Here is a 57,671-nt window from a genome sequence, read left to right as displayed (position 1 = left end):
AAGACGGGACTTGCCGGCGAGGTGGAGTACCAATATACGCCTGGCCGTACAAGCGATCCGCCATTCGTTCCGGCGGGCAATCCGGCCCAAGCGGGGCCAACGTTCCAGGGCTATTTGCGCAGGAATGGCGAAGCCGGCATCCGCAACGAAATTTGGATCATTAATACCGTCGGCTGCATCAATAAAACCTGCGAGCAGCTCGCCCGGATGGCAGACCAGCAGTTTCGCGGTAGAGGAATTGACGGGGTTTACCATTTCCCGCATCCGTACGGTTGTTCCCAGCTCGGGGACGATCTGGCCCATACCCAGCGCCTCCTTGCTTCCTTGGCGCGGCACGGCAATGCCGCAGGCGTGCTGATCGTCGGATTGGGCTGCGAAAACAATCAAATTGACCAGATGCAGGCGTTAATCGGTGAAGACGAGCCGGACAGAGTCCGATACATGCGTGCACAGGACGTAGAAGACGAGCTTGCATCCGGGCTGGCGATGATCGAGGAGCTTGTGAATTATGCCGAGGGCTATCAGCGTTCCGAGCTTCCGTTGTCGCTGCTGAAGATCGGGCTTAAATGCGGCGGTTCCGACGGGCTTTCCGGCATTACCGCCAACCCTCTAGCCGGCCGGATCGCGGATTGGGTAACGGCGGCAGGCGGCACTGCGCTGCTGACGGAGGTGCCCGAAATGTTCGGCGCGGAGACGATCCTGATGGAACGGGCGGAAAATGAGCAGGTATTCCAAGAGATAACGTCGCTCATTAATGATTTCAAGCAGTACTTCATTTCCCATGGCCAGCAAATCTATGAAAATCCTTCCCCTGGTAACAAAGACGGCGGCATAACCACGTTGGAGGAAAAATCACTGGGATGCACGCAGAAGGGGGGAACGGCCATCGTTTCCGCTGTCCTGCCATATGGCGAAAGGTCTAGCCGCCCGGGATTGAACCTGATTCAGGCTCCCGGCAATGATTTGGTGTCCGTTACGGCGCTTGCAGCGGCCGGAGCGCATCTCGTGCTCTTCACGACGGGAAGAGGAACGCCGTTCGGCGGGCCAGTGCCAACGGTAAAGATTTCTACGAATTCGGAGCTCGCCGCCCGTAAGCCCCATTGGATCGATTTCAATGCGGGAACATTGGTGGAAGGAGCCCGTATGGAAGAGCTCGAGGAGGCATTGACCGATCAGATCCTTCAGCTGGCCTCGGGGGTGCGGCGGACACATAACGAAATGGGCGGCTTCCGGGAAATCTCCATCTTCAAGGATGGCGTTATTCTGTAAACCGGTATTCTGATGTTCAGCTCAAGCAGATCATTTAAAGAGCGAGTTCAAAAGTCCGGTTTTTCAACACTGAAGCTTATGCTTCGGCCCGGCTGAATTCAAGATTCGATGCCGGGTTACTTTGATTCGCTTCGTGATCAAAGATGACTTTTTGAACAACCTCTAAAGGGAGGAAGTAGAGATGTCCAATCAAACGCAGCACAAAGCGCCCGCAGACATTACACCACTCCGGCTTGGCATCGAGGCCTGCCGTTCCATCATGGAGACATTTTCCCCTGAGGAGCTCCCGCCTGCCGGGAGATGGCATTACCATCAGGGCGTGTTTCTGACGGGAATGTTCCAGCTCTGGAGGAGATGCGGAGAAGCGCGATATTTGGAATATATAAAAGGTTATGTCGATCATCTCGTCGATACAAACGGGAATGTACTGCTGGACCGCGGCGAGCTGGATTCCGTTCAGGCCGGCCTGCTGCTGCTGGAGCTGGACGCGATCAAGCCAGAGCGCAAATACAAGGCAGCGGCGGATAAGCTGCTTCGCCTGCAGTCTGCCTTGAACCGGACGACCGAGGGAGGATATTGGCATAAGGACCGGTATCCTTACCAGATGTGGCTTGACGGGCTGTACATGGGCGGCGTGTTTACGATGAAATACGGACAGCAATACGGGCAGCCGCATTTGTATGATGAAGTGCTGTATCAGGAGCAGCTGATGCGAAAAAATACGCGGAATGAAGCGAGCGGCTTGTATTACCATGCATGGGATGAGAGCAGGCATATGCCGTGGGCCGATCCGGCCACAGGCCAATCGCCCGAATATTGGGGGCGGTCCGTGGGATGGTATGCGCTATCGCTTGTCGAATTTCTTGATATGCTCCCTGAGGATCATGCGGGAAGGGCAACGCTTATACCGGTGCTGCGCGACTTATGCAAGGCTCTCGTTGGCTGCCAGGACCCGGCGAGCGGACTATGGTATCAGGTGCTGGATAAAGGAGGGGAGCCGGATAATTGGCTGGAAACGTCATGCTCAAGCCTCTTTGTGTATACACTGGCAAAGGGCGTGCGGCTGGGCCATCTGGATTCTTCGTGCCTGGAGCATGCTCGGCGCGGGTACCAGGGACTGGTCGATGCGGTATACTACAATGAACGGGGTCAGCTGATCATGCCCGATATTTGTATCGGGACAGGCGTCGGCGATTACAGGCATTACGTGCAGAGGGACCGCTGCGAAAATGACCTTCACGGGGTAGGCGCTCTTGTCATGGCATGCGTCGAGCTGGATCAAAGCGAATCGCTTCATGGATGAAGCAATGGTCATGATTTGCGTATATGGTGTTAATTTGCGTTAAAAATGGGTGCTCGTAATGATCATTTGATCACGCGGGCACCCTTTTTGTCGTGAAAAAGCATCCTGCTGCACGAAATGTTCCTCCCATCGATACAGCTCCGTGCCCAAGGTTCATCAGGTGCATAGGAACATGGCAGGCTTGTCATAATATACGTTAGCGAGGCTTGTTAAACCATAAGAGAAAGGTAGAGCGCAGCATGAAAAACTCGAGAATCTTGATTATGATAAGCACGGCGATTCTGTTATCAGGCACGGTATTCGCGCAAGGCACCCTTCATGCAGACGACAATCCGGCAGTACAGGATGCGATACCCACTTTCAGCCAGCAAACGATCAAATTCGGCTCCTATGGCGAGGATGTATATGAGCTGCAGGGCCGTCTAAAGCATTTGGGCTTTTATTATGGAAAAATCGACAGCGTATTCGGCTCCAAAACGTTGGGAGCGGTGAAATGGTTCCAATCCGAATTCGGAATGAAGGTAGACGGCATCGTCGGACCGAAGGTCAAGCTGAAGCTGTACAATGCAACGAAGGATTTTAAGCCGACGGAGCCGAAGCTTCATGAAGGGGGCGGCGGCAATGCCGGAGCCGGAGCCGGAGGGAATGCTGGGAATGCAGGGAATGCAGGCGGCGGGGGAGACAACAACCTGGCCTCTTCGAATACGATGGGTTTATCTGAAAATGACATTAAGATCATGGCCAACGCGGTATATGGGGAGGCCCGGGGCGAACCATTCGAGGGCCAGGTTGCCGTTGCAGCCGTTATTTTAAACCGGGTCAAGTCGCCAAGCTTCCCGAATACGCCGCACGGGGTTATTTTTCAGCCGCGGGCATTCACGGCCGTCGCGGACGGGCAAATTTGGCTCGAGCCGAACGAAAATGCCAGAAAAGCGGTGATCCAGGCCATCAACGGTTGGGATCCGACCGGCGGCTGTCTCTATTACTTTAACCCGAAAACGGCGACATCGCCTTGGATCTGGACACGGCCTCAGGTCAAGACCATCGGACAGCATATCTTCTGTATGTAAGCCGTTTTACAAGCAACCGGGGACCTGTCTTCGGTTGCTTCTTCACTTTGCAATGGGTTAGAATGAACGATAAATGATGAGTAAATTATGGCAATGACAATCCACGAAGTAAGGGGATAAGGACCTTGACGAAAACCGAATTTGAACACGGCACAGCCGGTGGAATGCGGATCCACGTGCTGCCTACGCGCCGATTCAAGACATTTGCGATATCGCTTTACGCCGGAAGCCCTTTAGCTGAAGATACCGTCACAACGACCGCGCTGACGCCATTCGTGCTGCGCCGGGGAACCGTATCCTATCCCGAGACCAGAGCGTTCCGGGAACGCCTTGAGCAGCTGTATGGAGCCGGCTTTGGCTTCGATATTTATAAACGGGGCGATTATCAGATCGTTCACTTCCGGATGGACACGATTAACGATTCGTTCGTAAACAGCCCGGAGAGCCTGCTTTCTTCTTCGTTTGCATTTTTAGGCGAGGCGTTTACGGAGCCGGTGCTCGAGAACGGCGCATTCCGCAAAGCATACGTGCAGACCGAGCGCGATACCGTAAGGAAGAAGCTCGAATCCATCGTGAATGATAAAATCCGCTACGCCGCCGAGCGCTGCATCGAGGTAATGTGCAAGGATGAGCCTTACCGTTTGCATCCTTTGGGAGAACGCAAGGATCTCGAAGGAATCACGCCGGATGGGCTTTATCAGGCTTACCGGAAATGGCTGGATGAGTCGGTGCTTGATTTGTACGTGGTTGGCGATACCACCCTTGATGAAGTAAAGAAGCTTGTGGAGGAGCACTTCAAGCTGGACCGGACGCAGACCAAGGATTACAAGCCTTCGGTTACGCGCGCGGCGGCTAGAGATACCCAAACGGTCATCGAGCAGCTGGACATTAACCAGGGCAAGCTGAACATGGGGCTCCGCAGCACCATCACGTACGGGGACGACGAGTATGCCGCAGCCCTTCTTTACAACGGCATTCTTGGCGGATATCCGCATTCGAAGCTGTTCGTCAACGTGCGCGAGAAGGCAAGCCTCGCTTATTACGCCTCTTCCCGCTATGACGGGCATAAAGGCATCGCCACGATCCAGTCCGGCATTGAGGTTCAAAATTTTGACAAAGCGGTGGATATCATCCGCAAGCAGCTGGATGATATGGCGCAAGGCGCCATTACGGATATCGAGATGTCCCAGACGAAGGCCATGATCCGGAACGTGATCAAGGAAATGCAGGATTCGGCCTTCGAGATGATCGCCTATGATTTCAACCGCCAGCTGTCCGGCAAGGAGCGCACGCCGGATGAGCTTCTCGATCAGGTGGATCGCATGTCCGCGGATGATGTGAAGCAGGCGGCCTCCGCATTTTCACTGGACACGATTTACTTCCTGAAAGGTCAAAAGGAGGAATAGCCCGTGGAACGCATTCATTATGACAACCTGCAGGAGACGCTGTATTACGAGGTGATGGATAACGGGCTGCGCGTCTATGTGCTGCCAAAGCCCGGATTCCAGAAAACCTATGCGACCTTCGCTACCAAATACGGTTCGGTGGACAATCACTTCAAGGTGGAGGGAGCAGCTGAGGTTCGGGTGCCCGACGGGATCGCGCATTTTCTCGAGCACAAAATGTTCGAGGAGCCAGAGGGCGATATCTTTGCGAAATTTGCTTCCAACGGAGCTTCCGCCAACGCCTTCACCAGTTTTGACCAGACCGTGTACCTATTCTCCGCTACGGATCATATCCATGAAAACCTGGAAACCTTGATCGATTTCGTTCAGAACCCTTATTTTACGGACCAGAACGTCGAGAAGGAGAAGGGGATTATCGGCCAAGAAATCAATATGTACCAGGATAACCCGGATTGGCGCGTATATTTCGGGCTGATCGAGGCAATGTATAAGGTGCATCCCGTTCATATTGATATTGCCGGCACGGTGGAGTCCATCGGAACGATCACGAAGGAAGACCTGTACACCTGTTACAATGCATTCTATCATCCAAGCAATATGCTGCTGTTCGTGGTCGGCGGGGTGGACCCGGAAGAGACGATGAATTTGATCCGTTCCAACCAAGCGCGGAAATCTTATGATCAACAGGGCAAGATTGAGCGTATTTTCGATCCTGAGCCGACGGAGGTCGCCGAGAAGCGGCGCGAGAGCCGGCTTGCGGTATCGCTGCCGAAGTGCCTGTTCGGCTTCAAGGAGAAGGAGACGGGCTTGTCTGGTGAGGAGCAGCTGCGCCGGGATTTGACCACCAAGCTGATGATGGATCTTCTGTTCGGGGCGAGCACCGAGCTGTATCAGAAGCTGTATGAAGACGACCTGATCTCGGACAGCTTCGGGCACGAATACAACAGCTCGCCGGAGTATGCGTTCTCCGCGGTCGGCGGGGATACGAAGGATCCGGACGCCCTGCTTGCCCGCATCCGCGAAGAAGTCGATAAGCTGAAGGCCAGCGGATTCCGGGAGGATGATTTTGAGCGGGCCCGCAAGAAAAAAATGGGCGGTTACCTGCGCATGCTCAATTCCCCTGAGAACATTGCGCATGAATTTACACGTTATCAGTTCCGCGGTGCCGACCTGTTTAAAGTGCTGCCAGTCTATGAATCGATCACGCTTGAAGAAGTAAACCGCCGTCTTCAGGAGCATGTCGATTGGAATCAGCTGGCTGTTTCGATCGTGGTGAGTCCGTAGGTGATGACAGGCATGGGAAAGGAAATGAAGCCGATCGGGGAGATGACGGTGCTTATTACAGGCGCCAGCAGGGGAATCGGAGCGGCGATTGCCGAGCGCTTCGCGTCGGTTCGGATGAATGTGATCATCCACTATATGAATTCGCATGAAGCGGCCAATGAAGTGGCGAGGCGATGCCTTGAGCATGGCGCGCGGGTGCTGACGGTATCGGCCGACCTGCGCGACAAGGAGCAGATTTTGCGGATGAAAGAAAAGCTCCAGAGCCACGGCATGGAGCCTGATATTCTGGTCAACAATGCTGGGGTGTCCCACTATGGGCTGTTGTCCGACGTTACCGAAGCGGAGTGGGATTCCCTCATGTCGATTAATTTAAAAGGCATGTTCCTATGCACCCAGGCTTTCATGGATCGGATGATCTCCCAGCGGTTCGGGAGAATCATCAATGTGTCCTCCGTCTGGGGACTGTCCGGCGCCTCGTGCGAGGTGCTGTACTCCACAAGCAAAGGCGGCGTCAATGCGTTTACGAAGGCGCTGGCGAAGGAGCTAGCCCCTTCGGGCGTCACCGTTAATGCCGTTGCACCCGGCGCGGTGGATACGTCGATGCTGGAGCATTTGGCTTCCGATGAGATTCGGATGCTCGAAGATGAAATTCCGGCGGGCCGGTTGGCGCATCCGGATGAAATATCGTCGCTTGTATATTTTCTGGCGCTGCCCGAATCCGGATACATTACCGGTCAAGTGATCAGTCCGAACGGCGGATGGGTGACGTAGGCGGCAATCGTGGTGTAATTCACCACTCATAAGGGATTGATTACGGGGACATATTACTATTGGTTACTTCAATCTCAATTGCCACAAGCAAAAGGAGGATTTCATCATGTCATCCGTAATCAAGAACTTTGATTCCTGGAAGAAGTTCCTGGGCGAGCGTGTCGTGCAAGCCGAAAAAGCCGGTATGAACGAAGACACCATTTCACAGCTTGCGTACGAAATCGGCGACTTTCTCGACGAGAAGATCGACCCTCAGAATGCTTCCAACCGTGCAATTAAGGAATTGTGGGACGTAGGAAGTGAAGAAGAGCGCCGCGTGATCGCCCGTCTGATGGTGAAATTGGCCAAACACAACGCCTAATACGCTTGCAAAAAGCCCCCTTTACAAGGGGCTTTTTGTCAAGATAAAAGAATGTAATTTTCATGTCACCGTTAATACTTGCCTTTCATTTTTATTTTATATATCATTAACGTGACCCATTAATCATTTGACTCGTTTTTTGTGGAAAATACAGGGGAATTGTCGAATATAGATGGAAAAGAAGTGCAAAGAGGTGTCTTTGTGGAATCGAATCAGTGGTACATGGAGTATAAAATACATAAAAACCGGCCGGGCCTCCTTGGCGACATCGCCTCCGTGCTCGGTATGCTGGAAGTGAACATCCTGACGATCAACGGCGTGGAAGGCCGTACTCGCGGTATGCTCCTAGAGACCGATGATGAAGAAAAAATCATCCTCATGGGTAAAATGTTAAATAAGGTTGCGAATATTACGGTAACAGCCTTAAGACCTCCCAAGCTGGTGGATATTTTGGCTGTCCGGCATGGACGATACATTGACCGGGACTCGGACGATCGTAAAACATTTCGTTTTACGCGCGATGAGCTCGGTTTACTTGTTGACTTTTTGGGTGAAATGTTCAAAAGGGAAGGAAATCAGGTGGTGGGACTTCGGGGCATGCCGCGCGTCGGCAAAACGGAGTCTATTATTGCGGGCAGCGTCTGCGCCATGAAGCGCTGGACCTTCGTTTCGTCCACCCTGCTGCGGCAGACGATCCGCAGTCAGCTCTCCGAGGATGAAATGAACCCGAACAACGTGTTTATCATCGACGGAATCGTCAGCACGATCCGTTCGAATGAGCGTCATTACCAGCTGCTCCAGGACATTATGAGCATGGAGAGCACGAAGGTGATCGAGCATCCGGATATTTTCGTGCGCGAATCCGAATATTCCTATGATGATTTTGACATTATTATTGAATTGCGAAACAATCCGGACGAGGAAATCGTTTATGATACGTTCACAGGTTCTTATAGTGACGATTTATAATATGTTCTTCGGACTACATAGTATTCTAAGTAGGAGGTGATGGCATGTCCGAACTGGGACAGCAATTGAGGGAGGCGCGTCTGCAAAAAGGAATGAGCCTTGATGACGTGCAGGAAATGACAAAAATACGCAAACGATACTTGGAAGCCATCGAGGCAGGGGATTACAAAGTACTTCCCGGCAGTTTTTACGTGCGGGCATTCATCAAAACCTATGCGGAAGCCGTGGGCATCAACCCGGAGGAGCTGCTGGAAGGTCATAAACAGGATGTTCCGAAAACGGAAGCGGAGCCGACGATGGAGCCGGTGATCCAAAAACGCGCCAGCCGGCCTGCAGGCGAACGGAATATGAAATGGCTGCCGACCCTGTTGATGTGGACGTTTCCCATCCTGATCGTCGTGGTGATCTACCTGGTTGCGACCCATTCCAATAAATCGGATGCGCCTCCGGTCAGCCAGAATGACCAGACGCAGACGGATCAGGGCCAGCAACAGACGACCCAAACGCCGGGTGATGGCGATGGCGCCAAGGGCAGCGGGACGGCGACAGGCGAAACCGGCGGTGACACGAACGGCGAAGGGACGGATGGCACGGACGGTACGGATGCCGCTGACGGCACGGATACCGCTGACGGCACCGAAGGCACCGATAATACGGACAGCACCGATGGTACGGATGGAACGGGTACGGATAGTCCGGATGACGCGGTTCCAGGTCAAACGACGGTGACGCAGGATCGGACCGAAGGCAAAAACACCATCTTTAAGGTAACGGGATCTAATGTAAAGGTAGAGCTTGTGGCAGGCAGCAATGCCCAGAGCTGGGTTGAAGTATACCGTGGGAAAAATTCGTCCGGGGAGAAGCTGTTTTTCGGGATGCTGGAGAACGGCGCAGCGATCAGCTACGATCTCGACAGTCAGGGCATGTACGTAAAATCCGGCAACTCGACCGCAACAACGATTAAGGTAGGCGGGCAGACGGTGACCGACGGCAAGACGACGTCCCGCATCATTCTCGAGCCGGCCGAAGCCGCTACTGAATAATTGCCTTGCTTCGAGGAAATGATACTAACGGCATGTTTGGATAAAACATGCTGTTATTCACTTCCTGTTTATGAGGTGATGCGGTATGACGGTCAACTGGATCGTGTTCGGATTGGGTGTTATTGTCAGCCTCTTGGGATATTATTTAATTCCAGGCGACTGGGGATACGGCATATTAGGCTTTGGGCTGGCATTTGTCCTGCTCGGAATTCTGAGCATGTTCCGCCGTCCGATGCGTGAGCCGAAATCAAGACATTGACGATGGATGGGCTTCGTGTTCGCCGGGCCGGCGGACAACGGGGTCTTTTTCGTTCCCGAAAATGAAGGGCGCGCCGCCTGTATATGTCATTTACGGATTAGACTTGCGCCTTCGTTTTACCTATAATAGAAGCAGCATAATGCAAGGAGGAAGGATTCACCATGGCTTCGGAAAATTCATTTGATATCGTATCCAAGATGGATATGCAGGAACTGAACAACGCGGTTAATCAGGCTGAACGGGAAATCGAGAACCGTTTTGATTTCAAGGGAAGCAAGAGCAGCCTGAAGCTGGAGAAGGACGCCCTGATCATTACGTCCGACGATGAGTACAAGCTGAATGCGGTCATCGATATTCTGCAAACGAAGATGATCAAGCGCGGCTTGTCGATCAAGAACGTCGAGTACGGCAAAATCGAACCGGCTTCCATGGGAACGGTGAGACAGCGGCTGGCGCTGAAGCAGGGGATCGATCAGGAGAACGCCAAGAAGATCAATATCCTTATCCGGGATTCCAAGCTGAAGGTCAAGAGCCAGATTCAAGGAGACCAAATCCGGGTAACCGGAAAGAGCAAGGACGATCTTCAAGCGATCATGCAGCTGCTGCGCAAAGCGGATCTGCCGCTCGATTTGCAATTCACCAACTTCAAATAATCTATGGACGTTTCATCTGCATTCCTGCCGGCTTGCAGTTTGTCCTTTTGACAGGCTGCAATCGGAAAGATTATACTAAAAAACGATATATAAGAATTAACGTATACATAGATTACTGGGGGATGAATATGACGGAAAGCGTTCAGCGCTTCAGACCTTTTTGGCCCTTGGGAGGGGCGGCCTTGCCGCGAGTGATCCGCTCAGCCGTTTGTGGGGCTGCTGAAATTTCAAGACAACCCGATGCAAGGGAGGTTGCCCTATGAATTTACCCAACCGAATCACGCTTGCCCGTATATGCTTGATCCCTATCATGATGGTATTTTTGCTGGTGGATTTTGATTTTTACCCGGATCCGATTGTGTGGCACGGTTTCGAGCTCCCGTACAATCAGCTGATCGCGGCGCTGATCTTCATCCTTGCTGCAAGCACGGACGGGATTGACGGGTATTTGGCCAGGAAGAACAACATGGTAACGAACCTCGGAAAGCTGCTGGATCCGCTGGCAGACAAGCTGCTCGTGGCGGCTATTCTCATTTCCCTTGTGGAGATGGGCAAATGCGATTCTTGGATTGCGGTTGTCATTATCAGCAGGGAGTTTGCGGTTACCGGATTGCGCCAGATTGCGCTTCTTGACGGCGCGGTCGTCGCGGCCGGGCAGTCCGGCAAGATCAAAACCGTCATTCAGATTGTGGCGATTGTCGCGCTGCTGATTAACAACTTTCCGTTTGTGTTCCTCGGCATCCCATTCGATATCATTGCGATCTGGGCTGCTGCGGCCATTACGATTTATTCGGGAATCGAATACTTTGTCAAGAACAGGCATCTGCTTGACGGTGCAGGAGCATAACAGCAATAGGAGCAATCCTATTGCTTTTTTCTTCCGCGCTCCATTGTTATCACCGTTTGAGCCATATCGAGACCAAACATAAAAGAGTACAGGAGGGGCTATTATCGTATGAAAGCAGAGATCATTGCAGTCGGAACGGAATTGCTGCTGGGGCAGATTGTAAACACCAATGCCCAGTACTTATCCAGAGAGCTTGCAGCCATGGGCATCGACGTATATTACCAAACCGTAGTCGGGGACAACATGGAGCGATTGAAGGAAGCGCTCCGCCTGTCGAGCAGCAGAGCGGACATCGTCATCCTATCGGGCGGGCTCGGTCCTACCCAGGACGACCTGACGAAGGATGCGCTGGCTTCGCTGCTGAACCGGTCGCTGCATATCGACAGGATGGCCATGGACCGCATTGAGCGTTTCTTCCAGGACCGGGGCGTCGTTATGACCGAGAACAACCGCCGCCAGGCGATTGCCATCGAAGGGGGAACGCCGCTGCCGAACGAAACCGGGCTGGCCGTTGGCAATGCGATCACGCAGGACGGGACGCATTACATCGTATTGCCGGGACCGCCGAAGGAATTGATCCCGATGTTCGAGCAGCAAGCCAAGCCTTGGCTGCTCCAGCATGTGCTGACGGATGAGCTTCCGATCTACTCCAAGATGCTGAAGTTTGCCGGAATCGGGGAATCTGCCTTGGATGAGAGGCTTTCGGACCTGATCACCGAGCAGACCGACCCGACGATCGCGCTGTATGCGAAGGACGGTGAGGTGACCGTCCGCATATCCACCAAGGCTGCAAGCGAGTCCGAAGCGATGGTCCGCCTTGATGAGCTGCAAGAGCGGATTCGCGAGCGCGGCCCCGAATTCATGTACGCCAGCGAGGATGTGCCGATCGAGAAGGTGATTGTCGACACGATGGCAGACCGGGGATTGACGCTGAGCGCGGCGGAGAGCTGCACGGGCGGTCTGGTGGCGGAAAGCTTGACCTCCGTACCTGGCAGCGCGACGATGTTCCTTGGAGGGATCGTTTCCTACACGAATGAAATGAAGCGAAAGCTTGTGCATATCCCGCAAGCGTTGCTGGAAGGCGATGATGCGCCCGGCGCAGTGAGCAGGGAGGTCGCTCAGGCCCTCGCGGAGAATGTCCGGCTGATCACCGACAGCGATTTCGGACTGTCCGTTACCGGCGTAGCCGGCCCCGGTTATGCCGAACGCAAGCCGGTGGGGCTTGTATACATCGGATTGTCCCAGCGCGGAAGAGAGACCGAGGTGCACGAGCTTAATCTTCAAGGCAACCGGGAGACGATCCGTTTGCGCGCGACGAAGGCGCTGCTGTACCGCTTATGGCGGCGGCTTGTCTCGGAGGGATCGGAGCAGGCGTAGCAGGAGCCCCATCTTCGTGAATGAATGCGGAGCTGCATGACATAATAATAGTAAATCTTTTACATTGTTCTTGAACTGGAGAATCGATCCAGGTATAATCGGAAGTACGGAAGAACCGTGGCATATCGAAGGATGATGCCGCGGTTTTGCTTGTTTATGGAGACTGCCCGGAATTGAGCAGGGAAGGGGGAGGGTCAAAAAAAACGAATGTATGTTCGAAAAAAAGCTTGGCAAACGTGTCAAAACAAGGTATGATTAGACTATCAACAGTGAAGGGTTGTGGAACAATTGTCAGATCGTCGTGCTGCGCTTGAAATGGCGCTTCGTCAGATAGAGAAACAGTTCGGAAAAGGTTCCATCATGAAATTGGGTGAGTCCACCCATATGCAGGTAGAGATTGTGCCTAGCGGATCGCTGGCATTGGATATAGCACTTGGAACCGGCGGATTGCCTAGAGGCCGGATTATTGAAGTATATGGACCGGAATCCTCCGGTAAAACAACTGTAGCGCTCCATGCGATTGCTGAGGTTCAGAAGACTGGCGGACAAGCTGCGTTTATCGATGCCGAGCACGCACTGGATCCGTCCTATGCGAGCAAATTGGGCGTTAACATCGATGAACTCCTGCTTTCCCAGCCGGATACGGGTGAGCAAGCGCTTGAAATTGCTGAAGCTTTGGTGCGCAGCGGTGCAGTCGATATCATTGTTATCGACTCGGTCGCAGCGCTTGTGCCGAAGGCCGAGATTGAAGGCGACATGGGTGACTCCCATGTGGGTCTGCAGGCTCGTCTGATGTCCCAGGCTCTGCGTAAACTGTCCGGCGCGATCAACAAGTCCAAAACGATTGCCATCTTTATTAACCAGCTTCGTGAGAAGGTCGGCGTTATGTTCGGTAACCCTGAGACGACACCGGGTGGCCGTGCCCTGAAGTTCTACTCCACCGTCCGTTTGGATGTACGCCGTGTAGAGAGCATTAAGATGGGGAATGACGTCGTAGGTAACCGCACACGGATTAAAGTGGTTAAGAACAAAGTTGCGCCTCCGTTTAAACAAGCCGAGCTTGACATTATGTACGGTGAAGGCATCTCCAGAGAGGGAAGCCTGATCGATATCGGTACTGAGCTTGATATTGTGGATAAGAGCGGTGCTTGGTATTCCTTTGGCGGGGATCGTCTTGGCCAGGGACGTGAGAATGCGAAGCAGTTCCTGAAGGAGCATCCGGAAGTGGCGAATGTGATCGAGAACAAAATCCGGGAAGCAAGCAACTTGACCACGGTTGTTCCTGAGCCGAGCGCAAGCGAGAAGGAGCAAGAGGAGCTGGAAGAGCAAGATCTATTTAAAGTGGAATAATGCCCAGCTATTTCTGATAGTGCTAGGACCGTCCGGTGTTGAGAAGAACGCCTGGACGGTCCTCTTTGCATTATCATGATGCGGGATCCTAATAGTCATCCATGGTACGGAGTAGGTAAACGCTATAGAGCGATAAGGAGAAGCTATGAGTGATAATCGTGAAATAACCGAAGAAGCTCCTTCGGGAATCGAGCATTTTCCGGATCAGGAGGAGCTGGTGATCACGTCTGTGGAGAAGCTGCGAAAGCCTAAAGGACGTTATAAGATATCGTTCGGTCCTTATGGGATGACGGTTCATGAAGACGTGATGCTGAAATACCGTATGCTGAAGGGGAGCATCTTCCGTAAGGAGGAGCTTCAGGATATCGTAGTCGCGGATGAAAGGCAGCGGGCCTATGTGGAGGCACTGAATTATCTGTCAAGGAAGCCCCGAGCATCGCAGGAAATCGTGCAGCGCCTGCAGCAGAAGGGAGTGGATCCGGATAGCATAGAGGTGACGCTCCGGCGGCTTGAGGCGGAGAAGCTGATCGACGACGCATTATATGCGAGAATGTGGGCGGAGCAGCGGATGACAGGGCATAAGAAGGGCCGTCTGTGGGTAAAGCAGGAGCTGAGGCAGAAAGGGATCCGGACCGATCTGATTACGGAGGCGCTGAGCGAGGTAAGTGCCGAGGAGGAGCTGGAAAGCGCACTTGTGGTTGCAAGAAAGAAATGGCAGCAGACGAAGGGCGAGCTGCTGGATCGCAAGCGGAAGACTGGAGCCTATTTGATGCGGCGCGGCTTTAGCGGGGAACAGGCGAGGCAGGCGCTAAGGCGTCTGATGGAAGAGGATCAGGAATATAGAGCTGACGACCAGGAACTGGAAGAATTTGAATGAAATGAACGAAAAGCGCTAATGTCTGCATAGATATTGGCACTTGTGACTGAAACTGACGTTTACCCATTGCTTTCCCTTGACAATATCTTTTTATAAATAATAAAATAAACATGAATCTTTTTTTAAATTAGCATCCTTTTTCCTTCCAAAAAAGTGACTACTTTGTGAAAGATTCATTTTATCACCAATTCATAGTGAAATGAATTCCGCTGGATTCAAGCGGAATATGCGGGCAAAGAGATGCACGCAGCATGGACGGCAGGCAACTGCCGGAATTTTATGTATGAATGAGTAACTGACAATTGCACATTTCCCAAGGAATGCCTTGGAGGAACCAACGAGGAGGTGATCAGATGCTTGAGACATGGATCTGGATCATAATCGTTCTCGTTGTAGCCGCTATATTCTTTGGGTTCGGTTATTTTATTCGCAAATCCCTTGCAGAAGCTAAAATTTCGAGTGCCGAGCACGCCGCTTTGCAGATTGTTGAAAGTGCAAAGAAGGAAGCCGAGGCATTGAAGAAAGAAACGGTTCTTGAGGCTAAGGACGAAGTCCATAGAATCAGAGCCGAAGCTGAAAAAGACACTCGTGAGCGCCGTAACGAAATACAACGGCAGGAGCGCAGATTGTTGCAAAAGGAAGAGTCGCTGGATAAAAAAATAGAATCTTTGGAACGTAAAGAAGAACAGGTGGCGAACAAAGAGAAACGAATTGAAGAGACCCAGCAGCAAATCGATGCGATTTACAAGAAGCAAACAACGGAACTGGAGCGCATCTCCAATCTGACGATGGAGGATGCTCGCAGCATTATTCTCAGCAATGTCGAGCAGGAGGTTCGTCACGAAACCGCTCAGATGATCAAAGAGATCGAGCAGCAGGCGAAGGAAGAGGCCGACAAGAAGTCACGCGAGATCATTACGCTGGCGATTCAGCGCTGTGCGGCTGATCATGTGGCTGAAACGACGGTATCTGTAGTTACGCTGCCGAACGAAGAGATGAAGGGCCGGATCATCGGACGTGAAGGCCGGAATATCCGTGCGCTTGAGACCCTCACAGGGATTGACCTTATTATCGATGATACGCCGGAAGCTGTTATATTGTCCGGATTTGATCCAATTCGCCGCGAGATTGCGCGAACAGCGCTCGAGAAGCTGGTGGCGGACGGACGGATTCATCCGGCTCGTATCGAGGAAATGGTGGAGAAATCCCGTAAGGAAGTTGACGAACGCATCCGCGAATACGGAGAACAAGCAACCTTTGAGGTTGGCGTACACGGTCTGCACCCGGATTTGATCAAAATTTTGGGACGACTGAAATTCCGTACAAGCTATGGGCAAAACGTGCTGAAGCATTCCATGGAAGTCGCCTATTTGGCTGGTCTGATGGCTGGCGAATTGGGCGAAGACATCGTTCTTGCGAAGCGAGCAGGACTGTTGCATGACATCGGTAAAGCGCTGGATCATGAAGTGGAAGGTTCACACGTTGAAATTGGCGTGGAGCTGGCGAAGAAGTACAAGGAACATCCGGTGGTTATCAACAGTATTGCCTCTCACCACGGGGATTGCGAAGCAACTTCCGTGATTGCGATGCTGGTAGGTGCTGCTGACGCATTGTCCGCGGCCAGACCGGGAGCACGCAGAGAGACGCTGGAGACGTATATTAGACGCCTTGAGAAGCTCGAAGAAATTTCCGAATCGTTTGAAGGCGTGGAGAAATCCTACGCGATTCAAGCGGGCCGTGAAGTTCGCGTCATGGTTCAACCTGACAAGATCGACGATGCCGAAGCATTCCGCTTGGCACGCGACATCACTAAGACGATTGAGAATGAACTGGATTACCCAGGTCATATCAAGGTCACCGTGATCCGGGAAACCCGAGCGGTGGATTACGCGAAATAATGCATCGAATTTAGAAAGTGGCCGCTATAACGGCCACTTTTTATCTTTACAGAAGAAATGAACGTAATGAGATCGGAAGCCTATATTCAAGTATTGCAGAAGCTTCCTGTTAGAGGAGTGATTGACATCAACGTCTTATTTATCGGAGATATCGTTGGCAGCACGGGGCGAAAAGCGTTGAAAGCATCCCTGCCGGAACTAAAGTCGAAATACAGTCCGCATATCATCATTGCCAATGGCGAGAATGCGGCGTCAGGGCGGGGGATCACCTCGGCCATCGCAAACGAGTTTTTCAATTGGGGCATTCACGGCATTACGATGGGCAACCATACGTGGGACAACAAGGACATTTTTGAATTCATTGACGATGAGCCGCGAATGGTTCGGCCGGCGAATTTTCCGCCGGGAACCCCGGGGCAAGGGTATACGGTAATCAAAGCCAACGGCAAGCAGCTGGCGATCGTGAACCTTCAAGGCCGAACGTTTCTGCCGGCGATCGACTGCCCCTTCCGGGCGGCCGATGACATCGTGGACGAGCTCCGTCAGAAGGTGAAGTGCATTCTTGTCGATTTTCACGCCGAAGCTACTTCGGAGAAAATAGCCATGGGCTGGCATATGGACGGACGTGCTTCCATGGTCGTCGGTACCCACACGCATGTACAGAGCAATGATGACACCATTTTGCCTGGTGGAACGGCTTATATCACCGATACCGGTATGGTCGGCTCCAAAGAAGGAATCCTCGGCATGCAGCGCGAGGCGGTGCTGTATAAATTCAAAACCCAGCTTCCTGCCCGCTTCCAGGTCGATGAAGGGAAATGGCAGTTCCATGCCGTCTTCGCCGAGCTGGACGAAACGAGCGGCAAAGCGCGCCGGATTGAAAAAATCCGCATGTATGAAGATGAATGGCGAATGGATTAAAAGCGGTGAAATCCGTTTAATGAAAAATAGGAACGAATGGCAAAAAGCAGGAATTTTTTCCCCTCTCACGAATAACATCTAGTAAGCGGAAGCAAACCATCACTCAACATTCCCAGGGGAGGTACTTACCATGGAAGTATTAAAAGTTTCAGCAAAATCCAATCCCAATTCGGTTGCAGGGGCGCTAGCTGGAGTTCTTCGGGAACGTGGGGGAGCAGAGCTGCAGGCTATAGGGGCGGGAGCACTGAACCAGGCCATTAAAGCTGTTGCGATAGCCCGGGGATTTGTAGCACCGAGCGGGGTGGATCTGATCTGTATCCCTGCTTTTACGGATATTGTGATTGATGGCGAAGACCGAACGGCAATTAAATTAATTGTGGAGCCTAGATAGAGTTTAAAGTGAGGTATAGCCTGTTTACCCTTTTTTCGAGTAAGCAGGCTTTTTGCTATGACCAAGCCCTGAAGGGAGAGGCCTGAGCTGTTATGCAGACGGTTGATTTTCACTGTGACGCCTTAAGCAAATTATGGGAGGATTCGAGCGCCTCCTTTAAGAACGATCCGAAGCTGGATGTCAGCCTGGAGCGAATGATTCAGGGTCACGTTGATCTGCAGGTGTTTGCTGTATTCTTATCGGAACAGTACGGCCGGCCGTCGTTTGAACGGGTGCTTGCGCAGATTGAAGTGTTTCGAAGACGCCTTGCGGATCCAGGATTCGTGAAGCCGCTGCTCTGGAAGGAGCAGGTTCAGGCGATTAGGGAAGGGAGCGGGAAGGACCGCTATGGCCTGCTGTCGCTCGAGGGCGTTGACGGGCTGGAAGGGAATCTCCACTATGTGAGGCTGTGTTATGAACTGGGCGTGCGCTGCATGGGGATAACCTGGAATTATGCCAATTGGGCGGCGGATGGAGCGATGGAGTCCCGAAACGGCGGTTTTACGGAGCGGGGCCGTGAGCTGATAAGGCTGTGCAATGAGATCGGAATGGTGCTGGACGTGTCTCATTTGTCCGAGGCCGGCTTCTGGGAGCTGATGGAGCTGACGAGCCGACCCGTCATCGCTTCCCATTCGAACGTCTATACCATCTGTCCGCATCCGCGTAATTTACGGGACGATCAGATACGAGCGCTTGTTGCCTTGGACGGGCGAATTGGAATAACGTTCGTGCCATGGTTCATACGGAGCGATGGGCAGGGAGTGAAGCCGGAGGATCTGCTTCCGCATATTGAGAAGATTTGCGAGCTTGGCGGAGCAAAGCATTTGATGTTCGGCTCGGATTTCGACGGGATTGACCGGTGGGTTGAAAGACTGGCGCATCCTGGGCACTATCCAGACCTGCAGGAGCTTTTGCTGAAATATTACCCGGAAGATGAGGTGCGGGGATGGATGTCGGGCCATGCGCTTCGTTTCCTGGAGGGCAACCTGCCATCGAAAGCGGAAGATAAGTCGTGATTTAAAAAGCAGCATCAATGCCGGTCCATTTGATAAAACTTTGACAATCTTGTAGCAACCATGCAAATCCATGCGAAGCGGGGGCCGTAAACGAGCGGCTCCCTTTTTATTTTTGGGTAATAGAGAGTATAATAGACAATGGCATGTACAGCATATAGAGAAAACAAGGAGTGAGTCAGATGAGTAAAACTGTACCTGTGGGTGTATCCGCCCGCCATATTCATTTAACCCAGGAGCATATCGAGGCATTGTTCGGCCCTGGATATCAATTGACCGAAATGAAGCCATTGTCCCAGCCAGGACAATTCGCAGCGAATGAAACGGTTGCTGTAATTGGTACGAAGGGACAATTCGATAAAGTGAGAATTTTGGGACCTGCCCGTCCTGCGACCCAGCTTGAAATTTCGCGCACCGATTCCTTTGCGATCGGCGTGAAGGCTCCAGTCCGCGAATCCGGCAACATCGCCGGCACGCCGGGCATTACGATTAAGGGCCCTGCCGGAGAAGTCACTGTCGACGAAGGGGTTATCGTTGCAGCCCGTCATATTCACTTCCATACCTCCGATGCGGAAAAATGGGGGATCAAGGATAAAGATATGCTGAAGGTTCGCCTTGGCGGAGAGCGCGGATTGGTTCTGGAAAATGTCATCGCCCGCGTATCCGACAACTATGCGCTGGATATGCACATCGACACGGATGAAGCGAACGCAGCCGGTGCTAAAACAGGCGATACGGCCGAGATTATAGACTAAATCATACTGTGATAAAGAATAAGCCTGAATCGATGGGAGTCGATTCGGGCTTTTTTAACGTTCGCCGTCCACATTTACGGATATTCCGGTGGTAGCTTCGCTATAAAGATCATGATATAATTTAAAACAGTGCCTATTGAAGTCGTGTTCCGCATTAGCGGCTGCTCGCTCCGCCATTTTCGAAAGAGCGGGCAGCCAAGGCTGCTTGCGCGAACAGGCTATGATACTGCAGGATGAAATTTGAAACCAGAGATATAGCGGATCTAAGGAGTGACCTAGCATGTCCAAGGAAAGTAAGGACTACTCCAAGTACTTTGATTTTTCAGGCGCGAAGATTCTCTCGGAAGACGAGCATGGCAAGAGAATCCGGATTAACGGCCGGGAAATCAATATTCTATCGGAGCCTAATCATAGACAGGAAAAACAGCGCGGCAAAGAGAGCGTGCAGGTATTGTACGATACGGCGCTGCCGGAAGAGTTCAAGCAGCTTGGCGCGGGCAAGCATTACATCGTCTATACTTACGGCTGCCAAATGAACGAGCACGATTCGGAGACGATCAAGGGACTGCTCGAGCAAATGGGGTATCAGTCGACGGAAGACCGTAAAGAGGCGGACATCATTCTGCTCAACACCTGCGCAATCCGGGAGAATGCGGAGGATAAAGTGTTCGGCGAGCTCGGCCATTTGAAGCATCTGAAGACCGAGAAGCCGGATATGCTGCTTGGCGTGTGCGGCTGCATGTCGCAGGAAGAAGCAGTCGTGAACCGAATTCTTCAGAAGCATGGCTTCGTGGATCTCATCTTTGGCACGCACAATATTCACCGTCTGCCGCATTTGATTCAAGAAGCGTTGTTCAGCAAGGAAATGGTCGTTGAGGTATGGTCGAAGGAAGGCGATATCGTCGAGAACCTTCCGAAGAAGCGGGAAGGACTGCGCGGCTGGGTTAACATTATGTACGGCTGTGACAAATTCTGTACATACTGCATTGTTCCATATACGCGCGGGAAGGAGCGCAGCCGCCGACCGGAGGACGTGATCGCCGAGGTGCGTGAGCTCGCCCGCCAAGGCTATAAGGAGATTACGCTGCTTGGTCAGAACGTGAATGCCTACGGCAAGGATTTCACCGATATCGAATACCGCTTCGGCGATTTGATGGACGATATCCGGAAAATCAATATCCCCCGCGTCCGGTTTACGACGTCCCACCCGAGAGACTTCGACGATCATCTGATCGAGGTGCTTGCCAAGGGCGGCAACCTGGTGGAGCATATCCATCTGCCTGTGCAGTCGGGCAGCTCGCAGGTGCTGAAGCGGATGAGCCGTAAATATACGCGCGAGAGCTACTTGGAGCTCGTTCGGAAGATTAAACAGGCTATCCCTGATGTCGTTCTAACGACGGATATCATCGTAGGCTTCCCTGGGGAGACGGATGAGCAGTTCGAGGAAACCTTATCGCTCGTACGCGAGGTGGGGTATGACTCGGCATTTACCTTCATTTACTCTCCGCGTGAAGGCACGCCGGCAGCCGTCATGGAAGATAACGTTCCAATGGAGGTTAAGAGCCAAAGGCTGCAGCGCTTAAATGAGGTTATTAATGAGTTCAGCCGCAAGAGTAATGACCAGCTGCTTGGAGCCACCGTGGAGGTGCTCGTGGAAGGAATCAGCAAAAATAACGATTCCGTGCTGTCCGGACGGACGCGGAGCAACAAGCTGGTCCATTTCGAAGGCTCCCCTGACCTGATTGGGAGCTTCGTTCAAGTGAAAGTGACCGATACGAAGACCTGGTATATTAAAGGCGATCTAATCGCTGATCCGGTTCCGGCCTCTGATGCTGTATAAGTAATCATGTTACTGTCGATCGCCCGGTTTTCTTACAGGAAAGACAAAATTGGGTTTATATAGATGACTAAGAATTGGAGCGATGAACCTTGGCACACGAACATGGTCGTACGAACACTTATGGTATGAAGACCTATAATACAAGAGAGCTAATTATTCGAGACGATATTTTGGCTAAAGCCGGAGAATTGGCCGAGCTGATCTCCACCAGCGAGGAAGTGCAGGTGTTCAAGAAAGCGGAGGAGAAAATCCGCAATCACGAGCGCGTTCAAAGCTTGATCAAGACAATCAAGAAGAAGCAGAAGGAAATTGTAGCATTTGAAACCTTCCAGAACAAGGAAATGGTTGCTAAAATCGAACGCGAGATCGAGGAGCTGCAGGAGGAGATAGACAGCATTCCGCTGGTCGCGGAATTCCAGCAAAGCCAAAGCGATATCAACTACCTGCTTCAGCTGGTCGTGTCGGTCATTCATGACACCGTATCGGAAAAGGTAAATGTGGAAACCGGGAAAGACACGCCGCCAAGCAGCTGCGGATAAACCATTGAGGGTGCGGATATGAACTCCGCACCTTTTATACGTTAAAGAATCGAAAATGCAGCAATTGGGGCATAGTAATCCATATCTGCAATTCCTGGCAAGGAAATCCTTGACATCATTTTTATATATGTCATAATGAAATTATCAAATTAATATTATGGTGATGGATATGACGGATCATGAACAGGCGCCAAGCAGCAGTGCCAAGAAGTACAGAACGCCGGACGGTGTGCCTGCCGACATCGTGATGTTTACGTTGACGAAGCGGGAGCGCAAGACCTTCACCAAGACCCTCCCGATTCGGGAGCTGAAGGTCATGCTCATTCGCCGCAGATCCTGGCCGTGCGCCGGGATGTGGGCACTGCCCGGAGGTTTTTGCCGGGAGAGCGAGTCCATTTACGATGCTGCCAAGAGAGAACTGAAAGAGGAAACAGGCGTGGACGGCGGCCATCTGGAGTATTTGGGCGTCTACAGCGCACCGGGGCGCGATCCCCGCGGCTGGATTATCAGCCATGCGTTCTATGCGCTGGTGGAGGAATGGATGCTGGAGCACCGGCAAGCAGCCGATGATGCGGAAGAAGTCGGACTGTTTACGATCAACGAGGCGTTGGAGGAGCTCGAGCTTGCCTTTGATCACCGGGATATCATCATGGATGCTTACCGGAAGATTCAGCAGCAGATGCTGCAGACGACGATCGCCCGGCAGTTTCTGCCCGAATTTTTTACGCTGAGCGAGCTGTACCAGGTGATACAGACGGTTGTGCCTGAGTTTAAGGAGCCGAATTTCATCCGCAAAATTACGTCGACCCGCAGCCGGCAGGGGATTTTGGAAGAGGTACGGGACGATAGCGGCAAGCCGCTAAGCTCCAACCAGTATTCCCAGCGGCCGGCGCAGTTGTATCGCTTCACGGATCATGTACCGTTGTTGTCGATTTATACGTAGGATTAAAGAAGCAGGTGCAGGTGTATTTATTCAATGTCATCATTCTGTAGAGGAGTGTGTCATGATGAAGGCTTTGATCGTGATAGATTTCACGAATGATTTCGTGGACGGCAGCTTGCCGGTAGGAGCTCCCGCCATAGACATTCAAGGAACGATTGCCAAGCTGACGAAGCAGTACTGCGAACGGGGAGACTTTGTAGTGATGGCTGTTGATCTTCATGAAGAGAAGGATCCACACCATCCGGAGACAAAGCTGTTCCCGCCCCATAACATCCGCGGCACCCGCGGGCGTGACCTGTATGGGGAGCTGCAGGAGGTTTATGAGGGTTATAAGGATCGCATTTATTGGATGGATAAAACGCGGTACAGCGCCTTTTGCGGTACGAATCTGAATCAGAAACTGCGGGAGCGTGGTATTACCGAGGTGCATTTGATCGGGGTTTGCACTGATATTTGCGTACTGCATACGGCAGTGGATGCTTATAATTTCGGATACGCGATTACCGTTTATGAGGATGCGGTGGCAAGCTTTAATCCGCAGGGGCATGAGTGGGCGTTAGGTCATTTTAAAGGCAGTCTCGGAGCGGCAGTCGTACGAAGCGACGCTAAATAATGGACGGCGACATTTTCCCGTCACGGGATAGCCGGGTATTACTTGGAGGATGATGGTTATGCAGACAGCAGGATTGGCACTTCACACGGACAAATATCAGATTAACATGATGTATGCCCATTGGATCAACGGTTCCCACCGAACCCGTGCGGTCTTTGAAGCGTATTTCCGCAAGCTGCCGTTCGGGAACGGCTATGCGGTATTTGCCGGATTGGAACGTATCGTGAACTACATCGAGTCCTTGCGTTTTTCGGAAGAAGATATCGCTTATCTGGCTAAACAAGAGGAGAACTATAAGCCGGAATTTCTGGATGAGCTGCGCAGCTTCCGGTTTCGCGGAAGCATTCATTCCATGCCCGAAGGTGCGCTTGTGTTCCCGAATGAGCCGCTGATCCGGGTGGAGGGCACCATCTTCGAAACGCAGCTTGTGGAAACGGCAATCTTGAACTTCATGAACTTCCAGACCTTGATCGCAACAAAGGCTTCACGGATTCGTCAGGTTGCCGGCAACGACATCCTGCTGGAGTTCGGCACACGTCGTGCCCAAGAGCTGGACGCGGCCGTTTGGGGCGCACGCGCAGCGTATTTGGCAGGATTCCATGCAACGTCCAACATGCTTGCCGGGGAGAAATTCGGCATTCCGACGAAAGGCACCCATGCCCATTCCTGGGTACAGACCTTCCGGAGCGAGCAGGAGGCCTTCGACATCTTCGCCCAAGTGATGCCCGATCAAGTCACGCTGCTGGTCGATACGTTCGATACGCTCAAGAGCGGAATCCCGCATGCGATCGCCACGGCCAAGAAACTGGAAGCCCAAGGGAAACGGATGAATGCGATCCGCCTAGATAGCGGCGACCTGGCATATCTGTCGATTCAGGCCCGTAAAATGCTGGATGAAGCCGGGCTGTCGTATGTAGGGATCGTCGCATCCAACGATTTGGATGAAGGGACGATTATGGATTTGAAAGCGCAGGGAGCCAAGGTGGATACTTGGGGGGTAGGAACCCAGCTTATCACTGCAGCGGACCAGCCCGCGCTCGGGGGCGTATATAAGCTTGTCGAGCGGGAGGTTGACGGCAAGATGGTGCCGACCATCAAAATCTCCGGCAATCCCGAGAAGGTTTCGACCCCTGGCAAGAAGGACGTGTACCGGATTATTTCCCGGGGAAGCGGGAAAGCAATCGCCGATTATATTTGCTTTCCGGATGAGCCGATGCCGCCGGAGAGCGGCAAGCTGAAGCTGTTCAATCCGCTTCATCCTTACATGCGCAAAAATGTGCGGAATTTTGATGCGATCCCGATGCTTACGGAGATCTTTAAGGACGGCGAGCTCGTCTACGAGCTGCCGAAGCTGGAGGAGATCCGCAGCTTTCATAATGCACAGCTGGATCAGTTCTGGCCTGAGTATTTGCGGAAGCTGAACCCGGAGATTTATCGGGTGAATCTGAGTGAAGAGGTCTGGGATGTCAAGCAGCGGATGATGGCTGAGTTTATGGAGCATGATGAATAACATTTGCGGATATGATAATGACGCTCCCTTCGAAGCACTGCTTCTGAGGGAGCGTCTTTTTCATGCCCCCCGCGCACATTCGCTCTAAAAACTTCAAAGGTAATCCACTAAAAGTTATTTGTTAACCGGCTTTTTTCATCCAGGATAAAGCGGTTATCAGGCTATTTCTCGGGAAAGCGCAGGAATCGCCATCGTCCGTGAGTTTATACATGTCTTCGACAATTTGGATTCACTTGCGGCAGGCAAGAAACCGGGAAACGTTAATGATATGAATGAAATAAATCATGGTGCGATGACAGGTTTTTCGATTACGATGCAGAAGGGAAAAAAGGTATACGCGTTTAAGTCTTTAGGAAGCAAGGGGGAGCGAGCCCGGGTCCACCCTCGAAAGCGGATGTACCATGTTCTCGGGCAAGAATCAGGAGAAGGAGCGATATACAGATGAACACGAATCTGCAGTTTCAGGCCTTTGTCCTCCGTCAGGACGATCAAGGCGGGGTACAAAGTGCTGTAGAAAGCTTAAGGCTGGATCAACTGCCGGAGGGAGATGTGCTCGTGCAGGTGAGCCACAGCGGCGTGAATTATAAGGATGGGCTGGCCAGCATCCCGAACAGCTCGATCGTCCGCAGGTATCCCTTTATTCCGGGAATCGACCTGGCCGGAACGGTCGTTGAATCTACGCATCCCGGCTTCAAGCCGGGGGATGGGGTGCTGTGCACGGGGTATGAGCTCGGCGTTTCGCATGAGGGCGGCTTCAGCCAGTATGCCAGGGTCAAAGGGGACTGGCTGCTTCATCTACCGGACGGACTGTCTCCGAGGGATGCCATGGCGATCGGAACGGCCGGCTTTACAGCGGCGTTGTCGATTGCTGCCTTGATCCGGAACGGCTTGTCGAATGATCAAGGTCCTGTGCTGGTGACCGGTGCCACTGGCGGGGTAGGAAGCTTCGCCGTATCCATCCTTAGCCGGCTTGGCTACAGCGTGACAGCATCAACGGGTAAGACCAGCCATGCCGAGTGGTTAAAGCGGCTTGGCGCAGAGGATGTCCTGTCGCGGGAAGAGACGGCAGCCGATTCCGGAAAAGCGTTGTCGAGCCAAAAATGGGCGGCTGTCGTGGATCCGGTCGGAGGAAGCCAGCTCGGCTCGCTGCTCAAGAGCGTCCGGTACGGCGGCAGCATTGCCGTGTCCGGCATGACGGGCGGCGGGGCATTTGAAACGACCGTCTTTCCGTTCATCCTGCGCGGGATCAACCTGCTTGGGATCGATTCGGTATTTTGTCCGCTGGATGTACGAACCTCGATTTGGGAAAAGCTTGCGGACGAGTGGAAGCCTGAAACCGTCCTTGCCGAAGGCATTACGGAATACGGCTTGACCGATTTGCCGGGGCTGCTGCAGACCATACTGGCAGGAGAAGCGGTCGGAAGGAGCGTCGTTCGATTATAATGGCGGCCGGCCGCATAATGTTGCTCATCCGCAGGCATCCTATGGGAAGGAAGCCTTTGACCTAATGAAAGGGTGAGTGAACATGATGGTCCAACGATATGTTGCCGCGCTTATCATCTGTATGATTTTATCGATGACACTTGGCTGCTCCAAGCAGGTCGCGAAGGAAGAAGCACGCTTGTACAGCATGCAGGCCTATGAAGAAGGGTCGAGGGAAGCAAGGAATGCGGGGCGCGGCCGAAACGGCAGATTGCTTGAAGATCTTCAAGCCGCTTTCAGCCAAGAGCATATCCGGCTGACCAACGAAACGTTTACTGAAGATGACATCGGCAACCTGACGTATCAATATCGAATCAACAATGATGCCAGTCAGTTTATTACGGTATATATTTATCAGAGCCCGGAAGCCAGACGAAAAGGGATGGACGAAATCTACGGTGCACAAGAGGGGGATGTCAACGTAGGAGGGGGCCATAACCTGATCTACAGCGACAAGGAGACATCGATCGTTTATACGTCCACAGGAGATAAGACCGATAACTACTACAGCCTGTTCAAAAAAATAGCGCCTCAATTGCTTAATGAGCATGACGGTCGTGCAGGCAGTTAATAAATGTCCTGAACCGCGAGGGGCATCCTTAAGGTCCGAAATTGGACGCTGGGATGCCCCTTGCTATGTCCTTAACGCGTGCTTCGCTTGTTCTTTAGCCCAGAATCTTAGAGGAAAGCATGACGGAAGCTTTCATTGCGTTAAGGGCTATAAACCGCTCGTATCAGCGTTTGGGCTCGTGCTTGATTAATTCCTGCTTAATATGCGTCAGCTCCGGCAGCAGCAAGCGATTCATCGCCAGCTTTACGGCGCCGGTGGAACCAGGCATCGAGAATACGGCCGTATTTTGGATCGTCCCGCCAATCGCACGGCTCAAGATGGCAGCGGTTCCGATGTCCTCGGCAAAGCTGAGGTAACGGAAAATTTCCCCGAAGCCGGGAAGCTCCTTCTCCAGCATAGAGGAGACGGCTTCATAGGTCGTATCCCGGCTGGAAATGCCCGTCCCTCCCGTTAGGAGTACGATATCGATATCCGGCCGGCTAACGCCCGTACGTACGGTCTCCCGGATCTGCTCATAATCGTCCTTGACGATCGTGTATGCAGCGATCCGATGTCCCGCCTCTTCCAGGAGGCGGATCATCAGCTGTCCGCTCTTGTCATTGTCTGTGGTCCGGGTATCCGAGACGGTGACAACCATGCACTGCACGATGGCAGGAGCTTGCTCTTTATGCTCTTGAATTGAGTTCATGTTATCACTACTCCTCTTATTGATGTAAGCGGCGGCGAAGCTTGCGATCGATCACCGAAATGTAGTACACTCGCTAGCATAATGATAAGTTGATCAAGAAGGAGTACATATTCGTGGAACATGTGACACCCATATATATTTTATCAGGTTTTCTTGGCAGCGGGAAAACAACCTTGCTATCACGTATGATCGCCTACTGGAAGGCTCAGGGCTTGCGGCCTGCGATCGTTATGAATGAGATCGGGGAAGTGAATATCGATGGTCTGATCGCCGGGGAAAATGTGCCGACAGCCGAGATGCTGAGCGGCTGCATTTGCTGCTCCATCCGCGCTGATCTGACATCGGAGATCGCCATGCTTGTCCAGAACGAGAAGCCGGATGTCATCGTGATCGAGGCGACGGGCATCGCCAATCCGATGGAAATTTTGGATGCGGTAGCCGAGGCTTCCCTCTACATGCGAATGGACGTAAAAAAGCTGATAACCGTTGTGGATACCGCTCATCTGCTCCACCTCAGCGTCGAGCAAAAAGGGAAGACGTACCGCTTGATGCAGGAGCAGATTCGCTCGGCCTCCGTGCTCTTGTTAAATAAAACGGATCGGGTGAGCGCGGCGGAGAAGGATGCGATGGAGCGATTCGTGCACCGCTGGAACCCGTACGCGCCGATTTTGCCGACCGAACGCTGCGACGTGAATCTGGATGAGCTCCTAGGCAGCCTTCCGGACCACGAGAATCATCCGGTGATGCCGCGGCATTCAGCCGAGCAAGAAGCGGATGAACCGCAGGGCAGGGCCGTACCTGAAGGGGTCGAGGATCAAATTCAGCCGGAATCGAGTCACGCCGAGCATTCCCACCATTCCCATGATCATGTGATGTCTTATACATATTACTTCAGCCGCCCTGTCAACAGTGAGGAATTCGAGAACTTCATAGCGGGGCTTCCACGGGATGTGTACCGTGCCAAGGGGGTACTGACCTTCAGCGATACGAACAGCCGATTCCTGTTCCAGTATGCATTTCGCGAATCGGATTTCATGAAGATCACGCCTCAAGGTCGTGTTCCAGATGTCGTGGTGTTTATCGGGGAGCATTTCAACAAGTCCGTGCTGCAAGCGCAGCTTGAAGCGCTCGAAGGAAAGCGTACATCCGTCTAGGAACGGCAGGCGCAGATCAATCGTGCCCCTGCCTCGCGTGACGCAGCGCGTGATTCAACCGGTGTTCGGCAGTTTAATACAAGGGCATAGCGTTATAATTACAAGGAGGATATATCCATGATCAATGAACTCAAGTATAAAGAATGCATCGAAGCATGTCTCCAATGTATGAACGCTTGCAACGTCTGTTATGTATCCTGCCTGAAAGAATACGAGCTCGCGATGCTGCGGGATTGTATCGCGCTGGATCGCGAATGTGCCGATATTTGCGCCTTTGCCGCACAGGCAATGTCACGCAACAGCCCCTTCGTTAAGGAAATATGCGAGCTGTGCATCCAAGCATGTCTGGCATGCGCCGAAGAATGCGAGAAGCATGATCATGACCACTGCCGGCAATGTGCCGAGGCATGCCGCCGCTGTGCGGACGTATGCCGCGAGATGGTCGGCCAACTTTAAGTCAAAGACCATGTTAATTTCCCGAAAGCCCAATCTTCTGATATCGAAGATCGGGCTTTTTGATTTCATGGAATGATAAGACAGCAACATTTTCTCATCCCGCTGATTTTTTTGTTTCATCGGATCGAAATATAGTGTATAAAAGATGAAGGTCTGCCAATTTTCAAATATTTAGGAGGTACAGGCAGACGTTAACAATTTAGGTCGAAGGGAAGAGGTTAGGAAGATGAATCGCAAGGGATGGCTGGCTTTGCTGCTGTCTGTCCTGCTCGTGCTGGCAGGCTGCAGCGGAGGTGGCAAAACGCCGACAGGGGAGCAAACCGATGCTCCCAAGGAAGAAACCAAGCAGGAGGACCCGGTATCGCCTGGAACGGGCGAACAGGCAGAGACGGCTTCCGGCGAAGAAAATGAAGGGGGAGAGCCGTCTGATGCCGAGGTAGCAGGCGGTTCAGAGACAGCGGATGCGGAGGTTGTCGCTGACGCAGAAATTGTAGAGGGCGTAAGCGCAGATGGCGATGTTACACTGCATCCGAATATATGGATCAAAGGGGATGTTCAGGTAGAGGACAGTCAGGTGATTGTTGAAGGAACCAGCAATCTTCCGGCGGGCATTGAAATTAATGGGGAAATTACGGCTAGAGGGTATACGATGTTCGGTTATAAGGATGATGCCCTTACTGAGAATGACGGCAGCTACCGGCTTGAAATCAAGCGGCCGGATATTACGAAGGACCCGCTGGATCTCACGGTGAATATTCAGCCGGAGGATCTGTCCGAGCCGATTCAGAAGATTCTCGGCACGAAGGGCGAGCTTCTGACCGGTCCGTATGTGCACCAATATGTTTCCGGCGACGATGAAATCTATTATGAAATCCGTGCGGCGGCGCGTATCAAGCCCGGAGCTGAACAGGCACAGCTGGAGGAGCCAGCCGGAGAAAAGCCGGACGATCAAGGCAATCCCGAGGTATGGATCAAGCCTTTGATTACCCTGGATGACAGAAATTATTATGTCAGCGGGGAGAGCAATCTACTGGAAGGCACGGAGGTACAGCTCGATATCGATATTCCGGGCAAAATACATACCGGTTATTTCGATCGCAGCCAGGTCGGCCCCGATGGCCGTTTCTTGCTGCAGATCGCAAAGCCGAAAAATGTCGGCGAGTTCTATATGATGATCCGGGTCAAGCCGGATGAGGATATGTGGCCGACGGTCAAAGAGGCTTACGGCGAGCATGGCGAGAAATTGAAAGGCAAGCATGTGAAGTCGGAGGTTGGCGACTCCGGCAATGTAAAGTATGTTGAAGTCAAAGTCAAGGTCAACGGAAAGCAAGACACTTCCGGGAAATAAAGCAGCAGTTATCATATTGGTCATTCAGGAAGCCCGGAGTATCAAACTTGTTTTGATGCTCCGGGCTTTTTTGTTCTTTCCGAAGAAACATGCCCACACGTTTAGGATTGGCAGAAGAGGGCAATATAAGGGATGCTTTACGACTCGACCCCATACCTTCATACAGCTTAGAAAGGAGACATGCGCATGCAAGATGGAAAACAAGCGCAAGCGAGCAAGGGGACCGGATTCGTTCCTTACATACCCGCTTCCAAGTCGATGGCTGAGCTGACGGTATTTGCCATCATCCTGGGCATCGTGCTGGCCGTTGTATTTGCTGCCGCCAATGCATATTTGGGGCTGAAAATCGGCTTGACGGTCAGCGCCTCCATTCCCGCTGCGGTTATATCGTTAGGGGTATTAAGGGGAATATTCCGAAGGCAATCCATACTGGAGAACAACATTGTACAGACGATGACCACAGCCGGCGAAGCTGTTGCCGCCGGCACCATCTTTACACTGCCTGCGCTGTATATGTGGAATCATATTCCTTCCATGGCGACCGTAAGCTTCATTGTGCTTGTCGGCGGCTTTCTTGGCGTGGCGATGATGGTACCGCTGCGGCGGCTTCTGATCGTCAATGAACATGCCACGCTCCCTTATCCGGAGGGAATGGCTTGTGCGGAAGTGCTTAAATCCGGCGACCGGGGCGGCCGCAGCGCCCTTTTCGTCGTGTACGGCTTTTTGATTGGCGGTGTCGTCAAGGCGATGGGTGACGGCTTTAAATGGTTTAGAACCGAGATTGAGACCTATATCTACCGGTTTAAAAATGCCCTGATCGGCATGGATATTTATCCGGCTTTGCTCGGCGTCGGATACATTATCGGACCGAGGATATCCGGCCAGATGCTAGCAGGAGGGGCACTCGCCTGGTTGGTCCTCATTCCGACCATCGGTTATATCGGTGCGGGTGGACAAAGTGTCATTGCCCCGTCCGCAGCCCCGATCGGGGAGCTGACGGCCTGGGGATTGTGGGAGGATTATATCCGTTACATCGGTGCAGGCGCGGTGGCGGCAGGCGGATTAATTACGCTGGTTAAAACCTTGCCGATGCTGTTCGGATCACTCTTTGCCACCCTTGGCGGCCTTCGGAGCCGGGAACATGGGAAGGTAACGCTGGATCGTACCAACAAGGACATTCCTGCGTTCTGGGTCTTTGTGATGATCGCAATCTTGATCGTCATCATCGCATTCGCCCCGTTAACCGATGTGGGCATCATCGGGGCCATAGCGATCGCCGTGTTCGGTTTCTTGTTCGTGACCGTCGCCTCCCGAATCGTCGGGCTCGTCGGGAGCTCCTCATCGCCGGTATCGGGCATGACCATTGCGACGTTATTGATCGTCACGTTTATATTCAAAATGACGGGTTTAACGGGGATGACCGGCATGATCGCCTCGCTGACCGTCGGAGCAATCGTATGCGTAGCGCTTGCCGTATCCAGCGATATTTCCCAGGATCTGAAAACCGGATATCTGGTAGGGGGAACCCCTTGGAAGCAGCAGGTAGCGATGATGATCGGCGTCCTTGTTTCGGGACTTGTGATCGGATTCATTCTCTCCGTGTTGAATGAGAGCTACGGACTTGGTTCCGAACAGCTTCCTGCCCCGAAAGCCGTTCTGATGCGGATCATTGTTGAAGGGATTATGGCCGGCAGTTTGCCGTGGGATCTCGTGTTTATTGGCGTGGCTGCTGCTGTCGTCATCGAGCTTCTCGGCTTGAACTCGCTCACGGTTGCCGTCGGGATCTATCTTCCCATTCATGTCAGCGTGCCGATTATGATCGGAGGCGTGGTTCGCTGGATTATCGAGTTTGCTTCGCGCAAAAATGAGCAATTAAAGGCCGCCAGGGTCGAGAAAGGAACGCTGCTCGCCTCCGGCTTGATCGCTGGTGAATCTCTGATCGGCGTCATTATCGCCGTATTGATCTGGATGAATGTCGACATACCGGGCGATGTGCTGATTGCGAATAATGTGGTGCCGCTCCTTGTATTTTTGGTCGTAACCCTTATTTTGATAGGCGGCTCGTTGAGTGGGAAGCAGGAACGGTTAACCGAGGATCAGGAGGGGTGATACCGGTATGAAGCTTCGTCATAAGAAGCGGCACACTCGGCTCAATCTGTTAGAGATGAAGCCGCTGCTTAAGCCGGGGCTCCGATTCGAGCCGGGAGACGAAGGGGCGCGGGTGCATGTGCCAAGGACCTCTTGGCTGGAGCGGCAGGCTGTCCGTTTCCTAAACCAGCCCGAAGTCATCCGGGTCCGTCTGGATCGTCTTGGCGCAGCCGTCATCCGAAAATGTGACGGTGAGCATACCTTATCCGAAATCGCGCAAATGATCCATGCCGAATTTGGAGAGCAGGCCGAACCGCTGATTCCCCGGCTGGCCGCTTTCATTAAGATGGTGGAGGCGAATGGCTGGCTGGACTGGGAGCTCGCCGCAGATGAATGATCCGTCTGCAGAATGTATAATGGCCTTTACACGAGGTAAGGCTCGACGCTCGGACGGGGGCCTTTCCCATGCCGCATGCTGCATGCCGTGCCTGAAGGCAATACAGTCCCAATTTCAGAAAAATGGCAAAAAAGCGAATAGGGCAACGTTCGCACCCACCTCCGCCTAAACCGTACAGGCGGAGGTTGTTTTTGGCATGTAAAAGGTACTACAATACATACTAGAAGCCATTTTATGGAACGGGAGCTGAGAGATTTGCAGAAGCTGCTTTCTTTGCAGGAGGTCGGCAAACGGTTTGGAAAGGCAATCGTGCTGTCCGACGTATCCTGGAGCATCGCACGCGGGGAATGCGTCGCAATTACGGGAGGAAATGGTGCCGGAAAGAGCACCTTGCTCTGTCTTGTCGCCGGACTGGCCAATCCTTCAAGCGGTGCCAGAAGGGAACATATTAAGCCGTTAATCATTGGTTACGTACACGATCGTTTCCCGCCGCTTCGGTTCCGACCTTCGGAATACTTGCGATATATCGCCCGCATACAGGGTATAGACAAGGAGAGCGCGATCAAACGAATTGATGCCATGATGAATATATTTCAGCTGCCTGATACCATGATGAACTTATGCTCTAAGGGAATGCTCCAGAAGGTGAATGTGATGCAGGCTCTGCTTCGGCAGCCCGATTTGCTCGTCCTGGACGAGCCTCTCTCCGGATTGGATGAGCCCTCGCAGCTGGAGATGATCGGAATGCTAAGCGAGATTAAGAGGCAGGGGACATCGATCGCCATGTCCGTCCATGAGCCGCTTCTGATCGCCTCTCTGGCCGATCGGGTGACGTCTGTTGAAGGTGGAACCATTACGCGAGACGGCATCCTTGCGCAGTGGGAAGAAGCGGCGAGAATGCGGCTGGAATTTTCCCGCGTACGGCCGGACGTCATGCAGCAATTGGAGAGCAGACAGGGCTTTTTATATTGGATATCAAGAGGCAGCCCTGCTGTCATGGTCGTAGCCCAGCCGTTTACGGACGAGATGCTGGTCGAGATTCTGCGCAGCGGAGGGACGATCAGCAGATTGGAGCCCCATGGGAAAGATACGTCCGAATCGGATTTATCCGAATATAATGACGTTTCGGAGAGGGGAGCATAGCATGAGATCTGCTGCTTTAATGACATACATGCTGGCCAGCTATACGAGATCCTACCGGTATTTTGCTCCGCTGGCTTTCACAATCATCTCGGTGATGCTAATCTATTCCTATCGGCCGAATCCCATCATGGACAGCTATGCTGTGACGGCGGCGCTGCTGTTTATCGGCTCCACCTGGCTCGGGATGAATTTTTTGAACCATGACCAGGGGCGTCAATCCATGCTGCTGATCATTCATGCCGGCAGCGCGAGACGGTATTATGCCGCCCAATACGGAGCAGCCGCGATCATCGGATTCATGCTGTGCATTTTCGCCGTGGTCTATCCGGTTGCCTTCGGGATGTTCGGAGAACCGATGTCAGCGCCTATCCTCGCGCTCGGCTTTGCCGGACATTTCGGTTTGTCGCTGATCGGAATATCGCTGTCGTTATTCTTTCAGCCCGGCTGGATCGAGAACCAGGGGAGGGCGGCCGGCTGTTTGATCATTCTGATCATCCTGTCTTTGGCGGGTAAATCGCTCGTTCATTCGCTTCCTGCCTTTTACAGCTTCATCCCCTATGTCCTGCCGCCGGTTTCCGTGATGGTCGATGTACTGATGAATGCCAGGGAGCTGTCAACGCTGCGGATTTCCGGAACCGTGCTCTACCTGCTTGTTTATACGCTTGTCATGTTTGCTATCTATTTGCGGATTGCATGTAACAAGGATGCCGCAAGCTTGTCGCGAAAATCAGGTTGAAGTGGGTGAGGTCTTCCATTACCATAGGGATATCGTTTTTAACGAAACGGTAAAGACAGCCTATATCAGAGGAGGTAACGATGAAACAAACTCGACTGCTGGACAGTGACCACTCCAAAGAGCTGTTTGCCTATTTCGGATTAGCCGTATATTATTCACAGGCGCTTGAGCAGCAGCTGGCGAATTTGTTGATGCTGATTAAGCTGTCCCAAGGAAATGTGCCGTCGGAGGAGGATTTTGCTGAGCTGTACCAACGGAAATTAAGCAGCTCGCTCGGTCAGCTGGTGCATGAAATCCAGCATTACTTTCCTTTCTCCGAAGAAGAGACGGTTCAATTGAAGAAAGTGTGGAAGCAGCGCAATTATATTGTTCATGACTATTTTAAAGAACGGATTCATGAAACCTTTAGCCCGGCCGGACGTTCCCGCATGATCCGCGAGCTGACCGCCTTTAAAGACCAGGCGCAGGCCCTCGAACAGAAGCTGCAAGGCTACTCGAAGGAAATGTATGTGAAGCTCGGCCTGGACGGCAAAAAAAGCGTATAGAAAAATACGCAGATATGAAACATATTCCAACGCCCCTGCGTCAGAAATGATAGGAGGTGTTATGATGAAGAAAACAACAAAATGGTTATCTGCGATTCTGGTGGCATCCTCACTCCTAGGCGCTGGCGCTGCTTCGGCTTTTACCGATATCCAGGGAGAGAAGCAGCTGCAAATGGTGAAGGAGCTGCAAGCGAAAGGAGTTATTCAAGGCGTGAGTGCTGACCGGTTCGCTCCTGGCAAGCCTCTAACGTATGCACAGGCTGTGCAGTTGATCGTCAATGCGGTCGATTTGAAGGTGATGCCGAACTTTACGGGCCGTTCCTTCGAGAGCGTTCCGAAAGATGCCTGGTTCGCGGATGCGGTCAATATTGCGGCCCAGAACGGACTGTCCGTAACGGCGGATATGGAGTGGAATAAGCCGATCACCCGCGAGGACTTTGCGACATTGCTGGTTGAAGCGATCGGGAAAACCGGCAATTACCCGGTCGTGATGATGTACGTGAATGTGGCGGATGAGGACCAAATCAAGCAGGAAAGCAAAAGCGCGGTTCAATTTCTGCTGCTGACGAAAATCGCGAAGCTGGACGCTAACGACAAATTCCATCCGGATCAAAAGCTGAAACGGATCGAAGCGGCCGAGCTGGTGTACAACGCGGTTCAATTTATTGAAGAGCATCAGAAGAATGCCCTTCCTGCCGAGCCAGGCGAATCCGACCCAAGCGTAACGACCCGTATCGAAAAAGCGGACGAGAAGCAGAACAAAGTCACGGTAACGAAGGATGATCTGCCGCATCCGGGGTATTCCATCAAGATTACCTCGGTGGATTATGCAAGCAGCACGGAAGCGGTGATCAACTACCGAATCGTACAACCTGACCCGGACAAATTTTATCCGCAAGTGATTTCTTCATCTTCGGATGATGTGCTCATTCCGGCCAAGTATTCGAAAATTACAGTCAAAATCGATGATAAGCTTGAATTGTCGAAGTAATGCTTCAGCTGGGCCGGCATATTCGGCTGTACAAACAAGCATAAACAAGAAGGCTGCCTCACGCGTTTGAATACGCGAAAGGGCAGCCTTCTTGCATGGTTGTCTTTAATCAATGGATGTACCCGGGCGGCAAATGGGATAATGCGTTAAGCGGCGCCACTGCCGCTAGGGTCCAGGGACACAGTTTTTGGCCCTATAATTTATAGATGACTGCCTGCAGGTTTGGCAGCTAGCTGAGCTCCTACCGGCTCTTTATGCTCGGTTTGGCCGGAATTGCCTCCTTGCTGCAGCTGATACATCTTATAGTACCTTCCTTCAAGGGCCATCAATTCATCATGCGAGCCTCGCTCAACGATTTCGCCCCGGTGCAGAACAAGAATCTGGTCTGCGCTGCGAATGGTCGACAGCCGGTGCGCGATGATGAAGGTCGTGCGGCCGCGCTTCAGAACCTCAAGCGCATCCTGGATCAGCGCTTCGGTCTCCGTATCGATGTTGGCTGTAGCCTCATCGAGAATGAGGATAGCCGGATTGAATGCGAGTGCGCGCGCGAACGAGATCAATTGACGCTGACCCGCGGAGAGCGTGCTGCCTTTCTCGATCACGGGCTCATCGAATCCTTGAGGGAGATGGGCCAGCAGCCGGTCTGCGCCTACATCGCGAAGCGCCTGCTCGACCTGCTCCCGCGTAATTTCGGGATCGCCAAGGCTTACGTTCGAGGCAATCGTTCCGGTGAATAAATACGGATCCTGAAGCACGATGCCCATATGCTTCCGCAGCCACTGCTTCGGAATGTCGGTCACCGGCTTCCCGTCGATCGTAATGGTGCCTTGCTGCGGATCGTAGAAGCGGAACAACAGGTTGATGATGGAGCTTTTGCCTGAGCCGGTGTGGCCGACAAGGGCTACCGTCTGGCCCTGCTTAGCTTCGAAGGAGATATTTTTGAGCACCCAGTCCTTCTTGTACGCAAAGGAAACGTCCTTAAATTCCACATTCCCCAAATATCGAGGCATTGAGCCGTCCGTTACGTTCTCGCCGGTTTCGTCCATCAGCTCGAACACGCGCTTCGCGGATACGATGGAGGTATCCAGCGCTGCGAGCTGATTCACCATGCCGGTAATCGGCTGGAACATCCGGCCGAGCAGGTCAACGAAGGCGTAGAGAACCCCGATCGATACGATGCCGGCCCCATTCAGCGAAGCAGAGCCGAAGTACCACAGCACGACAACGAAGCTTACGTTACGCAGTACGTTAACAAGGTTATGCGTGGTGAAGGAGTTTAGATTCAGCATCTTGTTCTGATGCGCCATGTAATCGGCGTTCAGTGCTTCAAATTCCTCCTGGGTCGCTTTCTGGCGGCGGAATACGCGAATAATGGCCATCCCCTGAATGGATTCGTTGATAATGGCGTTAATTTCACTGAGGCGTGACCGGATGACCGTATTGTATTTCGTCGCGAATTTGCGGTATAGAATCGTCCATACGATCAGCATCGGAATAACAAACAGGCTGATTAATCCGAGACGAACATCCAGAAGGAACAAGGCGACATAGATCCCGGTAATGTAGACTGCGCCAGAGCTAAAGTTGGATAACACGGCTACGAACAGGTCTTTGACCGCCTCGGTATCGTTGGTAACCCGGGATACGACCTTGCCCGCCGGAAGATTATCGAAGAAGTGCACCGGCAGCCGCTGAATGTGCGCGTACACATCGGTTCTCAGCTTCTGGATGACCCGGTTGGCTGCCGATTGCAGCCAGTAGGTTCTGCCGAACACCGTAACCATGGACACCAGCAAGCAGATCAGGAACAGGCCGACCAGCTTGTAGATGCTGGGGAGCTCCGGCTTGTAAAACTCGAATAATTCACTTGTGGACAAGGGGACTGCCGGATACCGGAGCTGCTCCTGCCCTGCGGTGACCGTCAGCATTCCGTTCTCATAAGAGCGCGTACCGTCAACCCGCGTCACCGGTTCATGGATAAAATAGAAGCTGCGTCCAACCTGGAGGATCCGTACCTCCTGTCCGCGTGCTTCACCCGAGGCAAATCGGTCCTCACGCTTGTAATAGGTCCCTTTATATTGTGCGGCGCCATCCGCTTCCTTGCTCTCATAATACGGCTTCTCAATGGCAAGGATATGGTCGTCAATCATCGTTTTGGCGATGAACGGGCCGGCGAGCTCGGCAGCCACCCCGAGCGCAAGCAGGAGCAGCGCCGCAATGAAGGTGCCTTTGGCCGTTAATGCATATCGGAACAGCCTCTTGGCGATTCCGGAATCATTGGATATCGTTGTTTCATTTGGAGTCAATTACGACACCTCCTCGGAGGTCAGATTGTTTTCGACCTGCTGGCGTTCATATTGCTCGCGGTACCAACCGCCAAGCGCCAGCAGTTCGTCATGGGTCCCCTGCTCGATGATCCGGCCGTCCTCAAGCACAACGATGAAATCCGCGTGCTGTACCGCCGACAAGCGATGGGTCGAGATCAGTGTTGTTTTGCCCGCCCGCTTGCTTCGGATATTCTCGATAATTCTCGCCTCGGTTCTGGCATCGACTGCCGAGAGGGAGTCATCCAGAATCAGAATTTCAGGGTCGCCGATAAAGGCACGGGCAAGGGAGACGCGCTGTTTCTGGCCGCCGGATAGGGCAACGCCCTTCTCGCCGACGAGCGTGTCAAGTCCATCGGACAGCGTGACCAAGTCCTTATCGAATGCAGCAGTGGTGATCGCTTCCATAATGAGCTCGTCACTGGCGTCCTTTTTGCCGAATTGGATGTTCTGTCTCACGGTTTTGGAGAACAGAATTTGCTCTTGGGGAACATACCCGATCCAGCTGTGCAGTTTGTCGGCAGCCAGCCTCTCGATCGGAACGCCTCCGATCAGAATATCTCCGGTTCCGGTCGGATATTCATGCAGAAGCTGCTTCAGCAGCGTGGATTTACCGCTTCCCGTTCGTCCGACAACGCCGAGCGTCTGGCCTTTTTGCAGCGTAAAGCTGACATTTTTCAGATTATCGACGGATGAGGTCGGATAGCGGAACGTGACGTCCCGAAAATGGATCGAATCCGGTTGATCCAGGTCGACGGGCTGTTCCGGGTCTGCGACGTCCGGCGGCGTATGGAGTGTATCATTGACACGGTCCAAGGACGCATTGCCCCGCTGCATGATATTGATCAGCTCGCCGATCGCGAACATTGGCCAAATCATCATCCCCAGGTACATATTGAACGATACGAGATCCCCAAGGGTGATTTGGTTATGAAAGACCAGATATACGCCGTAGGCCAAGCTGATCACATAGCTCAGTCCAATGGAAAAATTAATCGTCGGCTCGAATAGAGCGTCGACTTTGGCTACGGCCAGGTTTTTGCGGTAGACATCGTCCGTGATATCCTGAAACCGCTTCTGGTCGGCACGTTCCTGTACATAAGCCCGGACGACCCGCACGCCGGCAACGGATTCCAGCACCTGGTCGTTCATATCTCCGAATGCGTCCTGCGCTAGCGTATAGCGCTTATGGATCGCTCTTCCATAGATCACCATGCCGATGGCGATGATGGGAAGCGGGAGAATCGCCGCGAGCGTCAGCTTCCAGCTGACGATAAAGCCCATTGCAAACAGAACAACGATCAAATAGATCGTGGAGTCGGTCATGACGAGCATGCCGAATCCGGCCGTGGCCGCAACGGATCGCAGATCGTTCGTTGCCTTGGCCATCAAGTCCCCGGTCCGGTTCCGTTCGAAGAACGGCGGCAGCATTCGCAGCAAGTGATTCATATAGCGGGTCCGAAGCAGGCGCTCCACGAGATTTGCGCCTCCGAACAGGCGGTGCATCCATATGTAGGTCGCGCCGTAAACGATTGCAACGATCCCGAGAATCATCAGGATATATCTGGCCAGGGAGGCCCAGGTAATGGAGCTGCTGACGATATCGTCAATCGCGTCTCCGAGCAGCAGCGGCGGCAGGAGCTCGATGAGCCCGCAAAAAATGAGGAAAAATAATCCGATTAAGTATCGTTTCCGTTCTCGCTTGAAAAACCATCCTAAATTTCGAAGTACGGCAAACATGGTATCCCTTCCTTTCGTATGCAGGTTTTCTGCAGCCGATCATCTCTGAAAACCAAAAAAAGCACATCATCCGGCGACGGACGATATGCTTATTCAATCTTTAACCTATCATACGCACGGTGATCGAGGCCTTTCGCGCGCGGTTATGCCAGTTCACCCAGCGGACTTGGAATCCGTATGAACATGGCTTCATGATGACGATGCAGCACGAACGGGGAGCCGAATCATATTCAATTGTAGGATCTTCAGATCAAACAAGACATCCATGCCAATTGGATTCAACATGAGGCTCACCCTTTCTTCGTAATTTTACAATAAATTCAAATCGATCTCGTATGGAGTGAATTGTAACACCAGATTCTGAAGTGTGTCAAACCTAAATTTTGAGGAATCCGCTCAAGGGATCAAGCTCAATCCGTCATGAATATGTTATCAAAATGGATTTGTAACCTAATGTATGTTTGCGTTATTATGTTAATACGTACATGGAATTTACATCAAAAGACCAGAAACTTCGGCCTTTCTATTGAGAGATGCTTTAGCCGGAGGCTGTCGGAAATTGACTTCTTGAGAAGGGGGCACAACAAATGCAGATTCAAGTCAGCGATGAGGCGGCGCGTTGGTACAGAAAGGAACTGGACCTTCAACCAGGCACGTATGTGCGCTTCTTCCCACGGTATAGCTCAGGCGGCGGGCTGCATCCCGGATTTTCGCTTGGCATTTCCGTCGAGGAGCCAAGATCCCCGGGACTGACCGAGCGGTCGGAAGAAGTCACGTTCTATATGGAGGAGCAGGACCTCTGGTATTTGAAGGGCTATACGCTGCACGTCACTTATGAGGAATCACTGGATGACATTTCGTATATTTATGAAGAAGAGGGCGCAGTGAATTGATCGCATAGGAATATACTGCAGCGCTGTCTAGGGAAAGGAGGTTCCCGGGATGAACGTATATCACCGCGATATTCGCCAATATATCGGCAAGCGTTCTGTGGTCCGCGTAAAGGCGGCTGTGCTCGTACTGAACGAGCATGGAGAGCTCCTGCTTCTGAAGCGGCAGAACAGGGACGTATGGGGACTTCCAATGGGGAACCTGAAGCCTGGCGAAGCCCTTGAAGATACCGCTTCCAGAGAGCTGTGGGAAGAAACCGGGCTTACCGCGGATGAGATGCGGCTGCTGGAGCTGGTATCCGGTCCGGAGTACATGAAGAAGCATCTTGGCGGAGACGAGGAATACTATGTCATCGGCCTTTATGAGGCAACGGGTCTGCGCAGCGCGATTCAACTGTCGATGGATGCGGAAATCTCGTTGAAGTTTTTTAACCCTGAGGATTTGCCCAAGATGGATAAGATCACCGTCCATTTACTTGAGAAAGCCCAAAAGGCGAAGGAAGCTCCATAGCGGCTGCAGCAAGAAAAAGCGGGTTGTTCTGCAAAAGCAAGAGGGGACGGCCCCGCAGGGGACCGTGCCTCTTGTCTGTTTATATGAAGATTGCCGCTGTGTCAGCGGCAATTGACCAGGCGAACATTTGGATAGCTCGAATTCAAAAATTCCCCTTACGGGGAATTTTTTTCAGTCAGGATAAACTGCTACATCCTCTTTTAGTAAAATTAGAGCTGCTCTTATAAATTCAGCTCAAATGTTAATTAGGCAACATCCCTCCCCAGCGTTTTTCTTCTGCTTCTGGCATATGAATCCCGAATTGATCCAACGTTCGAAATACAATGTGATTCACTACATCATCCAATGATTGTGGATGGTTATAGAACGCCGGCATTGGAGGGAGAATAACCGTTCCCATACGAGATAAAAACAGCATATTTTCAAGATGAATATCATTGAGTGGGGTTTCACGTGTGACCAATACCAACTTTTTACGTTCTTTTAATATGACATCTGCTGCTCGCGCAATCAGATTATCCCCTAAGCCTATTCGAATGGAAGCCAGTGTTTTCATTGTACAGGGAATAACGATCATCCCGTCGACCTGAAAGGAGCCGCTTGAAATCCTGGATCCCAGATCTTTGTTGGAATACGAATAGTCTGCCATCTTTGAAACTTCCTTCGCTGTAAACGGCGTTTCACTTTGTATGGTTGCAGCCGCCCATGAGGATAATACCAAATGTGTTTCAACGTCAGTAGATTTAAGAAATTGCAGAAGGCGGACACCAAACATGGCTCCTGTTGCTCCCGTTATTGCTACAATTAACTTCATCTTGTGTAACTTCCTTTGTATTAAATTGCTTGCTGTAATTACTGTGAAGTCTTTCATAATTTCGATGAAAATCATTTAAAATCCGTAGTTTTCCCAATTCTTAACGATATGATTTCGTAATTTCTCAGGATAACTTCTAAACGATGCTTCGATGGGTTGCTTATCTGCCGAGGTGTTATTCCATGGCATCAAGCAATTGTAAATGACCTTTGTAGTAACTCCTGTGCTTTTTTCTTTTTCATCCAGGTAAGCAACAAGGGGAAGTACGTTTTGGTCGGTCATGGTTATTCTTTGATCTGGACGATGACGAGTTGCCAAAGCCCACACCACTTGTTTGATATCACTTGGATCGATATCGTCATCTGTGACAATAACTTTTGGCACATAAGAACCGGCTCTGGTTGCAAAAACGGCTTCGCCGATTCTATAAGCCAGCCCTTCATGATCTTCTCTTTGACGGCTGCGATCTACGGTGACAACAAGCCAATGCACCGCAGACTCTAATGGAATAAAGCATTCCTTTACAGGCAGTCCTTGTTTTCTCAGCGCATGTTGAATGCTTGCAGCAATAGCGATGCCCCAGTTGGTGTGATTTTCTTCAGGTGGGATACCTGCTGCAGTTACCGGCATTATTGGATGATTTCTATAAGTCATGGCGGTCACATGAAAGCGTGGAGCTTGTTTTTCATGCCCGACCCATGTATAACCGGCATATTCACCCATTGGGCCTTCTGGAATCATCTCTTCAAAGGATGCGGTACCTTCGATCACAATTTCACTTGTAGCCGGGACTTCCAAATCGTTGGTCTCGCATTTAACAACATCAATGGCCTCACCATACCACCCTCCAATCATCTCTCCTTCGTTAACATGGTCGGGAAGAGGATACCCTGCAATCATGGAGATACCGGGATCGACACCCAAGCATAAGGCAAACGGCATTTCTTTCCCTTCCTTTTTCCATTCTCCATATATTTTTCCGAGGTGCTGAGAGGCTATAACAACACCGGCCATTGAACGGGGACCCTCCAGCATTACACGTGATATGGACCAGTTAACCCAAGATCCATCAGGTGTGCGGACAATCAAAATTCCGTAAGTATTAATGTAACGTCCTCCATCACCAACATGAATATACGGTACAGGAAGTTTTGTCAGATCAATGTCGTCATTAAATAATTTGTTTTCTTTACATTCACCATTCGTAACCAAGCGAGGGGGAATGGGGTGAACGTCGGGAAGTTTAGACCACTCTTTAACCAGCTCAGGGGCAGGCGTGTTAATCGGAAGCCCAAGGGAAAGCGCTACTCGAATAAATGGATGCTCCTTATTGGGGCTAATACCTACAGGTGCACCTAATACCTCAAATCCTGGTCTACTGTCTTTAATATTTTTAAAAAGTGGTGCCGGTGACGGCAGTTCATAAGCACGACGAATGATGGCACTCATCTCTAAGTTCCAATCGATCTCCTGATGGATCGGAACGATTTCGTTATATTCTTTTAGGATTTCCACATATTCACGGAAGCTTTTTAGTGGTTTCATATCTATGGTCCTCTCCTCAAATAAACTATTCCTTGCTGTCTTTCGGCTACTGTTTTATTTTAGGATATAGTAAATACATATGTAAAATATATATAATAGTAAGTAAGTATATATAAAATATATGATGGAAAGGGCGCTTTGGAGATCATGGATTTAAAGAAACTGGTTTACTTTATAACGATTGCAGAAGAAGGGCAGATAACACGTGCAGCTAACCGGTTACATATTGGCCAGCCCCCGTTAAGTATGCAACTAAAGGCATTAGAAGATGAACTGGGAGTAATGCTTATTAAACGTAATAATAAGATATTTGAATTAACTCCTGCCGGAGAGACTTTTTATAAAAGAGCGAAGGAAGTTATAAATTCAATTGATGGGATGATTGCAGAAGTTAAGGAACAGCAGGAAGGAATAAGAGGGAAACTTTCATTAGGGACAGTAATGTCATGCGTACCCTACCTTCCTCCACTTTTAAAATTATTTAAAGAGAAATATCCACTTATTTCGTTTCAACTTTGGGAGGAAGATTCACAAAGAATTGAAGAGCTTCTTCTAAATAAAGACATTGAATTAGGCATTGTAAGGTTACCATTCCAATCTAAAGAAATGACCGAAATGAGAAATCTTTCAATCCACCATATACAATCTGAACCACTCGTAGCTCTACAACCTTCTAGTGGCACTCTTTTTAAGGGAACAACGATTCCGATACAAGAATTGAAGGATCAGCCGCTTTTAGTATTACATGGCCAGGGCGATTACAATGTTTTTCACAAGTTTATTGAAACATGTAACAGTTTTGGATTTAATCCAAACATTACATGCGAAAGTCCTGATGTGACAACATTAATGACTTTAGCCGATTCAGGACTAGGAATTGCAATTGTTCCTAAAATCGCTTTACAGATAAAAATGTGCAACACCTTGTCTTATGCCGAGATCATACCAAGCATAAACTCTGAAACTGCCCTCATATGGATAGAGCATGGATATTTGTCAAAAGCTGCACAAAATTTTAAAGACATTCTAATCCATCATTTAAAATAATATGCTTTGTCCTAATGTCCTTCTTATGAACCTGCCGATAGCATAAATAAGCAGCCGGGTTTGAAGATGCATCCCAATTGTTAGAACCAACGAACAATGGAAGTGCAGTATTATATACATATTCACAAACGTATAAAAAATAAAAAGGGCATGAGTCCGGTCCACTACCGGAATTATGCCCAACAGGTTGTTTTATAAATACGTGTCTCCCAATAAGGCGGCGCTTCATGCTGGTGAACGGCTGCCTGTGCGTATTTATTGGATTAAACCGCGTTTAACGCCTCGAATATCATGAATACGATCTGTTGGCGAAGCGCCGTCCGCAGCGATCGTTTAAGACATCGGTATTTCGAGGGCGAAATCGAAGTCGTCGATATCATACACTTGAACGGGGAGAGCGCTTTCCACGATACGCTGAATCAGCTCGTATTGGTCGGTCAGGATCGGTGCTTCGGCCTTTTGGGAAGCGAGCAGAAGCTCGGTTTCGATCGGATCGAAGGCCTCTCCGTAGGTTGCGGTATCCAAGGTATTCATCACCGTTACGGTTGTGGATTCCCCCACAGGAATCATCGGGCTCTTGGCCCAAGGGACCTGAAGGGCGCGATCGATCTTCTTCTTATTGAGCGGCTCCTCGAAATAGGAGATGAGCTCACGGATCTTCATCTTGACGTGCTGATCATCTGCGGTATTGTTCATGAGCTGCTCCTCGCTGGCATGGAGCTCGTACAATTCCAATATGGTTGTATACGGAACAATGTATTCGACGGGCGTCGGCGGTACCAACAATTGGCCATATATGGCCAGCATAACCGCTTCCGTCACGAAAATCCTGGTCATGAAAGAAATCCTCCTGCGTGATATGATACAATAATTGAGTTTAGAACTAATAAATCATTGAAGGGTTTAATTGTCAACCGCTCTTTATAGAACAACCGGGTGGATTGCATAGGAAAGGGGCTGTTATCTCACTTGAAATCATGGAAAATTTACTATCCATTCGTTAAGCCTTATATGAAGTGGATCATTCTGACCCTCGCGATCGGGATGATTAAATTCGGGATCCCGCTGCTGCTCCCGATGATCATGAAGTATGTTGTGGATGACCTTCTGATCAACCAACAGCTGTCCGTCGCACAGAAGATTGAGCAGCTCATGTGGATTCTCGGCGGTACTCTGGTGGTGTTTGTCATCATCCGGGGACCGGTCGAGTATTTCCGGCAGTATTTCGCGCAGTTCATTACAAGCCGGATTCTCTTCGATATGCGAAACCGGCTGTACGCTCATCTTCAGCGCCTGTCGCTGCGCTATTATCAGAACACGAAGGTGGGGGAGGCAATCTCCCGCTTTATTAATGATGTGGAGCAGTCCAAGAACCTGGTGGAAGTCGGCATGATGAACATTTGGCTGGACATTTTCACACTGCTCTTCGTTCTGGTCATCATGTTTGTCATGAATCCGGTGCTGACCCTGGTATCCATTGCGGTGCTTCCACTGTACGGATTGGCGGTCAACCTGCTGTACAAGCGGCTGAAGAAGCTCACGAAGGATCGGTCCCAGGCGCTGGCCGGCATTCAAGCGTACCTGCATGAGCGCATTCAGGGGATCTCCGTTATTCGAAGCTTTACGCTGGAGCGTTACGATCAGAAGAAATTCGAAGGCATCAACGGAAATTTCCTGAAAAAGGCGATGGCCCAGACGCGCTGGAACGCGCTCACCTTCTCGGTGATCAACACGCTGACCGACATCGCGCCGATCCTGGTGATCGGCTACGGGGGGTACCGGGTTATCCAGGGGGATCTAACGCTGGGGACATTTGTTGCCTTCTTTGGTTACCTGGACAGGCTGTATGCGCCGCTGCGGCGTCTGATTAACTCGTCGACGGTGTTGACACAAGCCTCTGCATCGCTGGAGCGCGTCAAGGAATTAATGGACGAGCCCTACGATATCGTGGACCGGCCGGATGCCAAGGAGCTGAAGCAGGCGGGGCAGATCGAATTCGACCGGGTGTGGTTCCAGTATAACGACAATGCGGGTTGGGTGCTGAAAGACATCAATTTGACGATTAAGCAGGGGCAGACGATCGCCTTCGTCGGGATGAGCGGCGGGGGGAAATCCTCGCTAATCGGTTTGATTCCAAGATTCTACGACGTTCAGCAGGGCGCGGTCAAAATCAACGGACATGATGTTCGCAGCTTAACGCTGGACAGCCTGCGCGGATCGATCGGCATGGTGCTTCAGGATAATTTCCTGTTCAGCGGCACGGTCCGGGAGAATATCCTGTTCGGCAACCCGGAGGCAGGCGAAGAGGAGATCATCGCCGCGGCGAAGGCTGCCAACGCCCATGATTTTATCACCCAGCTGCCGCAGGGATATGAGACGGAGGTTGGCGAGAGGGGCGTCAAGCTGTCCGGCGGACAGAAGCAGCGGCTTGCCATTGCCCGCGTCTTTCTTAAGGATCCGGACATTCTTGTGCTCGACGAGGCGACCTCTGCGCTGGATCTGGAATCCGAGCATCTTATTCAGCAGGCGCTGCAATCGCTGACCCATAATCGGACCACGCTCATTGTCGCGCACCGTTTGTCAACGATTACGCACGCCGATCAGATCGTCGTGCTGGAGAACGGCCGGATTACCGAGCAGGGCACGCATGCCGAGCTGATGAACCTGGACGGCAGCTATGCCCGGCTGTACAATGTGCAGCATCTTGAAGCTTAGAAGCAGAACTTGAATAAGACCCGTTTCCATGGCCTGCGCGGCCTGGAAGCGGGTCTTTGATGTTTATGTTTGACTCTATTGGCTTTATTGCCGGTGTGCTTACCTGTTTGAATTCCTCAGGGCTCAGGCGTCTGGAGCACCGTCTCATACGTGGTCTGGATGTAGTCCAGCGTTTGATGATGCAAGGCGATGTTATGGACGAGGGTGACAAGCATAAATACGATCATGACACCGGTCAGCAGCTGTTTGACCAGGCCTTGGTGCAGCTTCGAGATCAGCATGGCCGCCAGGACGAATATAGCAAACAGGTAATGGCCTGCATACAGATACAAATCATAGGAGTAGGTTGCGAGCCCGAAGCCGACAACGACATGCAGCAGAATCCCGAACATAATGTACACGATGAAGGCCCAGGCATTCCACGTTCTCAAGCCGCTTACAAAAGCCAGGATGGCGAGCGCAAGCAGCCCGAATCCGATGATGTTGATATAGACCGGGTAAGGCTTGGTTAAATCCGTCGCGAAAGCGGCGATGCCGGGATCGATCATGGCCATCTCAGGGAAAAGGATCGGGCTCACCAGCAGCATATGAAAAACACGGGAATGGTGCGCAAACGAGAAGGGCGCCACGTAGCTGAAAGCGCCGCTTTGCATGCTCGAGAATACATTTCCAATCCATGTCTTTCCCGAGAAGACGAAATACTGAATCAGCGTCGCACCTGCGACCAACGCGGCAAATACGAGCAGGGTGTACAGGAGCCGGCCCCAAATCGAATGGCGTCGCCGGTCAAACAAGCTGATGAAGAATGCGCCGAAGAAGGTTGCCACATTCGTCGAGGTAATTCCGAAATTAAGCAGTCCAAAGGTTGCGTTAGCCGGCACGCTGAAGCGATCCTGGGCCCGGCAATAGTGCAGATAAGCCGCTGAAAGGATGATGACAAACTGTGCATAAGCATAGGAGTCAGGAATCAGTGCGGTGAAAATCGTATACGAGCTGATGCCAAAGAAGATTGCCATAATGAAGGCTAGCAGCCAGCCGGCACCGATCCGGCGGATGAGATAATACAGAATCGCCGCACTGCAAGCATTCAAGATCGATTGAATGATCAGAAAGGGCAAATTCGATTTGCCGAACAGAAGGGTCAGCGTACTGGTTAAGAAATTGATAAGCGGGTGAATAATCGTGACATTTTCGGGCCCGTATTGCATGGAAGGGTCAAAGTTGAACAAATTCAACTGAAACGGCGCTCCGTAAAAAGGGTTATGAGGGGCAAGCAAAGCCGCGTTGTCCCTTATGTATGAAACAAACGGGATGTTCATATAGAAATACAGCACCGCAAGGCAGACAGCCAGTCCGATGGCCGTGTAATTGTCGCGTTTGTTTCGAAACAAATAGCTTAGAAAAGACATGTTCACATTCCACCAATCCATCAATAGTTAAGATTTGTTCTCACAAGCGTACTCACCGTCACCATACGAGGAGCAATAATCCGGAGATGATAAAAGCTACGCCCGCTATTTTTTCGATGCCGACGGTCTCTTTGAACACAAGCTTGGCAAAGATCAGCGCCCACAGAAAGGTCAGAGCGTTGGCCGGCATGACAAGCGTGTAAGGCAGCTGACCAAGCAAATAGATGTTAAGCAGCGCACCCAAGCCATAGCTGATAAACCCGGCCAGGAGCAGCTTGAGCTGCTTGTTCGCCGTGAAGGCTTTGAACAGCACGCTCCCCAAGGAGCCGAAGAGAGTCATAACAAGCAGCAGCGCATACAGGATCCATTCATTTTTCATAGGAGGTTAAGGTCACCCCGATTCCGAGCAAAGCAACAGCTGCCAATTTTTTGATGCTTAAGGGCTCATCCAGGAAAAACTCGCCGTAAAACAGCGCCACGATGTAGCTGATGGACATCAGCGGGTAGGCAACCGACAGCTTTTCCAAGGAAAAGGACTTGATCATGAGCAAGGCGCCAAGCCCGTAACAAATAAATCCGATGGCCATGTACCACAGATTCGTATGCCCCCACTTCCAGAACAATTGACCGGTCGCTGTCAGAAAGGCCGACAGGATCATCAGCCCCTTGCCGAGATGACGCGGCGCTCCCTTCGCTTTTATTTGTTCCATATTAATCCCTCGCATCCATGGGCGGAATTGTGATTGATCAAGTATTTATGCTTGACCAAGCCCAGCATGGGCAAATCGGACAGCGAATCGGAATACGCGCAGGACTGTTCGTAATCAATGACGAGGCCGGTATCCTCTAAATATTGCCGGATTCGAAGGACCTTCTCTTCCCCTTTGCAATTTTTCCCCTCAATCATCGAGGTGAAGCGTCCGTTTCGGGACGTTAGCTTTGTGGCGATCACATGGTCGACATACGGCAATTCGGTAAAAAATCTCATATAAGCATCAGGCGATGCGGTCACGAGCAGGACATGGAAGCCTTGATTTTTCTTGTCCTTCATGACGTTGACCGCTTCCGGATACATAGCAGGCAAAATTTTAGTCCGATAGAAATGCTCAAGGTCCGAATCGTCCATATGGCGAATGGCATGAAAATATGCGCTCTTGGCCTGCTCTGCCGGCATCACCCCCGCTTTATACAGGGCGGAATGCAGCGCAACCTTAAATAGGTGCGGAGCCGAGGACGGTCGCTTCTTCCACCCGTAGATTAGAAACTGGAACATGGAGTCCGTGCGGATCACCGTTTTATCAACATCAAAAATCGCGAATTTTTGCTTCATAGTTCATTCCTTCTATAATAAGACGTTTAGATGCTATTCAAAGTTCACTAAAATTACGACGACGCTGACCACGTATAAGATCACGGTGATCAAGATGTGGCGATCCTCCAAGAGAACCTTGTCCGGGGCGCCGCCTTTCTTCTCGATGTGGATCAGGTACAGATAACGGAAAATGCCGTATATGACGAACGGAATCGTCCACATGAGGTGGACGGTTCGGCCCGAAGTAAAGGTGAACAGCGAGTAGCTGATGATCGTCGCCGTTGTCACGATACTGCTCATCTGGTCCAGCAGGTCAAACGAATAATGATCCAGCACTTTACGATGGGAGCCTACGTCGCTTTGCAGCAAATAAAGCTCGTGGCGCCGTTTCCCGATTGCAAGGAACAGGGAGAGAAGCATCGTGCACAAGAGAAACCACGGCGTAAACGGCACGTGGATGACAAGGCCGCCCGCAATCGCCCGAAGCACGAACCCGGCCGCAATGATCATAATATCAATGATAACGACGTGTTTCAGCCGGAAAGAGTAGGCGACATTCATCGCAAAATAGAGCAGCAGCAGACCTGTGAACAACGGGTTCAAAAGGTAAGAAACCGCTAGGGAAGCGATGAGCAGCAGGGCGCCAAAAACAAGCGCCAAATTTGGCGGAAGTTCGCCGGAAGCCATAGGGCGGAATTTCTTGACCGGGTGGTTCCGATCCGCCTCGCGGTCCGCATAGTCGTTGACAATATAAACGCAGCCGGATACAAAGGATAGCAGAAAAAAGCCGATCACGGTATCGAGCAGCGTGCGGGCATGTACCGTTTCAAAGGAGAATAAAGGAGCTGCAAAAATGAGTAAATTCTTAGTCCATTGCTTCGGTCGGAGCTGCCTGAAGAGCAGCAGGGGAAGCCTTCTCATAGGAGCAGCGGACGATTCCGTATTAGTTGACGACAATGGGATTACCTCCTGGATCTAACGTTGTACATAAGCTCAAAGAAGAAGAGACTTCATAAAATACGATAGCTATCATACCATAAATTTGACTTTGAATGGAAATGATAGGTTTGCATAAATACAAAATCGAAAAAGCCTCCCTACGTATAGTAAGACGTTCAGGAGGCAGAACTTGTTTCATGAAAGGATCTGTAATCAAACGGTAATGCCATTCAGGACTTGCCGATCAACAGGGACAATAGTCCGGCTGCAATTAGCGGACCGACCGGGACCCCGCGGAATAACGCGACACCGAGCACGGTCCCGATCAGCAAACCTGCGACGACGGTCGGGTTGCTCCCCATCAGGGTAGCTCCCCTGCCCCCAAGGTAAGCGACAAGCATGCCTACGGCGATGGCGAGAAGCGACTTCCAGTTCAGGAACGATTGGCCGATCGACGCAAGACTCATCTTCCCGCTAGCCAGCGGGGACATGACGCCAACGGTCAATATGATGATCCCGATGGTGAGGCCGTATTTCTCAAGCCATGGGAAGGCTTGGTGAAAGCCGGTCACCCGGATCAGCAAAAGGGCGAGCATCGCGATGGTTACGGCCGAGTTGCTGCTGATAATCCCGAGCGCAGCCATGGCAAGCAGGATGAGGGAGGTTACATCCATACGGAATCACTCCTTATTAGCTTAGCTTTGTGCTGTAGCATTCAAGTGCTGTGCGATTAACCGCCCATGATAACGGCCGGTCTCGATAAAGACCTCGTTCGCGTTGCGTCCGGAAGCGATTACCCCTGCGACATACAATCCGGGCACGTTCGTTTCCATCGTCTCCGGGTTATACAGCGGCTTCTCCATGTCCTGGTCCAGTTGAACGCCGGAGGAGGAGAGGAGCTTGCGGTCCGGTCGGAACCCCGTCAAGGCGAGGACAAAGTCGTTATCGAGCTGCAGCTCTTCGCCTTTGGTGGATTCGATTCGGACCGAATTCTCCGTGATTTCAACGACACGGGACTGCAGATAGAGCTGGATATGCCCTTTCTGCACCATGCTGTCGAACAGCGGACGAACCCAAGGCTTGATGTTTTCGGATACGGCATCGCCCCGGTAAACCATCGTGACCTCCGCACCGACGCGGATCAACTCCATAGCCGCATCCACGGCCGAGTTGCTGCCGCCGATGATGACGGTCTTCATACCGGCATAAGGATGGGCCTCGCGGAAATAATGGGTGACTTTCTCCAAGTCTTCTCCGGGGATGCCAATATAATTCGGATGATCGAAATATCCGGTTGCAATGACGACGTGACGGGCCAGCCGCACGTTCTCTTCGCCGTTTCGCCGGCGGGTGCGGACAGTGAAACTGCCGTCTTGCTGCTTCGTAATTGTAAGGGCCTCTTCGTATGGAGATATTTTCAGACCAAAATGTTTGGCGACGCGGCGGTAATAGGCGAGCGCCTCGTGCCGGTATGGTTTGTCATTCGATATGGCAAACGGAATATCTCCGATTTCAAGCATTTCAGCCGTACTGAAAAATTGCATATGCGTCGGGTAGAGATAGATGGAATGAACGACATTATGCTTATCAATAATTTCGCAGTCCAGTCCCTGGCGGCCGCATTCGATAGCTGCTGCCAGACCGCAGGGACCTGCACCGATTACAAGAACATCTAGCATGGTGATCCTCCTTATGTATATACCTTGCGCTTTTCATCAGCATTATAATCCTACAGCAAATGCAGGGATAAATCCAGATTTGACGCCGGGAACGAACCCGGCAGAAAGGCTTTAGACGGATGGACAAGCCCGGTTGGAAAGGTGTGGCGAGGGCGGATGGAGGGTTGAAAAACAAAACGAATTAGATTAATATTAAATTAGATGAATATTAAATTTAGTATTTGTTAAATTCATTTTCAATGAATGAGGAGGGAAAGGAAATGAAATCATCAACGAACGAAGCATATAAGGCTTCCGTCATCAACAACTTCATGACCCGCGAAGGTAGGCTCCGGCACATCCCGGCGCAATACAAGAAGAAGCTGGTTATTTTGGAGCATCTTGTCGAGCAGCTGGAAGAAGGGAGAGTCTATCCCGAGAAGGAAATCAATGCTTATATTCAAACGTATCATGAGGATTTTGCCACGATCCGCCGCGAATTCATCATTCATGAGTACATGAGCAGGGACAGGGAAATGTATGTGCGAAATCCTCGGGAGCGCTGGACCAAGTGGGAAGAGGTGTAGGGTGGCCAAACAGCATAACAAACAGCATCTGGGTCATGCACAGCATTTCCCGTTCATGTGAAGCGGCTGGGCATGGCGGGATGCTGCGAAAAAAACCACCTTCATGGCAAGACGCGCCTAATGAAGGTGGTTTCCGTTATATAGTAAGGGAATGTTATAAAGGTATAAGTTCGTTTAGAAGCCGGCAGCCGCTTTTTTCACGAGCTCCAAGCCGGATTGAACGATAGCTTCCGCTTCTTGAGGGAATTGGTTATGGCCCTCGATGATGAGGGTTTCGATATCCTGCACGCCCCATTGGCGAAGGTTGCGGATCACGAAGTTCACAGCCATTTCGGCAGCGGCCATCGGCCCTTCGGAATAGTTGCCGCCGCGTGCGTTAAGCAGGACTACTTTCTTGCCTGTCACAAGTCCTACGACACCTTCCGGCGTATATTTAAATGTTTTGCCAGCCTGGTTCAAGTAGTCGATATAAGTATGCAGCACGGCAGGCACGGTCATATTCCACAGCGGGAAGGCAAACACGATTTTGTCAGCGGCGAGAAATTGATCGATATATTTCGTAACATTGGCAGCAGCAGCTTGTTCTTCCGGCGTTGCCTCGATTCCGCGGGAAGCCTTGAACATCCCGTTGATGGCGGTGCTGTCATAGTATGGAAGATTCTCGGCGAAAAGGTCAAGCTCCGTAATTTGGTCCTCCGGATGATTCGCCTTGTAGGCGTCCAAAAACTCGTGGTACATCTTCACGCTTACCGATTGATCGATAGCTCTGTTGTTGGCTTTGATGAATAGTACGTTTGACATGTATGAAAACTCTCCTTGTTGTAGTTTGACTTTATAAAGTATAGTATATTACCTTTATATCGTTTGTCAATGACGCCTACTGGAGAATGCGAATGTCTCCGGAATGAGTTTCCACATGAATCGTATCGTTCGTTTCCCCTGGAGAATCCGGGGCATCCACAGACCCGGAGCGAGTCGTCAGTTCATAGACGCCCCTGAATGATGCATCCGGCCGAACGATTACATCGCCTGATCTGCATATAATGCTGACGGGAGAGCTTCCAATCAGTCCCAAATGGATATCGCCTGAAGTCAGGCTGACGTCGGCGGGACCTTCCAGATCTTTCAACCGGATGTTGCCCGTTCGATTCGTGATGGAGGTTTCTGCCTGTATTCCAGTGCCCTTGATGTCTCCGGATATGTTCTCGATCATAAGCTGCTCGGCGTTCACCTGATTCAGAACGATATCGCCTGAAGTCAGTGAGATGTCGATTCGCTTGGATGAGGCGCCATTCAAGCGGATGGTGTTCGATAATGAGGATACCATCAGTTCTTCAAGCGCCTTGTCAGCGGGGAGAGAGACCGTCAGCTTCCCTTTGGGGAACCGGAAGTTGACGCCCAGAAACTCGATGGCCTGTGGCGTAGTCAAATCGAGATCGATTTCGGAGCCTGCCGGATCGAAAGCATTAAGGATATCCGCATGCTCTTGCTTAATCGTTCCTTCAAATGAAATGGAACTGGTGTTATCGCTGCTTGTTTCAAATGCGATCTCCGTCGCGAACCCGCTGGAAAGCCTGAACTGCTTGAGTGCTTCAGTGTCTTCAAGCTCCCATCGTTTCTCGTAGGCAACCAGATCCTCGCCGAATTTGAATTTGTTTACGGCCATCCCGGCGATGCCAATGAGGATCAGTACCGCCGCGAAGGCAAATAGTAATTTCTTGATCATCGCATGTCACTTCCTTTCATAACCCGGACATTCCAGCTTGAGTAGCCCCGGGTAAGACAGGAGAGCCACCGAAAGATTGAACGAGCGCCATACACAAGCAGGATGCCGACACCGACCAGGGATACCGACAGAAACAATTTAGCCGGATAAAAGCTGCCGTTGATGATATATTCCACAAGCACAAGCGCCGGGCTGACCAAGCATGCCAGCACCAAGGTTGCAACGGCTATCCCAAAAGACCACAGGGCGGCAATGAGTGGATATGTTATCATGCCGCAGAAAACGAGGGCGATGCAAGCGGCTATTTTTCCAATGGACGTTGGTTTCTTCCTTGCTGCCGAAGGCAGCCCGATATCTTCAATATATCCGCCGCTAAGCGCATCACGCGCAATTTCAAACGGATCGCCAAGCTCGCGGGCAATCTCCTCTTCGGTGCGGCCGTTCTGCAAGCCGAATATAAAGTGGGATTCCACGTCTTGAATCAGCTCCCGCCGTTCATCGGGAGGGAGTGCGGCTAGCCGAGATTCCAAAATCGAAATGAACTGTTGTCTTGTCATACTAATTTCCTTCCTCGATCAGATTGGTCACATTACTCACAAAAGCCTTCCATTCCTTCACCATAGCCTCCATATAATTCACTCCGCTGTCGGTAAGCCTGTAATATTTACGGGGCGGCCCCTCGCTGGATTCCTGAAGATAGGTCGTGCAATAGCCTTCATTCACAAGGCGGCGAAGCAGCGGGTAGAGGGCGCCTTCGGCCACCTCGATGTGCCGCGAAACGGCCTGCGCCAGCTCATAGCCGTATTGATCCTTGCGGTTGATGAGCACAAGGACGCAGAGCTCGAGAACTCCTTTTTTGAATTGGACGCTCACATCCATGCGAATAGAGCCTCCTTTCTATTGAATGAATGTCTGTGATGCCCATCGGTAGTGATTATTGTTCAGTAGCTGACAACAACAAGATATCATTAGGTACTGAATAATGCAAGATACTGATCAAAAAATACGCTGAATATGATCAAAGTCAAAAACGGTCGAACCCTGGGAAGCTTTGTTTGAAGCGGAAAAAGCCGTTTGAGCTTGAAAATGCGGGGTTAATAGAAGTTAACAGGGCATAATTGCAAACGTTCGTTGTTCCAAATCAATCATGGAGGGATGGGTTGTATGTCAATCGATCGTTTTATCCTCATGAAGCTGGCGAGCTGCAAAGAGAAGACAACGAGAATGAACCTTGTCAAACTGTTTCAAATTCGAATTCAGAGAGCACAGATGGCGGAGGAGCGCCATTTGAGGTTATAATAGAAGAAAAAAAGGGGCTACCCCTCTTAAAAGAGGGATAGCGCAAGAGAGTCGTTTTCACTTTTGCTGTGAAGAATTGCCTCGGATCCTTCGATCTCAATGCTGATGAGGGAGTTGAGGCATTTTTTCAGCGCTTTTTTTCCATTGCGGATTTTATTGTCAAGGGCGCTAGTCAGCAGTTTAAGCACCTTCTGTACCGGCTGCTTGCTATCTGTCGTAAAATAGACGGGAACCGGTCTGTTTTGGAACATAATC

The 57,671-nt window shown here is 51.5% G+C and carries 60 protein-coding genes (2 of these 60 only partly in view); 42 read left to right on the top strand and 18 right to left on the bottom strand.

The window, feature by feature from the left end; all coding sequences use genetic code 11:
* From NST08_RS18690 to NST08_RS18560, 27 genes are all read left to right on the top strand, one after another.
* Positions 1 to 1,269 carry the 3' portion of a UxaA family hydrolase gene (locus tag NST08_RS18690; protein WP_210095124.1) on the top strand. 255 nt of this gene lie to the left of the window's left edge, so the window shows 1,269 of its 1,524 coding nt (coding positions 256-1,524); the start codon falls outside the window, past its left edge; it ends in the stop codon at positions 1,267 to 1,269.
* Positions 1,270 to 1,450: 181 nt separating this feature from the next.
* Positions 1,451 to 2,572, top strand: coding sequence for a glycoside hydrolase family 88/105 protein (locus NST08_RS18685; RefSeq protein ID WP_210095123.1), 1,122 nt, complete (start codon positions 1,451 to 1,453; stop codon positions 2,570 to 2,572).
* A 239-nt stretch (positions 2,573 to 2,811) separates the two neighbouring features.
* Positions 2,812 to 3,642 (top strand): spore cortex-lytic enzyme, encoded by an 831-nt coding sequence (sleB, locus tag NST08_RS18680; RefSeq protein ID WP_144866393.1) that lies wholly within the window; start codon positions 2,812 to 2,814, stop codon positions 3,640 to 3,642.
* A 125-nt stretch (positions 3,643 to 3,767) separates the two neighbouring features.
* Positions 3,768 to 5,048 (top strand): EF-P 5-aminopentanol modification-associated protein YfmF, encoded by a 1,281-nt coding sequence (gene yfmF / locus NST08_RS18675; protein ID WP_007128687.1) that lies wholly within the window; start codon positions 3,768 to 3,770, stop codon positions 5,046 to 5,048.
* A gap of 3 nt (positions 5,049 to 5,051) precedes the next feature.
* Entirely contained in the window at positions 5,052 to 6,332 is a 1,281-nt protein-coding gene (gene yfmH, locus NST08_RS18670; RefSeq protein ID WP_007128686.1) for an EF-P 5-aminopentanol modification-associated protein YfmH, read from the top strand.
* Positions 6,333 to 6,335: 3 nt separating this feature from the next.
* Complete coding sequence (gene ymfI, locus NST08_RS18665; protein WP_007128685.1) at positions 6,336 to 7,103, top strand: elongation factor P 5-aminopentanone reductase; 768 nt, start codon at positions 6,336 to 6,338, stop codon at positions 7,101 to 7,103.
* Between the two features lie 106 nt (positions 7,104 to 7,209).
* Complete coding sequence (locus NST08_RS18660; RefSeq protein ID WP_007128684.1) at positions 7,210 to 7,464, top strand: DUF3243 domain-containing protein; 255 nt, start codon at positions 7,210 to 7,212, stop codon at positions 7,462 to 7,464.
* Between the two features lie 201 nt (positions 7,465 to 7,665).
* Positions 7,666 to 8,433, top strand: a complete 768-nt coding sequence (locus NST08_RS18655; protein ID WP_007128683.1) for a DUF3388 domain-containing protein — start codon at positions 7,666 to 7,668, stop codon at positions 8,431 to 8,433.
* A 44-nt stretch (positions 8,434 to 8,477) separates the two neighbouring features.
* A complete protein-coding gene (locus NST08_RS18650) occupies positions 8,478 to 9,476 on the top strand; it encodes a RodZ domain-containing protein (protein WP_007128682.1) in 999 nt (332 codons plus the stop codon).
* An 85-nt stretch (positions 9,477 to 9,561) separates the two neighbouring features.
* The gene (locus NST08_RS18645) at positions 9,562 to 9,735 is read left to right on the top strand and encodes a hypothetical protein (RefSeq protein ID WP_007128681.1); all 174 of its coding nucleotides are present in this window, start codon (positions 9,562 to 9,564) and stop codon (positions 9,733 to 9,735) included.
* Between the two features lie 161 nt (positions 9,736 to 9,896).
* Positions 9,897 to 10,388 (top strand): YajQ family cyclic di-GMP-binding protein, encoded by a 492-nt coding sequence (locus NST08_RS18640; RefSeq protein WP_007128680.1) that lies wholly within the window; start codon positions 9,897 to 9,899, stop codon positions 10,386 to 10,388.
* 259 nt (positions 10,389 to 10,647) lie between these two features.
* A complete protein-coding gene (pgsA, locus tag NST08_RS18635) occupies positions 10,648 to 11,235 on the top strand; it encodes a CDP-diacylglycerol--glycerol-3-phosphate 3-phosphatidyltransferase (RefSeq protein ID WP_007128679.1) in 588 nt (195 codons plus the stop codon).
* A gap of 108 nt (positions 11,236 to 11,343) precedes the next feature.
* Positions 11,344 to 12,612 carry a competence/damage-inducible protein A gene (locus NST08_RS18630; protein WP_007128678.1) on the top strand — a complete coding sequence of 423 codons (1,269 nt, stop codon included), beginning with the start codon at positions 11,344 to 11,346 and terminating at the stop codon, positions 12,610 to 12,612.
* A 288-nt stretch (positions 12,613 to 12,900) separates the two neighbouring features.
* On the top strand, positions 12,901 to 13,962 hold the full coding sequence (recA, locus tag NST08_RS18625; RefSeq protein ID WP_007128677.1) for a recombinase RecA: 1,062 nt from the start codon (positions 12,901 to 12,903) through the stop codon (positions 13,960 to 13,962).
* 145 nt (positions 13,963 to 14,107) lie between these two features.
* Positions 14,108 to 14,839 carry a regulatory protein RecX gene (locus NST08_RS18620; RefSeq protein WP_341342148.1) on the top strand — a complete coding sequence of 244 codons (732 nt, stop codon included), beginning with the start codon at positions 14,108 to 14,110 and terminating at the stop codon, positions 14,837 to 14,839.
* A 353-nt stretch (positions 14,840 to 15,192) separates the two neighbouring features.
* Positions 15,193 to 16,737 carry a ribonuclease Y gene (gene rny / locus NST08_RS18615; RefSeq protein ID WP_144866402.1) on the top strand — a complete coding sequence of 515 codons (1,545 nt, stop codon included), beginning with the start codon at positions 15,193 to 15,195 and terminating at the stop codon, positions 16,735 to 16,737.
* Positions 16,738 to 16,803: 66 nt separating this feature from the next.
* Positions 16,804 to 17,658, top strand: coding sequence for a TIGR00282 family metallophosphoesterase (locus tag NST08_RS18610; protein WP_341342147.1), 855 nt, complete (start codon positions 16,804 to 16,806; stop codon positions 17,656 to 17,658).
* Positions 17,659 to 17,788: 130 nt separating this feature from the next.
* Positions 17,789 to 18,049 (top strand): stage V sporulation protein S, encoded by a 261-nt coding sequence (locus NST08_RS18605; RefSeq protein ID WP_006211249.1) that lies wholly within the window; start codon positions 17,789 to 17,791, stop codon positions 18,047 to 18,049.
* 92 nt (positions 18,050 to 18,141) lie between these two features.
* On the top strand, positions 18,142 to 19,104 hold the full coding sequence (locus NST08_RS18600) for a dipeptidase (protein ID WP_341342146.1): 963 nt from the start codon (positions 18,142 to 18,144) through the stop codon (positions 19,102 to 19,104).
* 179 nt (positions 19,105 to 19,283) lie between these two features.
* Positions 19,284 to 19,856, top strand: coding sequence for a phosphate propanoyltransferase (gene pduL / locus NST08_RS18595; protein WP_007128672.1), 573 nt, complete (start codon positions 19,284 to 19,286; stop codon positions 19,854 to 19,856).
* Between the two features lie 280 nt (positions 19,857 to 20,136).
* Complete coding sequence (miaB, locus tag NST08_RS18590; protein ID WP_341342145.1) at positions 20,137 to 21,696, top strand: tRNA (N6-isopentenyl adenosine(37)-C2)-methylthiotransferase MiaB; 1,560 nt, start codon at positions 20,137 to 20,139, stop codon at positions 21,694 to 21,696.
* An 89-nt stretch (positions 21,697 to 21,785) separates the two neighbouring features.
* Positions 21,786 to 22,235, top strand: coding sequence for a YlbF family regulator (locus tag NST08_RS18585; protein ID WP_144866406.1), 450 nt, complete (start codon positions 21,786 to 21,788; stop codon positions 22,233 to 22,235).
* Positions 22,236 to 22,392: 157 nt separating this feature from the next.
* On the top strand, positions 22,393 to 23,178 hold the full coding sequence (locus NST08_RS18580) for an NUDIX domain-containing protein (RefSeq protein WP_007128669.1): 786 nt from the start codon (positions 22,393 to 22,395) through the stop codon (positions 23,176 to 23,178).
* 64 nt (positions 23,179 to 23,242) lie between these two features.
* A complete protein-coding gene (locus tag NST08_RS18575) occupies positions 23,243 to 23,791 on the top strand; it encodes a cysteine hydrolase family protein (RefSeq protein WP_341342640.1) in 549 nt (182 codons plus the stop codon).
* A gap of 58 nt (positions 23,792 to 23,849) precedes the next feature.
* The gene (locus NST08_RS18570) at positions 23,850 to 25,301 is read left to right on the top strand and encodes a nicotinate phosphoribosyltransferase (protein ID WP_341342144.1); all 1,452 of its coding nucleotides are present in this window, start codon (positions 23,850 to 23,852) and stop codon (positions 25,299 to 25,301) included.
* Between the two features lie 441 nt (positions 25,302 to 25,742).
* Entirely contained in the window at positions 25,743 to 26,744 is a 1,002-nt protein-coding gene (locus NST08_RS18565) for an acrylyl-CoA reductase family protein (RefSeq protein WP_028405578.1), read from the top strand.
* Positions 26,745 to 26,826: 82 nt separating this feature from the next.
* Positions 26,827 to 27,354 carry a hypothetical protein gene (locus tag NST08_RS18560; RefSeq protein WP_028405577.1) on the top strand — a complete coding sequence of 176 codons (528 nt, stop codon included), beginning with the start codon at positions 26,827 to 26,829 and terminating at the stop codon, positions 27,352 to 27,354.
* Between the two features lie 163 nt (positions 27,355 to 27,517).
* Here NST08_RS18560 and NST08_RS18555 read toward each other — a convergent pair whose 3' ends face one another.
* Positions 27,518 to 28,042: a MogA/MoaB family molybdenum cofactor biosynthesis protein gene (locus NST08_RS18555; RefSeq protein WP_028405576.1), complete on the bottom strand. Its 525-nt coding sequence runs from the start codon at positions 28,040 to 28,042 to the stop codon at positions 27,518 to 27,520.
* Between the two features lie 113 nt (positions 28,043 to 28,155).
* On the opposite strand from NST08_RS18555, the gene NST08_RS18550 reads away from it, so the two are divergent.
* The 9 genes from NST08_RS18550 to NST08_RS18510 all read left to right on the top strand — a co-directional run bounded on the left by NST08_RS18550 (position 28,156) and on the right by NST08_RS18510 (position 36,900).
* On the top strand, positions 28,156 to 29,196 hold the full coding sequence (locus tag NST08_RS18550) for a CobW family GTP-binding protein (RefSeq protein ID WP_341342143.1): 1,041 nt from the start codon (positions 28,156 to 28,158) through the stop codon (positions 29,194 to 29,196).
* A gap of 117 nt (positions 29,197 to 29,313) precedes the next feature.
* Positions 29,314 to 29,652, top strand: coding sequence for a four-helix bundle copper-binding protein (locus tag NST08_RS18545; protein WP_007128662.1), 339 nt, complete (start codon positions 29,314 to 29,316; stop codon positions 29,650 to 29,652).
* Positions 29,653 to 29,878: 226 nt separating this feature from the next.
* Positions 29,879 to 31,000, top strand: coding sequence for a hypothetical protein (locus NST08_RS18540; protein ID WP_341342142.1), 1,122 nt, complete (start codon positions 29,879 to 29,881; stop codon positions 30,998 to 31,000).
* A gap of 186 nt (positions 31,001 to 31,186) precedes the next feature.
* Positions 31,187 to 33,109, top strand: coding sequence for an OPT family oligopeptide transporter (locus NST08_RS18535; RefSeq protein ID WP_341342141.1), 1,923 nt, complete (start codon positions 31,187 to 31,189; stop codon positions 33,107 to 33,109).
* A gap of 7 nt (positions 33,110 to 33,116) precedes the next feature.
* Positions 33,117 to 33,485 (top strand): PqqD family protein, encoded by a 369-nt coding sequence (locus NST08_RS18530; protein ID WP_007128659.1) that lies wholly within the window; start codon positions 33,117 to 33,119, stop codon positions 33,483 to 33,485.
* Positions 33,486 to 33,719: 234 nt separating this feature from the next.
* Entirely contained in the window at positions 33,720 to 34,628 is a 909-nt protein-coding gene (locus tag NST08_RS18525; protein ID WP_341342140.1) for an ABC transporter ATP-binding protein, read from the top strand.
* Between the two features lies 1 nt (position 34,629).
* Positions 34,630 to 35,364: a hypothetical protein gene (locus NST08_RS18520; protein WP_210095116.1), complete on the top strand. Its 735-nt coding sequence runs from the start codon at positions 34,630 to 34,632 to the stop codon at positions 35,362 to 35,364.
* 80 nt (positions 35,365 to 35,444) lie between these two features.
* Positions 35,445 to 35,909 (top strand): hypothetical protein, encoded by a 465-nt coding sequence (locus NST08_RS18515; protein WP_341342139.1) that lies wholly within the window; start codon positions 35,445 to 35,447, stop codon positions 35,907 to 35,909.
* A gap of 61 nt (positions 35,910 to 35,970) precedes the next feature.
* Positions 35,971 to 36,900, top strand: a complete 930-nt coding sequence (locus tag NST08_RS18510) for an S-layer homology domain-containing protein (protein ID WP_341342138.1) — start codon at positions 35,971 to 35,973, stop codon at positions 36,898 to 36,900.
* Positions 36,901 to 37,100: 200 nt separating this feature from the next.
* Here NST08_RS18510 and NST08_RS18505 read toward each other — a convergent pair whose 3' ends face one another.
* Positions 37,101 to 39,206: an ABC transporter ATP-binding protein gene (locus tag NST08_RS18505; protein WP_341342137.1), complete on the bottom strand. Its 2,106-nt coding sequence runs from the start codon at positions 39,204 to 39,206 to the stop codon at positions 37,101 to 37,103.
* Positions 39,207 to 40,964 (bottom strand): ABC transporter ATP-binding protein, encoded by a 1,758-nt coding sequence (locus NST08_RS18500; protein ID WP_210095113.1) that lies wholly within the window; start codon positions 40,962 to 40,964, stop codon positions 39,207 to 39,209.
* A gap of 587 nt (positions 40,965 to 41,551) precedes the next feature.
* Here NST08_RS18500 and NST08_RS18495 point away from each other — a divergent pair.
* Positions 41,552 to 41,857 carry a HesB/YadR/YfhF family protein gene (locus tag NST08_RS18495; protein ID WP_007128652.1) on the top strand — a complete coding sequence of 102 codons (306 nt, stop codon included), beginning with the start codon at positions 41,552 to 41,554 and terminating at the stop codon, positions 41,855 to 41,857.
* Between the two features lie 49 nt (positions 41,858 to 41,906).
* Entirely contained in the window at positions 41,907 to 42,365 is a 459-nt protein-coding gene (locus NST08_RS18490; protein WP_007128651.1) for an NUDIX domain-containing protein, read from the top strand.
* A gap of 241 nt (positions 42,366 to 42,606) precedes the next feature.
* Here the strand turns inward: NST08_RS18490 and NST08_RS18485 are convergent, their stop codons facing one another.
* Positions 42,607 to 43,179, bottom strand: coding sequence for a UbiX family flavin prenyltransferase (locus NST08_RS18485; RefSeq protein WP_007128650.1), 573 nt, complete (start codon positions 43,177 to 43,179; stop codon positions 42,607 to 42,609).
* A gap of 75 nt (positions 43,180 to 43,254) precedes the next feature.
* Positions 43,255 to 44,724: a UbiD family decarboxylase gene (locus tag NST08_RS18480; protein WP_007128649.1), complete on the bottom strand. Its 1,470-nt coding sequence runs from the start codon at positions 44,722 to 44,724 to the stop codon at positions 43,255 to 43,257.
* Between the two features lie 147 nt (positions 44,725 to 44,871).
* On the opposite strand from NST08_RS18480, the gene NST08_RS18475 reads away from it, so the two are divergent.
* The gene (locus NST08_RS18475) at positions 44,872 to 45,771 is read left to right on the top strand and encodes a LysR family transcriptional regulator (protein WP_007128648.1); all 900 of its coding nucleotides are present in this window, start codon (positions 44,872 to 44,874) and stop codon (positions 45,769 to 45,771) included.
* A gap of 333 nt (positions 45,772 to 46,104) precedes the next feature.
* Here NST08_RS18475 and NST08_RS18470 read toward each other — a convergent pair whose 3' ends face one another.
* The gene (locus NST08_RS18470; RefSeq protein WP_007128647.1) at positions 46,105 to 46,608 is read right to left on the bottom strand and encodes a hypothetical protein; all 504 of its coding nucleotides are present in this window, start codon (positions 46,606 to 46,608) and stop codon (positions 46,105 to 46,107) included.
* Positions 46,609 to 46,740: 132 nt separating this feature from the next.
* On the opposite strand from NST08_RS18470, the gene NST08_RS18465 reads away from it, so the two are divergent.
* On the top strand, positions 46,741 to 48,486 hold the full coding sequence (locus NST08_RS18465) for an ABC transporter ATP-binding protein (RefSeq protein WP_007128646.1): 1,746 nt from the start codon (positions 46,741 to 46,743) through the stop codon (positions 48,484 to 48,486).
* Between the two features lie 116 nt (positions 48,487 to 48,602).
* Here the strand turns inward: NST08_RS18465 and NST08_RS18460 are convergent, their stop codons facing one another.
* The 7 genes from NST08_RS18460 to NST08_RS18430 form a co-directional block, all read right to left on the bottom strand.
* Positions 48,603 to 49,895 carry a DUF6080 domain-containing protein gene (locus NST08_RS18460; RefSeq protein ID WP_341342136.1) on the bottom strand — a complete coding sequence of 431 codons (1,293 nt, stop codon included), beginning with the start codon at positions 49,893 to 49,895 and terminating at the stop codon, positions 48,603 to 48,605.
* Positions 49,896 to 49,953: 58 nt separating this feature from the next.
* Positions 49,954 to 50,274: a DMT family transporter gene (locus NST08_RS18455; protein WP_341342135.1), complete on the bottom strand. Its 321-nt coding sequence runs from the start codon at positions 50,272 to 50,274 to the stop codon at positions 49,954 to 49,956.
* Positions 50,264 to 50,605 (bottom strand): EamA family transporter, encoded by a 342-nt coding sequence (locus NST08_RS18450; protein WP_144866416.1) that lies wholly within the window; start codon positions 50,603 to 50,605, stop codon positions 50,264 to 50,266. Before NST08_RS18450 ends, NST08_RS18455 begins: the two co-directional genes overlap by 11 nt.
* Positions 50,593 to 51,225: an HAD family hydrolase gene (locus tag NST08_RS18445; RefSeq protein WP_007128642.1), complete on the bottom strand. Its 633-nt coding sequence runs from the start codon at positions 51,223 to 51,225 to the stop codon at positions 50,593 to 50,595. Before NST08_RS18445 ends, NST08_RS18450 begins: the two co-directional genes overlap by 13 nt.
* A gap of 33 nt (positions 51,226 to 51,258) precedes the next feature.
* Positions 51,259 to 52,164, bottom strand: a complete 906-nt coding sequence (locus NST08_RS18440; RefSeq protein ID WP_341342134.1) for a decaprenyl-phosphate phosphoribosyltransferase — start codon at positions 52,162 to 52,164, stop codon at positions 51,259 to 51,261.
* A 212-nt stretch (positions 52,165 to 52,376) separates the two neighbouring features.
* Positions 52,377 to 52,820, bottom strand: coding sequence for a DUF441 domain-containing protein (locus NST08_RS18435; RefSeq protein WP_007128640.1), 444 nt, complete (start codon positions 52,818 to 52,820; stop codon positions 52,377 to 52,379).
* A gap of 21 nt (positions 52,821 to 52,841) precedes the next feature.
* Positions 52,842 to 53,825 (bottom strand): YpdA family putative bacillithiol disulfide reductase, encoded by a 984-nt coding sequence (locus NST08_RS18430; RefSeq protein ID WP_007128639.1) that lies wholly within the window; start codon positions 53,823 to 53,825, stop codon positions 52,842 to 52,844.
* A gap of 260 nt (positions 53,826 to 54,085) precedes the next feature.
* Here NST08_RS18430 and NST08_RS18425 point away from each other — a divergent pair, with 260 nt between their 5' ends.
* Positions 54,086 to 54,391, top strand: a complete 306-nt coding sequence (locus tag NST08_RS18425; protein ID WP_007128638.1) for a DUF2087 domain-containing protein — start codon at positions 54,086 to 54,088, stop codon at positions 54,389 to 54,391.
* 174 nt (positions 54,392 to 54,565) lie between these two features.
* Here NST08_RS18425 and NST08_RS18420 read toward each other — a convergent pair whose 3' ends face one another.
* The 4 genes from NST08_RS18420 to NST08_RS18405 form a co-directional block, all read right to left on the bottom strand.
* A complete protein-coding gene (locus NST08_RS18420; protein WP_210095108.1) occupies positions 54,566 to 55,192 on the bottom strand; it encodes an FMN-dependent NADH-azoreductase in 627 nt (208 codons plus the stop codon).
* A 76-nt stretch (positions 55,193 to 55,268) separates the two neighbouring features.
* Positions 55,269 to 56,117: a DUF4097 family beta strand repeat-containing protein gene (locus NST08_RS18415; RefSeq protein WP_341342133.1), complete on the bottom strand. Its 849-nt coding sequence runs from the start codon at positions 56,115 to 56,117 to the stop codon at positions 55,269 to 55,271.
* Positions 56,114 to 56,674, bottom strand: coding sequence for an HAAS signaling domain-containing protein (locus tag NST08_RS18410; RefSeq protein WP_341342132.1), 561 nt, complete (start codon positions 56,672 to 56,674; stop codon positions 56,114 to 56,116). Before NST08_RS18410 ends, NST08_RS18415 begins: the two co-directional genes overlap by 4 nt.
* Before the next feature lies 1 nt (position 56,675).
* Positions 56,676 to 56,996 carry a PadR family transcriptional regulator gene (locus NST08_RS18405; RefSeq protein WP_007128634.1) on the bottom strand — a complete coding sequence of 107 codons (321 nt, stop codon included), beginning with the start codon at positions 56,994 to 56,996 and terminating at the stop codon, positions 56,676 to 56,678.
* A gap of 285 nt (positions 56,997 to 57,281) precedes the next feature.
* Between NST08_RS18405 and NST08_RS18400 the strand changes: the two genes are divergently transcribed.
* Positions 57,282 to 57,416, top strand: coding sequence for a hypothetical protein (locus NST08_RS18400; RefSeq protein ID WP_007128633.1), 135 nt, complete (start codon positions 57,282 to 57,284; stop codon positions 57,414 to 57,416).
* Positions 57,417 to 57,442: 26 nt separating this feature from the next.
* Here the strand turns inward: NST08_RS18400 and NST08_RS18395 are convergent, their stop codons facing one another.
* Positions 57,443 to 57,671 carry the 3' portion of a hypothetical protein gene (locus tag NST08_RS18395; protein ID WP_007128632.1) on the bottom strand. It continues 11 nt past the right edge of the window, so only the last 229 of its 240 coding nucleotides appear in the window; its start codon lies off the right edge, out of view; its stop codon occupies positions 57,443 to 57,445.

Source organism: Paenibacillus sp. FSL K6-1566 (assembly GCF_038050475.1).
Classification (GTDB): Bacteria; Bacillota; Bacilli; order Paenibacillales; family Paenibacillaceae; genus Paenibacillus_AQ; species Paenibacillus_AQ lactis.
Note: the sequence above shows the minus strand (reverse complement) of the source record. Positions and strands in the feature narration are given on the sequence as shown.

Coding starts and splice junctions, on each gene's coding strand:
- NST08_RS18685 (WP_210095123.1), top strand. CDS start 1,451: ATGTCCAATCAAACGCAGCACAAAGCGCCCGCAGACATTACACCACTC.
- sleB (WP_144866393.1), top strand. CDS start 2,812: ATGAAAAACTCGAGAATCTTGATTATGATAAGCACGGCGATTCTGTTA.
- ymfI (WP_007128685.1), top strand. CDS start 6,336: ATGACAGGCATGGGAAAGGAAATGAAGCCGATCGGGGAGATGACGGTG.
- NST08_RS18660 (WP_007128684.1), top strand. CDS start 7,210: ATGTCATCCGTAATCAAGAACTTTGATTCCTGGAAGAAGTTCCTGGGC.
- NST08_RS18650 (WP_007128682.1), top strand. CDS start 8,478: ATGTCCGAACTGGGACAGCAATTGAGGGAGGCGCGTCTGCAAAAAGGA.
- NST08_RS18645 (WP_007128681.1), top strand. CDS start 9,562: ATGACGGTCAACTGGATCGTGTTCGGATTGGGTGTTATTGTCAGCCTC.
- NST08_RS18640 (WP_007128680.1), top strand. CDS start 9,897: ATGGCTTCGGAAAATTCATTTGATATCGTATCCAAGATGGATATGCAG.
- pgsA (WP_007128679.1), top strand. CDS start 10,648: ATGAATTTACCCAACCGAATCACGCTTGCCCGTATATGCTTGATCCCT.
- NST08_RS18630 (WP_007128678.1), top strand. CDS start 11,344: ATGAAAGCAGAGATCATTGCAGTCGGAACGGAATTGCTGCTGGGGCAG.
- NST08_RS18620 (WP_341342148.1), top strand. CDS start 14,108: ATGAGTGATAATCGTGAAATAACCGAAGAAGCTCCTTCGGGAATCGAG.
- rny (WP_144866402.1), top strand. CDS start 15,193: ATGCTTGAGACATGGATCTGGATCATAATCGTTCTCGTTGTAGCCGCT.
- NST08_RS18610 (WP_341342147.1), top strand. CDS start 16,804: ATGAGATCGGAAGCCTATATTCAAGTATTGCAGAAGCTTCCTGTTAGA.
- NST08_RS18605 (WP_006211249.1), top strand. CDS start 17,789: ATGGAAGTATTAAAAGTTTCAGCAAAATCCAATCCCAATTCGGTTGCA.
- NST08_RS18600 (WP_341342146.1), top strand. CDS start 18,142: ATGCAGACGGTTGATTTTCACTGTGACGCCTTAAGCAAATTATGGGAG.
- pduL (WP_007128672.1), top strand. CDS start 19,284: ATGAGTAAAACTGTACCTGTGGGTGTATCCGCCCGCCATATTCATTTA.
- miaB (WP_341342145.1), top strand. CDS start 20,137: ATGTCCAAGGAAAGTAAGGACTACTCCAAGTACTTTGATTTTTCAGGC.
- NST08_RS18580 (WP_007128669.1), top strand. CDS start 22,393: ATGGTGATGGATATGACGGATCATGAACAGGCGCCAAGCAGCAGTGCC.
- NST08_RS18575 (WP_341342640.1), top strand. CDS start 23,243: ATGAAGGCTTTGATCGTGATAGATTTCACGAATGATTTCGTGGACGGC.
- NST08_RS18570 (WP_341342144.1), top strand. CDS start 23,850: ATGCAGACAGCAGGATTGGCACTTCACACGGACAAATATCAGATTAAC.
- NST08_RS18565 (WP_028405578.1), top strand. CDS start 25,743: ATGAACACGAATCTGCAGTTTCAGGCCTTTGTCCTCCGTCAGGACGAT.
- NST08_RS18560 (WP_028405577.1), top strand. CDS start 26,827: ATGATGGTCCAACGATATGTTGCCGCGCTTATCATCTGTATGATTTTA.
- NST08_RS18555 (WP_028405576.1), bottom strand. CDS start 28,042: ATGAACTCAATTCAAGAGCATAAAGAGCAAGCTCCTGCCATCGTGCAG.
- NST08_RS18545 (WP_007128662.1), top strand. CDS start 29,314: ATGATCAATGAACTCAAGTATAAAGAATGCATCGAAGCATGTCTCCAA.
- NST08_RS18540 (WP_341342142.1), top strand. CDS start 29,879: ATGAATCGCAAGGGATGGCTGGCTTTGCTGCTGTCTGTCCTGCTCGTG.
- NST08_RS18535 (WP_341342141.1), top strand. CDS start 31,187: ATGCAAGATGGAAAACAAGCGCAAGCGAGCAAGGGGACCGGATTCGTT.
- NST08_RS18530 (WP_007128659.1), top strand. CDS start 33,117: ATGAAGCTTCGTCATAAGAAGCGGCACACTCGGCTCAATCTGTTAGAG.
- NST08_RS18525 (WP_341342140.1), top strand. CDS start 33,720: ATGGAACGGGAGCTGAGAGATTTGCAGAAGCTGCTTTCTTTGCAGGAG.
- NST08_RS18520 (WP_210095116.1), top strand. CDS start 34,630: ATGAGATCTGCTGCTTTAATGACATACATGCTGGCCAGCTATACGAGA.
- NST08_RS18515 (WP_341342139.1), top strand. CDS start 35,445: ATGAAACAAACTCGACTGCTGGACAGTGACCACTCCAAAGAGCTGTTT.
- NST08_RS18510 (WP_341342138.1), top strand. CDS start 35,971: ATGATGAAGAAAACAACAAAATGGTTATCTGCGATTCTGGTGGCATCC.
- NST08_RS18500 (WP_210095113.1), bottom strand. CDS start 40,964: ATGTTTGCCGTACTTCGAAATTTAGGATGGTTTTTCAAGCGAGAACGG.
- NST08_RS18495 (WP_007128652.1), top strand. CDS start 41,552: ATGCAGATTCAAGTCAGCGATGAGGCGGCGCGTTGGTACAGAAAGGAA.
- NST08_RS18490 (WP_007128651.1), top strand. CDS start 41,907: ATGAACGTATATCACCGCGATATTCGCCAATATATCGGCAAGCGTTCT.
- NST08_RS18485 (WP_007128650.1), bottom strand. CDS start 43,179: ATGAAGTTAATTGTAGCAATAACGGGAGCAACAGGAGCCATGTTTGGT.
- NST08_RS18480 (WP_007128649.1), bottom strand. CDS start 44,724: ATGAAACCACTAAAAAGCTTCCGTGAATATGTGGAAATCCTAAAAGAA.
- NST08_RS18475 (WP_007128648.1), top strand. CDS start 44,872: ATGGATTTAAAGAAACTGGTTTACTTTATAACGATTGCAGAAGAAGGG.
- NST08_RS18470 (WP_007128647.1), bottom strand. CDS start 46,608: ATGACCAGGATTTTCGTGACGGAAGCGGTTATGCTGGCCATATATGGC.
- NST08_RS18460 (WP_341342136.1), bottom strand. CDS start 49,895: ATGTCTTTTCTAAGCTATTTGTTTCGAAACAAACGCGACAATTACACG.
- NST08_RS18455 (WP_341342135.1), bottom strand. CDS start 50,274: ATGAAAAATGAATGGATCCTGTATGCGCTGCTGCTTGTTATGACTCTC.
- NST08_RS18450 (WP_144866416.1), bottom strand. CDS start 50,605: ATGGAACAAATAAAAGCGAAGGGAGCGCCGCGTCATCTCGGCAAGGGG.
- NST08_RS18445 (WP_007128642.1), bottom strand. CDS start 51,225: ATGAAGCAAAAATTCGCGATTTTTGATGTTGATAAAACGGTGATCCGC.
- NST08_RS18435 (WP_007128640.1), bottom strand. CDS start 52,820: ATGGATGTAACCTCCCTCATCCTGCTTGCCATGGCTGCGCTCGGGATT.
- NST08_RS18430 (WP_007128639.1), bottom strand. CDS start 53,825: ATGCTAGATGTTCTTGTAATCGGTGCAGGTCCCTGCGGTCTGGCAGCA.
- NST08_RS18425 (WP_007128638.1), top strand. CDS start 54,086: ATGAAATCATCAACGAACGAAGCATATAAGGCTTCCGTCATCAACAAC.
- NST08_RS18420 (WP_210095108.1), bottom strand. CDS start 55,192: ATGTCAAACGTACTATTCATCAAAGCCAACAACAGAGCTATCGATCAA.
- NST08_RS18415 (WP_341342133.1), bottom strand. CDS start 56,117: ATGATCAAGAAATTACTATTTGCCTTCGCGGCGGTACTGATCCTCATT.
- NST08_RS18410 (WP_341342132.1), bottom strand. CDS start 56,674: ATGACAAGACAACAGTTCATTTCGATTTTGGAATCTCGGCTAGCCGCA.
- NST08_RS18405 (WP_007128634.1), bottom strand. CDS start 56,996: ATGGATGTGAGCGTCCAATTCAAAAAAGGAGTTCTCGAGCTCTGCGTC.
- NST08_RS18400 (WP_007128633.1), top strand. CDS start 57,282: ATGTCAATCGATCGTTTTATCCTCATGAAGCTGGCGAGCTGCAAAGAG.